The 46778-nt window shown below is 59.0% G+C and carries 54 protein-coding genes; 42 read left to right on the plus strand and 12 right to left on the minus strand.

The annotated features are described in order from the left end of the window. Positions 1-25: 25 nt before the first annotated feature. From TW83_RS20545 to TW83_RS09875, 5 genes are all read right to left on the minus strand, one after another. Positions 26-436 carry a hypothetical protein gene (locus tag TW83_RS20545; protein WP_157001494.1) on the minus strand — a complete coding sequence of 137 codons (411 nt, stop codon included), beginning with the start codon at positions 434-436 and terminating at the stop codon, positions 26-28. A 62-nt stretch (positions 437-498) separates the two neighbouring features. Next, on the minus strand, positions 499-1101 hold the full coding sequence (locus TW83_RS09860) for a hypothetical protein (RefSeq protein ID WP_045982603.1): 603 nt from the start codon (positions 1099-1101) through the stop codon (positions 499-501). 81 nt (positions 1102-1182) lie between these two features. Next, positions 1183-1383: a hypothetical protein gene (locus tag TW83_RS09865; RefSeq protein WP_045982604.1), complete on the minus strand. Its 201-nt coding sequence runs from the start codon at positions 1381-1383 to the stop codon at positions 1183-1185. Then, positions 1380-1733, minus strand: a complete 354-nt coding sequence (locus tag TW83_RS09870; RefSeq protein WP_045982605.1) for a hypothetical protein — start codon at positions 1731-1733, stop codon at positions 1380-1382. The genes TW83_RS09865 and TW83_RS09870 overlap by 4 nt, the downstream gene beginning before the upstream one ends. Before the next feature lie 716 nt (positions 1734-2449). Next, positions 2450-4027: a virulence-associated E family protein gene (locus TW83_RS09875; protein WP_045982606.1), complete on the minus strand. Its 1578-nt coding sequence runs from the start codon at positions 4025-4027 to the stop codon at positions 2450-2452. A 233-nt stretch (positions 4028-4260) separates the two neighbouring features. Between TW83_RS09875 and TW83_RS19355 the strand changes: the two genes are divergently transcribed. The 3 genes from TW83_RS19355 to TW83_RS09890 all read left to right on the plus strand — a co-directional run bounded on the left by TW83_RS19355 (position 4261) and on the right by TW83_RS09890 (position 6247). Beyond that, entirely contained in the window at positions 4261-4848 is a 588-nt protein-coding gene (locus TW83_RS19355; protein WP_052714824.1) for a hypothetical protein, read from the plus strand. Further along, on the plus strand, positions 4848-5405 hold the full coding sequence (locus tag TW83_RS09885; protein WP_045982607.1) for a hypothetical protein: 558 nt from the start codon (positions 4848-4850) through the stop codon (positions 5403-5405). The genes TW83_RS19355 and TW83_RS09885 overlap by 1 nt, the downstream gene beginning before the upstream one ends. 104 nt (positions 5406-5509) lie before the next feature. Beyond that, positions 5510-6247, plus strand: a complete 738-nt coding sequence (locus TW83_RS09890) for a transcriptional regulator (RefSeq protein ID WP_045982608.1) — start codon at positions 5510-5512, stop codon at positions 6245-6247. Between the two features lie 316 nt (positions 6248-6563). On the opposite strand, the gene TW83_RS09895 is transcribed toward TW83_RS09890, so the two are convergent. The 3 genes from TW83_RS09895 to TW83_RS09905 all read right to left on the minus strand — a co-directional run bounded on the left by TW83_RS09895 (position 6564) and on the right by TW83_RS09905 (position 8056). Next, the gene (locus TW83_RS09895) at positions 6564-6842 is read right to left on the minus strand and encodes a hypothetical protein (RefSeq protein WP_045982609.1); all 279 of its coding nucleotides are present in this window, start codon (positions 6840-6842) and stop codon (positions 6564-6566) included. Continuing rightward, positions 6835-7449 (minus strand): ParA family protein, encoded by a 615-nt coding sequence (locus tag TW83_RS09900; RefSeq protein WP_045982610.1) that lies wholly within the window; start codon positions 7447-7449, stop codon positions 6835-6837. Before TW83_RS09900 ends, TW83_RS09895 begins: the two co-directional genes overlap by 8 nt. Before the next feature lie 130 nt (positions 7450-7579). Beyond that, positions 7580-8056: a hypothetical protein gene (locus TW83_RS09905; RefSeq protein ID WP_239441318.1), complete on the minus strand. Its 477-nt coding sequence runs from the start codon at positions 8054-8056 to the stop codon at positions 7580-7582. 573 nt (positions 8057-8629) lie between these two features. On the opposite strand from TW83_RS09905, the gene TW83_RS09910 reads away from it, so the two are divergent. The 29 genes from TW83_RS09910 to TW83_RS10050 all read left to right on the plus strand — a co-directional run bounded on the left by TW83_RS09910 (position 8630) and on the right by TW83_RS10050 (position 37978). Continuing rightward, the gene (locus TW83_RS09910; protein WP_162198037.1) at positions 8630-9775 is read left to right on the plus strand and encodes an integrase arm-type DNA-binding domain-containing protein; all 1146 of its coding nucleotides are present in this window, start codon (positions 8630-8632) and stop codon (positions 9773-9775) included. Positions 9776-9842: 67 nt separating this feature from the next. After that, complete coding sequence (locus TW83_RS09915) at positions 9843-11108, plus strand: hypothetical protein (RefSeq protein WP_045982613.1); 1266 nt, start codon at positions 9843-9845, stop codon at positions 11106-11108. 128 nt (positions 11109-11236) lie between these two features. Continuing rightward, positions 11237-13303 (plus strand): terminase gpA endonuclease subunit, encoded by a 2067-nt coding sequence (locus tag TW83_RS09920; RefSeq protein ID WP_045982614.1) that lies wholly within the window; start codon positions 11237-11239, stop codon positions 13301-13303. Between the two features lie 52 nt (positions 13304-13355). Then, a complete protein-coding gene (gpW, locus tag TW83_RS09925) occupies positions 13356-13625 on the plus strand; it encodes a gpW family head-tail joining protein (RefSeq protein ID WP_052714825.1) in 270 nt (89 codons plus the stop codon). Beyond that, complete coding sequence (locus TW83_RS09930) at positions 13625-15337, plus strand: phage portal protein (protein ID WP_052714826.1); 1713 nt, start codon at positions 13625-13627, stop codon at positions 15335-15337. Before gpW ends, TW83_RS09930 begins: the two co-directional genes overlap by 1 nt. Positions 15338-15548: 211 nt before the next feature. Continuing rightward, the gene (locus TW83_RS09935; RefSeq protein ID WP_045982615.1) at positions 15549-16865 is read left to right on the plus strand and encodes a S49 family peptidase; all 1317 of its coding nucleotides are present in this window, start codon (positions 15549-15551) and stop codon (positions 16863-16865) included. Between the two features lies 1 nt (position 16866). Then, a complete protein-coding gene (locus tag TW83_RS09940) occupies positions 16867-17256 on the plus strand; it encodes a hypothetical protein (RefSeq protein WP_045982616.1) in 390 nt (129 codons plus the stop codon). A gap of 22 nt (positions 17257-17278) precedes the next feature. After that, entirely contained in the window at positions 17279-18370 is a 1092-nt protein-coding gene (locus tag TW83_RS09945; RefSeq protein ID WP_045982617.1) for a minor capsid protein E, read from the plus strand. A gap of 54 nt (positions 18371-18424) precedes the next feature. Then, positions 18425-18703, plus strand: a complete 279-nt coding sequence (locus TW83_RS09950) for a hypothetical protein (protein ID WP_045982618.1) — start codon at positions 18425-18427, stop codon at positions 18701-18703. 69 nt (positions 18704-18772) lie between these two features. After that, on the plus strand, positions 18773-19165 hold the full coding sequence (locus tag TW83_RS09955) for a hypothetical protein (RefSeq protein WP_045982619.1): 393 nt from the start codon (positions 18773-18775) through the stop codon (positions 19163-19165). 1 nt (position 19166) lies between these two features. Further along, positions 19167-19769: a hypothetical protein gene (locus tag TW83_RS09960; protein ID WP_045982620.1), complete on the plus strand. Its 603-nt coding sequence runs from the start codon at positions 19167-19169 to the stop codon at positions 19767-19769. Beyond that, complete coding sequence (locus TW83_RS09965; protein ID WP_045982621.1) at positions 19769-20248, plus strand: hypothetical protein; 480 nt, start codon at positions 19769-19771, stop codon at positions 20246-20248. Before TW83_RS09960 ends, TW83_RS09965 begins: the two co-directional genes overlap by 1 nt. 115 nt (positions 20249-20363) lie before the next feature. Continuing rightward, positions 20364-21149, plus strand: coding sequence for a hypothetical protein (locus TW83_RS09970; protein WP_045982622.1), 786 nt, complete (start codon positions 20364-20366; stop codon positions 21147-21149). Between the two features lie 102 nt (positions 21150-21251). Next, on the plus strand, positions 21252-21707 hold the full coding sequence (locus tag TW83_RS09975; RefSeq protein WP_157001496.1) for a hypothetical protein: 456 nt from the start codon (positions 21252-21254) through the stop codon (positions 21705-21707). Between the two features lie 17 nt (positions 21708-21724). Beyond that, positions 21725-21949 (plus strand): hypothetical protein, encoded by a 225-nt coding sequence (locus TW83_RS09980; RefSeq protein WP_045982624.1) that lies wholly within the window; start codon positions 21725-21727, stop codon positions 21947-21949. Beyond that, the gene (locus TW83_RS09985; protein WP_045982625.1) at positions 21942-27260 is read left to right on the plus strand and encodes a tape measure protein; all 5319 of its coding nucleotides are present in this window, start codon (positions 21942-21944) and stop codon (positions 27258-27260) included. The genes TW83_RS09980 and TW83_RS09985 overlap by 8 nt, the downstream gene beginning before the upstream one ends. Further along, positions 27260-28225, plus strand: a complete 966-nt coding sequence (locus TW83_RS09990) for a hypothetical protein (protein ID WP_045982626.1) — start codon at positions 27260-27262, stop codon at positions 28223-28225. Before TW83_RS09985 ends, TW83_RS09990 begins: the two co-directional genes overlap by 1 nt. 9 nt (positions 28226-28234) lie before the next feature. Continuing rightward, positions 28235-29137, plus strand: a complete 903-nt coding sequence (locus tag TW83_RS09995; RefSeq protein WP_045982627.1) for a phage BR0599 family protein — start codon at positions 28235-28237, stop codon at positions 29135-29137. Continuing rightward, positions 29134-29376: a hypothetical protein gene (locus TW83_RS10000; RefSeq protein ID WP_045982628.1), complete on the plus strand. Its 243-nt coding sequence runs from the start codon at positions 29134-29136 to the stop codon at positions 29374-29376. Before TW83_RS09995 ends, TW83_RS10000 begins: the two co-directional genes overlap by 4 nt. Further along, positions 29373-29609 carry a hypothetical protein gene (locus TW83_RS10005; RefSeq protein WP_045982629.1) on the plus strand — a complete coding sequence of 79 codons (237 nt, stop codon included), beginning with the start codon at positions 29373-29375 and terminating at the stop codon, positions 29607-29609. The genes TW83_RS10000 and TW83_RS10005 overlap by 4 nt, the downstream gene beginning before the upstream one ends. 37 nt (positions 29610-29646) lie before the next feature. Beyond that, positions 29647-32598, plus strand: a complete 2952-nt coding sequence (locus tag TW83_RS10010) for a hypothetical protein (protein WP_162198038.1) — start codon at positions 29647-29649, stop codon at positions 32596-32598. 70 nt (positions 32599-32668) lie between these two features. Further along, positions 32669-33325, plus strand: coding sequence for a DUF2793 domain-containing protein (locus TW83_RS10015; RefSeq protein WP_045982631.1), 657 nt, complete (start codon positions 32669-32671; stop codon positions 33323-33325). Next, positions 33322-33690, plus strand: a complete 369-nt coding sequence (locus TW83_RS10020) for a hypothetical protein (protein WP_045982632.1) — start codon at positions 33322-33324, stop codon at positions 33688-33690. Before TW83_RS10015 ends, TW83_RS10020 begins: the two co-directional genes overlap by 4 nt. Before the next feature lie 12 nt (positions 33691-33702). After that, on the plus strand, positions 33703-34791 hold the full coding sequence (locus TW83_RS10025) for a hypothetical protein (protein ID WP_045982633.1): 1089 nt from the start codon (positions 33703-33705) through the stop codon (positions 34789-34791). A 4-nt stretch (positions 34792-34795) separates the two neighbouring features. Beyond that, a complete protein-coding gene (locus TW83_RS10030) occupies positions 34796-35779 on the plus strand; it encodes a hypothetical protein (protein ID WP_045982634.1) in 984 nt (327 codons plus the stop codon). After that, positions 35776-36075, plus strand: coding sequence for a hypothetical protein (locus TW83_RS10035; RefSeq protein WP_045982635.1), 300 nt, complete (start codon positions 35776-35778; stop codon positions 36073-36075). The genes TW83_RS10030 and TW83_RS10035 overlap by 4 nt, the downstream gene beginning before the upstream one ends. Positions 36076-36189: 114 nt before the next feature. Continuing rightward, a complete protein-coding gene (locus tag TW83_RS21820) occupies positions 36190-36930 on the plus strand; it encodes a peptidoglycan-binding domain-containing protein (RefSeq protein ID WP_052714827.1) in 741 nt (246 codons plus the stop codon). A gap of 9 nt (positions 36931-36939) precedes the next feature. After that, a complete protein-coding gene (locus tag TW83_RS10045; RefSeq protein WP_045982636.1) occupies positions 36940-37383 on the plus strand; it encodes a hypothetical protein in 444 nt (147 codons plus the stop codon). 1 nt (position 37384) lies between these two features. After that, a complete protein-coding gene (locus TW83_RS10050; protein WP_045982637.1) occupies positions 37385-37978 on the plus strand; it encodes a hypothetical protein in 594 nt (197 codons plus the stop codon). 174 nt (positions 37979-38152) lie between these two features. Here the strand turns inward: TW83_RS10050 and TW83_RS10055 are convergent, their stop codons facing one another. Next, entirely contained in the window at positions 38153-38743 is a 591-nt protein-coding gene (locus TW83_RS10055; protein ID WP_045982638.1) for a sigma-70 family RNA polymerase sigma factor, read from the minus strand. Positions 38744-38911: 168 nt separating this feature from the next. Between TW83_RS10055 and TW83_RS19365 the strand changes: the two genes are divergently transcribed. Continuing rightward, on the plus strand, positions 38912-39919 hold the full coding sequence (locus tag TW83_RS19365) for an AAA family ATPase (protein ID WP_052714828.1): 1008 nt from the start codon (positions 38912-38914) through the stop codon (positions 39917-39919). Between the two features lie 449 nt (positions 39920-40368). Then, the gene (locus TW83_RS10065; RefSeq protein ID WP_045982639.1) at positions 40369-40578 is read left to right on the plus strand and encodes an antitoxin VbhA family protein; all 210 of its coding nucleotides are present in this window, start codon (positions 40369-40371) and stop codon (positions 40576-40578) included. Positions 40579-40583: 5 nt separating this feature from the next. Here TW83_RS10065 and TW83_RS10070 read toward each other — a convergent pair whose 3' ends face one another. Next, positions 40584-40955 (minus strand): hypothetical protein, encoded by a 372-nt coding sequence (locus tag TW83_RS10070; protein WP_045982640.1) that lies wholly within the window; start codon positions 40953-40955, stop codon positions 40584-40586. A 79-nt stretch (positions 40956-41034) separates the two neighbouring features. Further along, on the minus strand, positions 41035-41169 hold the full coding sequence (locus TW83_RS22250; RefSeq protein ID WP_255352781.1) for a hypothetical protein: 135 nt from the start codon (positions 41167-41169) through the stop codon (positions 41035-41037). Positions 41170-41482: 313 nt separating this feature from the next. On the opposite strand from TW83_RS22250, the gene TW83_RS10080 reads away from it, so the two are divergent. From TW83_RS10080 to TW83_RS10115, 8 genes are all read left to right on the plus strand, one after another. Continuing rightward, entirely contained in the window at positions 41483-41917 is a 435-nt protein-coding gene (locus tag TW83_RS10080; protein WP_045982642.1) for a hypothetical protein, read from the plus strand. An 82-nt stretch (positions 41918-41999) separates the two neighbouring features. Further along, entirely contained in the window at positions 42000-42368 is a 369-nt protein-coding gene (locus TW83_RS10085) for a hypothetical protein (RefSeq protein ID WP_045982643.1), read from the plus strand. Then, positions 42365-42982, plus strand: a complete 618-nt coding sequence (locus tag TW83_RS19370) for a hypothetical protein (RefSeq protein WP_052714829.1) — start codon at positions 42365-42367, stop codon at positions 42980-42982. The genes TW83_RS10085 and TW83_RS19370 overlap by 4 nt, the downstream gene beginning before the upstream one ends. Beyond that, on the plus strand, positions 42975-43232 hold the full coding sequence (locus TW83_RS10095; RefSeq protein WP_157001498.1) for a hypothetical protein: 258 nt from the start codon (positions 42975-42977) through the stop codon (positions 43230-43232). The genes TW83_RS19370 and TW83_RS10095 overlap by 8 nt, the downstream gene beginning before the upstream one ends. 62 nt (positions 43233-43294) lie before the next feature. Next, positions 43295-44470 (plus strand): hypothetical protein, encoded by a 1176-nt coding sequence (locus tag TW83_RS10100; protein ID WP_045982645.1) that lies wholly within the window; start codon positions 43295-43297, stop codon positions 44468-44470. A 246-nt stretch (positions 44471-44716) separates the two neighbouring features. Continuing rightward, complete coding sequence (locus TW83_RS10105; RefSeq protein WP_157001501.1) at positions 44717-44995, plus strand: hypothetical protein; 279 nt, start codon at positions 44717-44719, stop codon at positions 44993-44995. 125 nt (positions 44996-45120) lie between these two features. Next, positions 45121-45504: a hypothetical protein gene (locus tag TW83_RS10110; RefSeq protein ID WP_045982647.1), complete on the plus strand. Its 384-nt coding sequence runs from the start codon at positions 45121-45123 to the stop codon at positions 45502-45504. 11 nt (positions 45505-45515) lie between these two features. Then, entirely contained in the window at positions 45516-46118 is a 603-nt protein-coding gene (locus TW83_RS10115; RefSeq protein ID WP_045982648.1) for a hypothetical protein, read from the plus strand. 57 nt (positions 46119-46175) lie between these two features. Here TW83_RS10115 and TW83_RS21110 read toward each other — a convergent pair. Continuing rightward, the coding region (locus tag TW83_RS21110; protein WP_204245743.1) for a hypothetical protein at positions 46176-46778 on the minus strand (603 nt) is incomplete at its 5' end.

Consider the following 46778-nt stretch of genomic DNA (forward strand, 5'->3'; position numbering starts at 1 on the left):
CCCGCGCTTTCGCGCGGGCCATCGTTCATTCTTCAGTCAGCTCAAAAAGCTTATCCGTCATTTCGACGAGAGCGTGTGCGACTTTCTCCAGATCGTCAGGGGCATCGAGGAGCGCCACAACAATACCGTCACCGCCGCAGCAGCTCTCTTCGTCAACCCGACCAACCTCGAAGCGGCCCGACTTTTCGAAGACGTATCCGCCAGGATCCTCGTCGCTGAGTCCTTCGTCGTCTGCGAACATGTAGATGTCGCGCCTTCCGCTTTTTTTGGCGCCTTCGATGATGTCATACGCGACAGACACCGTATGTCCGCCTTCATTGACGCGAAGGCGGGCCAATTCCGCATAGTCGTAGTCATCGATACCTTTGGGATGCCCGGCATGGATCTGGCGCGTGATGGAAGCCTTGACCTCGTCGACAGTCAGCTCGTTTTTCATTTTCATTTCCTATTATTCGGCTGAATATTTTATGCGGCCCGCGCTTTCGCGCGGGCCTCGGATCAGGCGGCTTCGGGCTTTTTCCAGCCAGCCGCCTTCAGGGAAGCCTTGGAGCGAGCGCGGGGCATGTTCGACGAAGACCTCCTCCAGATCTGGAGATCAGAGAACCAGATCGCCTCAGCCTCGTCCCTGTCGTGTGTCAGGACCACGACTTCAGGGGACAGGTAGGTCGTGCGCTCAGACGCGTCGACGTCCTTCCCGTCGACGTTGACGGTTCGCTCGACGACGTCGACATACGTCACCTCGTAGACTGTCATAAGGAAGCCCGAGGGGGCCTTGTGCAGGAACCATCTGTATTCCTGGCTGGCGTCTGGCGAGATCATTCGTCCCGATTGCATCATCGTTCCGCTGAGCCGGTGAGCTTTCTCTGCGTGACGGAGCCGGATACCTGCCCGAGGCAGCTCCGCACCGGCTCTCGCTTCGAGACGGGCCAGCAGGGCGGCGGAGATCTTCTCTTTGACCTGGTCAGGACTGAAGCCGAACACCTCAAGCTGGTCAGATGCCAACCTCTCCTCCCTGCGCCGGCTCTCTTCGATGTTCCGGCGGTTCTCGTCGATCTCATATGCGACGCTCGCGGCCGCGCTCAGTGTGGGACGGTCTTGCATGATGCTCCCTTTCATGCGTTTACCATCATAATCTAATTCAAACGGGATGTCTTACAAGCTCCAGCGATGCTAAAAATACGCTCAAAAAGACGATAGATAGGAGGTGGCATGCTCGATGACGACGAAGGCCATGATCGCGGGGCTGACGGGCGGCAGAAGGGCGCCGAGGAAGTGCGTCGCCAGGTCGATCCGGCTGGCATCAGGCCAGGCGAGTGCGAGGTCGATCAGGATCCACATGTTGATCGCCCAGCAGGCCGCAACGACGATAACGAAGGGGCTCATCTGACAAAATCCTGACGGCTGCGGATGACCTTCATGGCTTTCCGTGATCGCTTCACGCCTCTCAGCATCTCCTGGTTATAGATGGTCACGACGCGGAGACTCTTTGGTTCGACGACGGCGTAGAACAGTCCGTCAGGATCGACGCGGAAGCGCCAGATGTCCCTGCCGTCCTTGGCTTTCATGACTCGATGAACGAGGCCGTCTGAGCCGGCCTTGAGGGCAGCCTCGACGGCTCGGATGACGATCGCCGGATCGACGGAGATGATGCCTCTCTCACGTGCCCTCTGGACGGCATGCCAGGACATGGGGGGAGATGACGTGCGGCTGGCGTCGGGATTTGCGTCGAGCATCTTTTCCTCCTGGTGATCTACTCATGATCTATTCCAGAACAGATGATTTTCAACATCGGGACGCGCATGATTGACGAATTAAAGGATTATTATTCGCATCTTAAGCTTGCTCATGGCTCGCGCGGCCGCCAGGGTTACGATTAGCGTCGGGTCAGCGTGGTCAGCCTATGCTCCTCCACCTCCCAGACCCCTTGACCGGTCCAGATCAATGAACGCCCTCATCTTCATCACCCTGCCCTCCTTAGCGGCCTCGTGACGCCGGATGGCCGCGGATCGGCCCAGATCCCCCCGCCCTGCCCTCAAGCTCTCCTGAGGCGCTGTGAGAGCGTCCTAATCGTCGCCTCATGCATCTGATGATCACCCCGACGCCTTGAGAGCATAGACGCAATAATATTGCGTTAATGTCATCATCCGAGCACGAAATAGAAAAAGGGTCCTTCTGGGAGCCCTTTGCATGGTCGGGGGGGCGTCGAGGCCGCCATGCGCGATTTTTTGGGCCCTTAGGGGGTGTGCAGAGGTGGTCTAAAATACAATGACCCGAAAACCCTTATAAATATGGGGTTTTGAGGGCTTATTTTCACCAAAATAGGCCCTCTAAGTCTGAAAAGATCATTCCCGCAGATGATTATTTTTGGGGGGACGCATGGTTGGCGTGCTGAACTATGAAAAATGGAAATTCGTTCGGCCGGGGCGCACGGCGCCCCGGCCTGGTCAGATCAGAGACGGGCCAGGGCTCGTGCATCATGGAGAGAGCGCTCTTCCGCCTCTTCCTGCTCCAGCTCTCCGAGGCGAAGCTTCACACAGTCCATGAACTTTTCACGGTTGATGATCGTTTTTCGCGCGCTGATCTTGAGGCGCTTCACGCGAGAGGCTTTGGTCGTTTCGGAATAGTAAGGAAGCCGGCGCAGCGCCTCATTTACCTCCGCGCTCCTTTTCGAAGCGGCATACGCCTCGATCGGCTCTCCGGTGATTGCAGCGAAGGCTTCGTTGGGCGTGATGTAGCTGTAGTATCTGTGTCCGAAGCACGCGATGTCGCCGTCTTCCTTGGGCGTCTCCAGCCATTCTCTGATGGCCTCGACGTCTGCGTCGACGTTGTCGACGATCATCGCGTTGCCCTGCAGCTTCTCAGCGTATTTGCGCGACTCCGGGGAGATATCGAGCATCAGCGTCCCATCGGGCTTCTCGAAGCGCATTTGGCGATAGATGTGGAGCGCTTCCGCCCATAGTTGCTGAACTTCTTTTTGCAGGGTATCGATGTCGATCTTTTCCGCGTCATCGGCCATATTGATAGGCCAGTAGCGCCTGTTTCCGGTCGGGTCAGTGAGATAATCGCCGGGGTTTTTCGATCCGACGAAAATTCCCGTCCGGCGGTAGTCTGCGCTGTCGGAGCGATACGCGAGGCGGGTCCTGTCAGATCCTCGGGACAGGAGATTTTTGACCGTTTCGTCACGGCGGCCCTTCGTCGCGTCCATCTCGGCGACCTCTGCGATGATGCACCCCCGGATCGACTCGACGAGAGCCCTGTCGGATTTCATTGCGTCCTGTCCAAGGGCCACGAAATAATTCCCGGCCAGGGTCGCCCAGAAGGTCGACTTCATAGCTCCTTGCGGCCCCTCCAGGATGGGGATGAAGTCGAATTTGTGGCCGGGCTCGAAGACCCTCGTGACGACCGCAACGAGGGTCTGCCTGGAAACCTCGCGGTGATAGACATTGTCTTCAACGCCGGCATACCGGTGAAAGAGCGTTTCGAGCCTCTCGACTCCGTCCCACGGTTCCTTCTCGAAAAATTCCTTCACCGGATGAAAGGGATTTCTGCGCGCAGCGTTCAGAAGCCCGATCTTGGCTGCTCCCACTTGAACCTGGCAGTCATACCCCCCGCTTCTCTCGGGAGCTTGAAGGAAGGTGAGGGCGACGCCGATATGAAAGTCGTTGACGGGCTCGTTCTCGACCGTGGGGGTCACGTTCATGACGCCCATGACGCCAACTTTGAAGGGGCGCGAGAGAACCGGCGTCTCCATGAACTCATCGTATCGGAACGTTCCTTGGAGCCTCTCGTCAGCGGCGAGGATGAGGCCCGCGTTGTATGCGGAGGCGACGACCTGGCCCTTCTTCGTCCGGGCAACGCCGTCGACGGTCCACTCGTCAGTCGATGCATCGTCGCGATCGTCCTCGATGAGATGATCCGCGACTGGCAGGTGGCGATGCAACGGAGAGCGGGCTTCGGCGGGAAGGTTGACGATTTCGTCGACAAGGAAGTCGTCGAGGCTCACTGCCTCGTGCGTGATATCGGTCATTTTTTCGATCCTGAGTTGCGGTTGGTAGCCGCGGGTTGGTTGGTGCGGGCTTGTGCCTGCAAATACCATTTAGCTGCATGTCAACGAATATCAACGTCGCACAGACAACTTTATCGGCATCGTATTAATTTTTTAATCGAGGCCGATGTTTTTCTTGATTCATAAGCGCCGGGTTCTATGTCTCTAATAGCGATCAAACGACATCGCGATTAACGCACGGCAGGAGAGCTTCGATGCTGGATTTCATTACCAACGAGACGACACAGCAGGCTTGGGATCGACACAGATCCCAAAGAGAGAGGCTCTTGGTTCTCCCCGGGACGATGCGCCAGAAGTTTCACCATCGGGATGCCCGGCGTCACATCATCGACTCAGTGGGTCAGGAGAACTGGAAGGGGCTGCTCCGCCGCTCATCTCATGCGCTGAGCCGCTGCACCCGTCCGGAAGACCCGGATTTTCACAGATATGGCGGTCGCGGCATCGAGTTCCGCTTCTACACGCACGCTGAATACGCGATCACCGCACTGGATCTCGGGTGGACGCCTGGCTGCGGCCTCACGATGGACCGGTCAGACAATGACGGTCACTACGAGCCGCTGAACATGAAGCTCTCGAGCCGCGGAGATCAGGTCAGAAACAGGGAGGTCGTCGCTCACACCACCCTGGCCGGGACGAAAATATCGCATTGCGATCTGCGAGAGATGATCGAGGCAGAGATCGGCTACCGCCTGCCCCGGCGCCTCGTCAAATCGCTCGTCAAAGACGGGATGTCCGGCGAAGAGGTCTTCGATGCTGTCCGTGAGAGGATAGAAGGGCGCTGATGTCTCTCGTTACGATCGCTGGAATTGATCCCGGACTGCAGGGGGCTATTGCGATAGTCCAGCTGGAGATCCGGGGTCATCTCGACATCGCGATGAAGTCGGTCATCAAGGTTTTCGACATGCCGGTCGCGCTGGTTGATAGCGGAAAATTGCCGGATATGAGGCGTCTCGAAGACGTCCTGAGGCAGTATTCAGTCGACGCAATCGCAATGGAATGGCCGGGCCCACGAAACCCAAATGAGAAAGACGAAGAGGGCCGCGAAATACGGTCATATAAGTCAGAATGGCGGTTCGCTATCGGTTGTGGCCTGACGCTCTCGACCTGTCTATCGACCTGCCAGAGGGTCGTTCTATACGCGCCCAGATCTTGGAAGAGCGCCTTAAAGCTGTCTCGAGACAAAGGGGGGTCAATTGATCTTGCTAGATCCCTTGTCTCTCCCGAAGTTGCTGCCGCTCACTTCGAATTTGCCTCGAAAGATGGACGCGCTGAAGCGTTTCTCGTCGCCGAGCATCTTCGGCGTCAGATGTGCTCTGGTAAGCCCGTTGCCTGGGTCTAGCCGACTCTCTCAACATCGCGTTTATTAAAATTTTCGCATCTTGTGATTGCTTAGTGGCGCCATAAGTCATATAATGGCATCGTATATTACGCACGGAGCGCCGCATGTTTGTCGTCAAGTATCCTGATTTTGCTGAGCGCATGGAAATCGCTGCGAAGGCGCGCGGCGGTGCCTTGGCGCATCGCGGGCGCAACGCTGAGGTCGCACGGCGCCTGTCGGACATCACGAAAAAACAGGTCACGAGCGACACCGTGCGCAGGTGGTTTGAGGGCTATGCCATGCCCAGGTTCAACCGCCTTCCCGCGATCGCCCAGGTCCTTGACGTGGATGTTGACTGGCTTGAATCCGGGCGCGGGACGATGGAGCCTAAAAAACAACCGACGAAAACCACGACGATCACTGAAAACTTTGTCAGCCCGGCCCTTAAAGCGCTCCAGGTCATCGATGACGACGGGCTGGGAGAGGCGATCGAAAGGCTTCAGGACGTCCAGCGCCGATCCGCGGCCGCGAATTACTGCGCGAGCGTCATCACGATGTCCGGTATTTCGGCCAGATCTAACGGATCGATCATCGAGATCAACGCTGGCGCCGGTGGAAAAATACAGCTGCTCGTCGACGCGATCAGCGGTGACAAGAAGGTTCACGCTCGGAGATCGACGATGTCGTCTCTGATCGTCGTCACGAGCGGATCTATGTCGCCGCCTCTCGTTGCGATCATCCCCGCTTCCGGAATGGAAACGCAGATCGAGATCAGGGTCGATCGTGAGAACGGCGTGATCGAGAGTGACGAGGGGTCTTTCAAACTTTCTCACTCCTTCGACGGTGTCCTGGAAGTGATCTGAGAAAATTGTTGGCATAGATGTTGGCACGGCCTTTTAGGCCGTGCCATTTTCGTTTGAGATTACTGAGGGTTGATCGCTGAGTTTGATTCCTGCAGTGGGCATCAAACTCGCACCTCGGAAACCTTCAATCATTTGCGGGGATGATAATTCCCGCTTTTTATTCTTCTCGATACCCCCTGCCCTCTCCTCAGCCCCTTCCCTTCACACGCCTCTTTCTCATTTCCTCCTCGCGCCCGCGGCGCATCTTCTCCGCAACGAAATAAGCCCCGCAAATGCGGGGCTTATCATTTATTCTTTTCCGTATCTGCGGGAATATTTATTCCCGTAGATCCTCTTTCTGGCGATCAAGATATTCTCGGACGGCCAGCTCGATCACGTCCTGCTGGGTTTTCCCGATCTCTACGCAGTGATGCGCCAGACTCTTGTAGAGCGTCCCCTCGAGCATAACCGACGTTTTCTTGGCGTTTTCGCGAGGCGGCTTAGGTTTCGGCCCGCGCTTCTTCGGCTCGGAGCCGCGCTGATAGACGTCAGGCTGATCCTGGACGGCGTCTTCGGTGATGATGTTGTCGAGGGAGAACGCGGGCTTCTTACTCATCGATTTTCTCCTGGATGAACGACCAGAGATCGGCGATCTCCTCGGCTGCCTTTTTGTCGAGGCTTTCGACGGCACCGTGTCCTGTGGCCCCGTTCTCGGCGTAGATGATGCGCTGGTGAAGGTTCACGGGCGCGACGCGACCGTGCTGCGCCAGAGCGCGAGCCGATTGCTCCGTCAACTTTGCTCTGGGCGTCTGAGACAGGACGAAGGCGAACTTCGCTTTCGATGCCCTGACGATCCTCAAGGTCGCTCCGACGGCACGGAGATCCTGAGGAGACGGCCGAACAGGGATAAGCACGAGATCCGCGTGCCTCATCACGTCGACGAGCCAGTCCGGCGCGGCCGGCGGGGTATCGATAACGATGAGATCAAAGTGCTCGGCAAGGGGCTTGAGAGCCTGGGTGAGCGCTGAAGGGGAGGGGTCCTTCTCGAGCATGGTCGGCTGATCGACCTCGCGACCCGACCACCATCCCCGGAGAGACTGCTGCGGATCCAGGTCAATCATGAGGGTCCGGAGGCCCTTCTGGGCGGCCGCAACGCTGATGTTCAGCGCCACGGTTGTCTTTCCGGCCCCGCCCTTTTGGGAAGTGACGACAATGATTTTCATGTCTTTCCTACCTGTTCCCGCAGTAGCGCAAAAGAATATTTGCGGGATTATTACGGTGCGGGGAAGTTCTTTCCCTCTCTTGCTCTATACCGCATTTATTCCTTAGTTATCTGAAGTCAAGTGTCGGCGCTTACTTTTCATCATCAAAAGGCGACCCCGCCGGCGGGCTGATGCGCCGCGCTGGCAGATCAGTCTCGAGGCCGCCAAGAGAGGGCTGAGAAGGGGGGTCAAGTCCCTCCCCGGAAGGGAGCTGACCCTCGCCGGGATACATCGTCGGGAGCTGCCTCAGAGGCGCCTGTTGCCCCAGCTCGTTCGCGTCGGGCTGCTCGTCGTCAACAGCGATCACCGTCGCTGAGAAGAGGCTGTAGCGTCGTCCGTCGCGGGCTCCCGCCCATGCGACACGATCGTTGATAACGTAGGCGTTCACCGTGCCACGGCCGCCGATCCTGCGGATCTCGATCCAGTTCTCTGCTGCAAGCAGCTTTACGGCATCCCTCAGGCGCCTCTCGGAACACCCCACAAGGTTCGAGAGCGCCTCCTGGGACAGGATCACAGCGTTATGCTCGCCAACGCGGCTCGTCAGCACGTGCATCGCTCTGGCGGCCACCGGAGACCTCGTGATGAGCGCCGCCCAGGCTTCATGCGCAGCACGCTCAGTCTGGACCCATGAGCCATGCGGAGGCTTTTGAGGCAGCTCAGGGAGATCGCTTCTCGACATCAGACGTCCATTTCCGGTTATCGGACAGATACTGCCGCTACCGAAGGACGCTGGCAACAGTTTTTGGGAAATGAATGTCCGGAAACAGACTTTAAGCGCGCTTCGCGGACGTGGGCGTCCGTTACGGAGGCAACGCATGTCCTGTAATGGGAAATACGCGGACGCCGGTGTCCGGTCAACCGGAAATGGGCGTCCGAATCACGGCGATTTTACTGTTATGAATCAACGGCTGAAAATTGTCCGTTTCTTATGATCTTAGGATGGCATGCTGACGAGCCGGACTAGCGCGACCCACAGCGCTAGCGACGGCCGGATCGACAGCTTGCCACAACATAAAATATCTCACACGGACGTCGATACTCTTACCACTGGGGGTCAGGCAGGGGGATAATGAGTTATCCACAGGCTACCGTGAGACGTATCGCTGTGATACTATATGACGTGGTAGGGCAGGGGATGCAGATGGCTCTGACGGCGCAGCAGATCAGATCTGAGAAGCCTGATCCGGCAGGACGGATCAAAAAGCTTTCCGACGGCCACGGACTTCAGTTGCACATCCTTCCAACTGGCACACTTGTCTGGCGACTGGCTTACCGATGGGCCGGAAAGCAAAGAAGCCTGACAATCGGTCATTACCCATCTATCACGCTCTCCGAAGCCCGCCTGCGCGCAGCGAAAGCGCGGGAGATCCTTCGATCCGGATCTGATCCGTCGAAGCCGAGGAGCGATGAAATAACCTTCGCATCGCTTGCGGAATCCTGGTCTGAAAAGGTCAGAGAAGATGGACGAAGCGAGCTTACGATGATCGCCAGGAGCTATCAGATTCGGTCCCTCGTCGACGCGATTGGATCTCGTCCAGCATCGAGCGTCACGAGCGTCGAGCTTCTTGAGCACCTGACCCAGATATCCCGTAAATCGCGGCACAGCGCCCTTCGATGCAGGGCTCTCGCCCACCAGATCTACGAATACGGCGTCTCGACCGGCAGGGCCGTCGTCAATCCGGCAGCCGGCCTGTCCAGAGCGCTTCCAGCGCACAGATACAGGCATCACGGCTCCGCCACATGTGCGGACGGCGTTCGCCGGATTCTGAACGCGGTCGAAAGCTCCTCTTCCGGATATGACGTGAAGGTCGCCGTGCAGCTCGCGGCCAGGATTTTCCTTCGCAGCTCCGAGCTGCGCCGCGTCACGTCTGACATGATCCACTTCGATCAGGCGCTGATTATCGTCCCGGCGGAAATCATGAAAGGCGGCGAGAAGGACCATCTCGTCCCTCTATCCTCGCAGGTCGTCCAGATGCTGAGAGGCATTCTCGAGAAGCGGGGACCAGGGCTTTTGATCAGAGGCCGGGACGGCCGGTCGATCATGAGTGCGAATACGATCAACAAAGCTCTTCGAGCTGCTGGAATGAGCCACGAAGATGCCACGCTTCACGGCTTTCGCTCTTCAGCGTCTACGATCCTGCATGACGCGTTCCCCGGCGAAAGCCTCGTGATCGAAGCTCAGATGGCCCACGCGGACAAAGATCAGGTTCGTGGCGCCTATAATCGCGCCGCTTATCTGCCGCGTCGGCGAGAGCTGATGCAGCACCTCTCAGACAGCATCGAATAAGCCGTATTCGTTGAAAATCAGCGATATGAGACGTATCTAATCTGCGAAAGCGGCAGAGAGACGGCTCATGACTGATACAGCTGAGGAGCGCCTGGCGGCGGCCGGCGTTCAGTTCGTTGCTCGCGCTGACGTCGACACGACGAAAAAGCGGGGCAGGGGAAGACCGCCGAACCCCGATAAGGTCAAAAAAACGGAGAAGGCCACGGGTGATCCGATCCAGGTCATCAAATCCGGCGTCAGCATCAGCTGGCTCGCGACGTCTCTCGATAGAGATCCGCGGGCGGTCGCAAAGTCTCTCAAGCGCGCCCGTCTTCAGCCGGCTGGCCAGAGGTCGAATTTTGACGTCTACGACATCAGGGAAGCTCTTGTCGCCTTGGCGGGCGACAAACCGGACATCCTGGGCGAAATCCACACTCTTGATGTCGAAGACCTGCCCTTTTTCCTGCGCATAAAATATTGGGAAATGCGCGCTGAGCGCCGGACATTCGAACTCATGGCGGCCGATCTTTATGACGAAGATCAGGTCAACGAGCTGCTCTCGAGCCTCCAGGAACCGATCTCAGATCGCCTCAAGACATTGTCCGAGCGAGCTGAGGCGCGCAGCTCGGACGATGATCTTAAAGCGATGGCATATGATGCGATCAACGACATCGCGGCGCTGATCTCGGCCATCGCAGCAATGTCTGATGTTACCTCCTATTACGTCGAAGATGATACGCCTTATCACGACGATGAGGCGCAAGCTGTCGAGGATCAGCTGAGGTCAGAGGATGATGAAGAGGAGGGTGATGATGAGGTAGATGATCTGCCTTCTGGCCCCTCTCTTGAGAATGGATCCCTTTCAGTCTCGGCCGGGGTCACTATCAAATGGCTCGCCGAGGTCTTCGACGTAAGCGACCGCACTGTGATCTCCAAGCTGGACGGGCTCCGTCCGATCGCAAAACGTGGCCGCGAGCATGTATATGACTTCGCCAAGGCTTCTCGCCTTTTGGTCCCGTCGAAGACGAGACTGAAAGATGTTTCCAGGACCATCGATGCCAAGCTCTTCCCGAAGGAACTCAAATTTGGATACTGGAAATCGAGAAACGACGAGCTGGCATACAGGATAAGCATTGGCCAGCTCTGGGAAGGTGAGCGCGTCGCGATCGCTCTATCGAGCATCCTAAAGCCGCTCCGAGAACGGCTTCTACGCCTTCCCGATCTCGTCAAAAAGGCGAAACGGAGCCGTAAGAGCGCTTCAGACATCATCGACGAGATTGATCACAGCGTCGCTCTGAGCATTCAGAGCGCCCGGGAATTCGACATTGCATCGGAAGTGGGTGTCGAAGAATGATTCGAGAAAATAGATACGAGGAGGTCCCGAGCCGGGTTCCTATTTCGTCCGTATTTTCGGACGTCATTGAAGGCTTTAAGCCTCCGCCCGACGTTGACGCTGCGGAATTCGCCGAAGGTCAATGCTATATGAATAACCCTTTGACAGCGGGTATCGCCAAATTTTCATTTGACGACGCTCCATACCAAAGGGAAATCCTGGAGACGATGAGCGATAACCGCTACGAGGGGGTCGCTGTCGTGGCGCCTTCTCGTTCCGGAAAGTCCGTCATGGGACTGCCGTTTTTGCAATATACGGCCGTAGTCGACCCTAAAGACACCATGATCATCACCCCATCGAGGGACTTCGCGTCCAAATTTTCGAAGGGCGATTTCGACTCATACATTGAGGCGAACCCGAAATTTAAGGAGATGATCCGACCCGGCCGAAGCTCTAACTCGCTTTTTTTTAAGATCCTAAAAAATGGGATGATTATCTCAACGGTGTGGCCGTCCAAAAGCAACGCGGCCGGCGTCAACCGCGGCGTTTTGTTTTTTCAGGACTATGACCGCATGGTCGAAGACGTGGGCGGCGAAGGCAGCCCGTTCGACCTTTTCTACGGACGGACGAAAATTTACGGGTCCAGGAAGAAGATCCTGGTCGAAAGCTCTCCGGCCAATCTTCCCAGGGAGATTGAGCCGTTTGAGCCTAAAAGTCTTCACGAGGCCCCGCCTTATCCGGGTATTTTTGGCCTCTACAATTCGGGGACCCGCGAGTGCTGGTATTGGCAGTGTGTCAATACGGGATGCAGAGAATGGTTCGAAGCTCATTCCCGTTATTTCGAATACCCCGATGAGGGGTCTATTGATGAGCGTGCGGCAAACGTAAAAGTCGTATGTCCGCACTGCGGAGAGAAATACGGTCATGACACCGTCCCCGGAAAATACGACCTAAATCTTTCGGGAAAATGGGTCCCGGACGGGATGTATCTCGATAAAGAGGGCAATCTGCAAGGCGAGGCTTTGGCGCCCAACGCGAGAATGCGTTCCTTCTGGTTGAACGGCGCCGCTGCGGCGTTCCATGACTGGGGCGGCCTCGTCAGCTCGCTCCTGCACGCACGTGCAGAGGCTGACAAGACTGGAGAAGAAAAGAAGCTGAAAGCCACGCTCAACGGCCATTTCGCGCTTCCGTTCTTCCCTCGGAGCCTCTCCGCAGGTTTGAAGCCTGAAGATCTCAAGAAGCGAGCGGACAGTCGACCCTACGCTCGTAAGGTCGTGCCGGCCGAGGCGCGTTACGTCGTCACGACTGTCGACACTCAGGGCGGAGGCGAGGGAAAATCCGGCTACTGGATCGTGCAGAGCCACGCGTTCGCCTTGGATGGCAGTATGTGGGTGATCCATCGCAAGATGCTGAACAAATCTAAACGGCCGATTATGATCCGGAAAGATGAGGGTGATGATGAGGTAAAAAGGGATGACGATGGCAATATCGTCTATCACCATGTCCGTCCTCACCTGAGCGCGGATGACTGGGACGTCCTGGCTGACTATCTCATTGACCTAAAATTTCCGGTCGAAGGCCGAGAAGACCTCTTCCTTAGGCCCGCGATCATCGGCGTCGACTCTAACGGGGGCGACGGGAGGGACGACGCCGGAGACAAGACGGGCGTCACCGACAACGCCTATAAATTCTGGCGCAAGCTTCGGGCGAGAGGCGATGGCACAAGCGCGCGCATCATTCTTCTGAAGGGCGAGCCGAAAGACCGGGACCACATCATCGAGATGAGGCTTCAGTCCCTCGAGAAAAGGAAATCTCCGGATGTCCCCGTGGCGATGATCACGTCGGGACGTGCGAAAGACATTTTTTGGGGCCTCCTGGCGCGCGAGCCCGAGGAGCCGGGATACGTGCATCTTCCGTCACACGAAAAGGTTGACTGGTTCCGTGAGCTGCTCTCCGAGCACAAGGTTGGCGAAAGGTGGGTCCAGCGCCGCAAACGCAACGAGGCTTGGGACCTGTGCGTTTACGCGCACGCGCTGATCCGCCTGCCTACGATCCGCGGCGACACGCTCGGGACGACGCAGAAGATCCCCGACTTCGCTCTCGAGCCCGAGAAGAACAAACACGCGATACTGATCCGTGACGGCCAGGAGGTCGTGACGAAGGTCGATCGTAAAAAACGTCTCGAAGAACTCGCCAAGAGCATGAACGGAGCATGAACGGAGCTTAAACGCCTCGTTCGTTGAAAAAACGGCATCGCGACCGGATTATATGGCCGAACAAGCGCGCGAGCCATCCATGTATCGTCATTACACGACCCAGAAAATCAGGGACATGCACGCAGATGCGACGTCCGCATATCACCGCCTGAACACCGGTGCTGCGGAACGCGTTTTCGTCGATCAGTCCGGGGAGAGGATCGAATATACGGCGGCGAAAGTGCCCGAGCTGCGGCGCTACTGCGAAGAGCTGTCGTCCGAGCTTTCCGCCCGCCAGAACCCGCGCGCCGTGCGCCGCGGCCCGATTAGGCCGCTCTTCTGATGGTGCAGATGGTCAATGCAGAGGTCGGCGAAAAGAGCCTGGCGGTGATGGCAGAGAGCGCTCCCGCCAAGGTCTCCGCATCATCCTTCAGCGGATATTCGACGGGATACATGCCGGCATATGAAGGCGGCGGCTACACGCAGCAGACCGCGATGTGGACTCCGCAGCTTCAGACGCCTGACTACGAGATCAGCGTCGGCCGCGACCTCGCGGTCGCGCGGAGCAGGGAGCTAAACAGAAACGCGCCGACGATCGCGTCAGGGATCAGGGAGATCCAGGACCACATCGCCGGCAGTAGATTCCGTCTAAACGCCAAGCCCGAGATCGATGTCCTCCCTCCGTTTTTCAGGGAAATCGACGAAGACGGCGTGCCGTGGGACGAGACTTTCCAAACGGAAACCGAAGGGAAGTTCCGGCTCTATGCTGAGAGCCCCAAATTTTTCATCGACGCCGAAGGCCGGAAAAGCCTCACTGACATCATCAGGCTTTGTCTCTCTAGCGTAACGCTCGAGGGCGAGGTTTTTCTTTCCATCGAGTGGGTCACCGAGGGCCGCAGGCCCTACGCGACGGCAATCCAGGTCATCGATAATGACAGGATCTCGAACCCTGACTGGTCCCCTGATAGCAAGCACCTGAAGGGGGGCATCGAGTTCGACGCCCGCGGGAAAGCTGTCGCTTATCATATCCGAACCGAGCATCCGAGCGAGGTTCTCGGAGACACGGAGTCCACCTGGAAGCGCGTCGCCGCGGAGAACGCGTGGGGCCGTCAGCAGATCATTCACGTCTATGATGAGCATCGGCCCGGCCAGACCCGCGGCATAGCAGCGCTGGTCAGCGCGCTGAGCCATCTGCACATGATGCGACATCTGGACAAGGCGACGCTTCAGTCGACTGTTCTGAAAGCCATGCTCGCCGTCTCCATCGAGTCCGATCTGCCGATGGACAAGATTGTCGAGCTTCTTGGCGGTAACGCAGAGGGCATCGACGAGCAGATCGGCCTGGTGGGCGAAGCCATGATGGGCAACGCTGCCGCGTTCAATAAGGGGGCATCAACTCTCGCCGTTGACGGCGCCGTCGTGCCTCATCTCTACCCCGGGACCCGCCTCAACGCGAAGCAAGTCGGCGGGGATAGCCCGATCGGCAGCGGCTTCGAGGCAAGCCTTCTCCGGAAAGTCGCGAGCATCCTCGGCCTCTCTTATGAGGAGCTTTCTCGGGACTTCACGCAGACGACCTACTCGAGCGCCAGGGCGGCCATGTCGCAGACCTACCGCGCGATGATGAGCCTGAAATCGCGCGTGGCCGACAGGATCGCGGACGCGATCTATCGTGCCTGGCTCGAAGAGGCGATCGGCGACGGGAAGCTCGAATGCATGCCGAAGTGGGCGATCGGGGACTGGCTCTATGAGGGCCAGAACCTGGACGCGCTCGCGAACGCAGAGTGGATCGGTGCTTCGCGCGGACAGATCGACGAGAAGAAAGAAACCGACGCCGCGATCAAGCGCATCGGCGCGGGCCTTTCGACCCGCGGCATCGAAGCCGCCAAGCTGGGCCTCGATTTCCGTGAGATCGATCGCCAGGCGGAGCGCGAGAACCGGTCCGCGCTCAAACGCGGGCTCCGCTACACGACGGCCGTGATGTTCGAAGAAGAAGATGACGACGACGACATGGAAGCGGAAGACGAAGCGACCAGGGCGCGCAACAGTGCCGCGTAATCCGGGCGACAGGCTGCGCGCCGCGGCGCGCAGCTTCGGCATCTCATATGACGATCTCGTCTCTGATCTGCGCGCGATGCGCGAGAGGCTAAAGATTTTGGATGATGAAAATCGCAAAAACAACATCGTAAAGGGGTCCTGATCGCTCGCGATGTTGAAAAACAAAAGACCCTCTCGTATTTAGCCGTCGAACGAACAAATAGGGAACGCGATGAGCGTTGCAAATATCAAATCTCTGAGGATGCCCGCCGCCCCTTCGGACGGGATCTCCCTCATTTCCGTTTCCGCGGTTGAGGAGGCTGAGAAGTTTTTCGGATCTTCCGTCCAGCTCTCGGACTTCGAGGCAATGGAAACGCTGACGATTTCCGCGAGAGAGCCGACCGGGGATCCGTTCTGGGACGAGGATTTCGCCCTCCGTTATCGGCCTTATAACGTCGTTGATGGAGTTCTGACCGTTCCCGTGAAGGGCTTTCTGATTTCGGGTTTTAGTGCGGCGCTGCCGTCATACGCGACCGGATACGAATATATCATGAGGGCGGTTGATCGCGGCGCAGAAGACGAAGCAGTCAAGGCTATCGTTCTTCATGTCGTTTCCCCCGGAGGAGACGCCGGTGAGACCCCGGACTGCTACGATGCCATCAGGCGGGCAGCAGCGGTAAAACCCGTCATCACCTACGCGGAGACCGCCCTTTCTGCGGCCCTCTGGGTCGCATGCGCCTCTACCGAGTTTCACGCATCCAAGACCGCCGAGATCGGCTCTGTGGGCGTTGTCATGACGCACACCGACCGCAGCGGGCAACTGCAGAAGAATGGCATCGTGAAGACGGACATCTTCATCGGCGAAGAGAAGGTTTTCGGGAGCATCAATGCGCCGATCAAAGATGAAGCGGTAGCCTCATTCACCCGTCGCATGACGCCGATCTACGATCTTTTTGTCGACGCCGTGTCCGAAGGACGCCGCCTCGATCGGAAGGTGATCAAGGACACCGAGGCGAGGGTTTTTGGCGCCGCAGAGGCGCTTGCCCTTGGCTTGGTCGATAAAGTTTCCAGCCGCTACGAATTCCTTTCAGCGATCTCAGCGACCGTCGCCGGCAGTGAAGATGACAAAGGCGTCGACTACAACCCTCAGGAGTTTCAGATGAGCACCCAGACCGATAAGACCCCCAAAAGCTATGAGCAGGGTGCTTCTGAAGCTCTTGCTCGCGCCAGCACGATCATGAGCTTGCCCGAGGCAGCCGGCCGCGAAAAGCTGGCTCAGAAGCTTGCCTTCACTGCTTCCGCCCTTTCGGTCGAAGACGTCAAAGGCATCCTGGAAGCCGCTCCCAAAGCCGCAGCCGTTGCTGAAGCTCCGGTAAATCCGGCGCCGACCAACACCGCACCGACCGCCACCGGCCAGTTCGCTCAGGTCATGGCGAAGGTCGAGCAGCCGAACGTCGGCCCGTCCGCCACCGCTGAAGCTCCCGGCGCGGACGCCGAGGATCCCGACGGCCAAGTCGCCGCCATCAAGAAATCCATGAAGGTCGCCTGATATGAATAACGCACCCGGACTTCCCGCCGCCGAGACCGTCATGACCTTCGATCACAGCCAGCTGATCGTCGGCCAGACCATCCCCGTCTTCACGCAGACCTTCGAAGTCGCGCCGGAGCAGGATCTCGCCCTGTATACGCCGATCATGCTGAACGAGGCGAAGCAGATCGTGAAAGCCGTCAGCGGCACCCCGTCGATCGGCATCACGGCTTTCCCGGTTCAGACCGGTGCCGCTGAAACCGCGAACTGCGCCGTCCTGAGGGCCGGAGAATTCGACCCCGCGGTGATCGCCTACGACGCCTCCTATGACACCCGCGCGAAGCGACTGTCTGCTTTCGAGGGCGCCTCTTCGCCCACCCAGATCAACCTCAAGACCCCGCTGCCCGCGTAAGTCTCCACCTGAAGGAACGGAAATGCTCCAGTCTCAGCCCCTGACCAACGGCCAAGTCAAACTTGTTGCCGAGATGGTTCATCCCAAGCCGCGGCTGTTCCGCGAGCGCTGGTTCTCGAAAACTCACCTCGCAGAGCGCGATACTGTCGTCCTCGAAGATCTGCCGGACGGCAAGAATATTGTCGCCCCTTTTGTCAGTCCCTACGATCCGGGAAAGCCTTCGCGGACCCGCGGTGGTGAGACGAGAGCGCTGAAGACGGGTTATATCCGTCTGAACGATACGATCGACCCCTTCAAGAAGTCGACCACCACCACCAGCGATCCGTTCAGCATCTTCTCTGCTACTCCGCAGACCGTTCTGCCCGTTATGCGGAAGGACACGATCGCGGATCAGCGCTCGAAAGTCGACAATGCTCTGGAGTTCATGAGCGTGCAGGCTGCCTTTGACGGCAAATTCACCGTCTATGGTGACGGAGTTCCGACCGCTGAGGTGGATTTCCGTCGCGATCCCAATCTGACGGTCGTGAAAGAGCCTGGCGCCTATTGGGGCGATGCTGACGTGTCCATCATCGAGGACATCCAGAAGTTCACCCGCGCCGTGAAAAAGGCCGAGCGTGGCGGCGTCGTTACCGTGATCCTGGTTGGCTCCAACGTCGCTGATCATATGGTGAAGTCTGCACGGAAGGGCGGCGAGCTGCACGACCTGCTCGACACGCGTTACAGCGTCGACAGCTCCTTCCTGCGCGGCGTTCGCTCGAACGAGAACGTCGTCTATCTGGGGCGCATCTCGAACTCGATCGACGTGATCGAATACACCGAGGAGTTCACCGTCGTGAACAAAAACGGTGACGAGGAGCTGATCAAGCCGCTCGGCGACAATGAGATCGTGCTGCTCTGCGACAACATCGGCGGGGTCATGGCCTTTGGCCCGATCCGGGACAGGGAAGCGCAATACCAGCCCATCCCGGTCTTCACGCGGAACTACATCACGACCGGTTCGCCCTCTCATGAGGTCGTGTCGACTGAGTCCGCCCCCCTGGCGGTCCTGGGCTTCGCGAACCGCACGATGAAGGTCACCGTCATGGCGCCGACGGCCGCCGATCCCGAAGAGTGATGAACTGCCCCCGGCGCGCAGCGCCGGGGGCACATCGACACCAGGAGATATGAAATGCTGATCAAGTCGAACGTCATGATCATGGGCCTGGACGCAAAAGGTCGTCCGGTAACCCGCCGCGCCGGAGATGTCTTCGATCATCCCCAAGAGCGCGCGCAGAGGCTGATCGAATCTGGCGCCGCGACTTTTGCCGGCAAAGCCGGGGCATCCGCCCCCGCCGCGGAAGACGCGCCACGCCAGGTTCGCAAAACGCGCAAAGCCGAGCCCGTTCAGGCAGTCGAGCCCGTCGAGTCCGCTTTCGAGCTGGGCGAAGATTTCCTGATCGAGGACTGACCCCGAGCCGAAGGGGAGACGTAGCGGCCAGCCCTTCGGGCTGGCCGCAGGCATATCAGGAGTTGAGTTATGAGCATCAGAAGCGTCAGGCACAGATCGCGCGGCAGGATTCACAAAAGGATGGCCGATCCGGGGTATTTTTGTGCATCTCCCGCAGGAGACGCATGGACGCCGGTTGGTGTCAGGGAGATCACGAAAGGCGCGAACGTGCTCGACGAGATGGTCGGGGCGTTCGAAGTCTTCAACCAAACTCCTATTCTCATTTTCAAAATATCCGAGACGCCAGGCGCCTCTGAGGGAAGCCTTATCGTCACAGAATACGGTGTCTTTAAGCTCGACATCCCGCCTCCTGTAGATCGAGACGGGTATGTGAAGGTGCGCAGCACGAGGCTGTCGGATCAGGAGATCTCGAAGCTCACGGCAGCCCCTCCCGTGATCGATCCGCCCGTGGATCCTTGGTAAAATGAAGGGCGGCGCCTTCCATATCGGCAGCGACGACATCAGAGCGCTGAGGGAGCTTAGCGGGGCCCTGGACGGGATCGACGGCATGATCTCCGCCGCGATCAACCGAACCGCTGATTGGGCCCAGAGAGAAGCGGTTGAGATGATCGAGAGTAAGGTCGCATTCCCGGCCAATTACCTCGTCGGGGAGCAGCGCCTTCGCGTCTATTCGTCACTCCCGTCAAGGCTCTCTGCGGTCATCACCGCGCGCTTCCGGTCCACTCAGCTTTCAAGGTTCGCGACGAACCTTCCCGTCGCAGGAAAAAGGGTGACCCCTCGTGTCCAGGTCTCCCCGGGCCGAGACAGCGAGATGCGCTCGGCTTTCTTCATGAAGCTGAAGCGCGGCACCGCGATGACCGGGAATGTCGGCATCGCCATGCGCGAGGAGGCTTACGACAAATACGCCGGTGCGGGGTGGTCCGGATATTCCTGGGAGGGGGTGAAGATCCTCTACGGGCCGTCCGTATCGCAGGTCTTCAGCTCATACGCCTCCGACTCCCTGACAGACATCGGCAAGAGGCTGGTGCTCGAGTTCAACGAAGAAGTTAAAAGGAAATTCTCCTGATGCCCGATCCGAAGCGCCTCCAGCTGCAGCAGACCATTTCTGATCTGGTGCGGGAGATTCCCGAATTCGACGGGCGCGTCATGCGCGGCCTGTCTCCGATCGACTACAAGAAAGCCATCTTCCCGGTGGCAACGATCATCGAGAGCCCGAAAGAAAGCGAGGACGATGAGCGTTGGCCGGAAATCAAGAAGCACAGCCGCAGCCGGCTGCTCAAGATCAACCTCGATATCGTCTGCCTCTGCGAAAAGGATCCCGACGAGGTGCGTCAGTCGGACGAGGCTTACCGCCTCCTATACAAGGTCCTTGGAAAGCTTGCCGTCGCCAAGAACATCACGAACGAAGACGGTATGCCACGTCCTCTTGGTCATTACCTGAACGAATTTCGGGTCGGCAAAGGCAGCGTCATCGCCCCCGGTAAACATGGCGATTACCATCTCATTATCATTCCTATCGCCATCGAATTCGAAGAGCAGCTCTGAAGCGAGCTGATTTTGCCACATATCGGGTCGCGAAGTTGAAAAAAAGGCATCGCGACCGGATTATACGGGGGACAAAACGAGAACGCGCCGCGGCGCATAACCAAGGTGAAGCCGGATGACCCGTCCCGTCTACAACATTGCGCGCGGCATGCTCTATGCCACGAAAGTCGACCTGATCACGAACCGCTGGCTCGGCCTGATGCCGATCAACTCGGTGACCTCGGCTGAGATCACGCCGAACGTCGAGAAGCAGGATCACTTCAACCGGCACTCGAAGGTGCGCGCGAAAGACGACTCCGTCATCACCGGCCGCGACTACACGATCTCGATCTCGACCGACGACGGGAACATGGACAACCTGGCGATGATCTTCGGCGGGACCGTCGAAACGGTCGAGCAGGAAGATGTCCCGGTCACCGTTCAGACCATCTCCGCGATCGAGCCTGGTCGCCGCTACATCATCGGCGGAACGCTTCTGGACCCGGTCGGCGTCAGGAATATCACCAACGTCACCGTGACCCTTGATGGTCAGCCCCTCGTCGAGCATTCCGATTACCGCCTCAACCGCAGCGTTGGAATGATCGAGATCATCCCTGGCGGCGCCGTCTCTTTCAACGATGAGATCGAGGTCTCCTATCAGGCCGCACAGTCCCGCTGGAACCGCATCAACTCCAGGGGCGAGCAGACCATGCTCGGCCTGCTCTTCGTCGAAGATAACGCCGAGGGCACGTTCTCGAAGAACCACACCTACACCGTGCCCCGCGCCGCGGTGACGCCCAGCTCTCCGATCCAGCTCATGAACGGCGACGACTGGAGGAGCTTCACGATGAGCGCGTCGGTGATGAAGTTCGGCGACCTCGAAGAGATCACCATCGACGACGAGCCCCTGCGGATCGTCTGACCCGAACGCCCGGACGATCTGCTCCCCCTGGATCGTTCGGGCCGCTAGGCGGCGGCCGCAGGCCGCCGCCGATTAGGGGGCAACCGCATGAGGAGCACATGCATGGCGCTATCTGATTACAAAGGTCCGAACGTCCCACGGCGCGACGTGAAGATCTCCGAAAACGTCACTGCAAGGATCCGAGCGATCGGTGGCGTTGAAATGGTCGAAATGCTTAGCCTCTACCAGAGCGACGTCGAATATCTTTGGGAGATGTTCGTCGATGAGAAGACGAACTCCTTCAGCGCGGAGCTTTTCGCCCGGAATTATTTGGAAGGCGTCAGGACCCTGATGACCGTCTCCAGACCCCTGCTCGTAAAAATCATCTCCTGTGCCACGGAAGAAGATGAAGCGGGCCTTGATGAGACGGTCAGAATTCTTCCCGTCCCAACGATCACCTTCCTTCTCAGAAACATCTTCGAAGAGTCGACCGGGGGCGACTTCGACGTGGGAAATATTTTGGCTCTCCTCGCGACGGGAATGCGTCACCTGGAGAGCCTAAACGGACCGAAAAGCTGACGTTTGCGGAGGTCGTGATGGACCTCCGCGAAGACATCTCTCTGCTCCTGGCTAACGGCCATCCGGACGCCGGATACTATTCCGCGAAGCGAGTCCAGATCGAAGCGCGCCTCGTCCGGAGGCGCACGAGGCGCGCTTTAGCAGACGAGGCGCAGATCCTTTCCCTCGCTATCGGCGCGAACATCTCAGCCGAGAACGGTCGCGAACTTGATAAGACCTTGAAGGACATGCGTAATGGCTAAGTCGACCACCAACGTCCGCCTTGAGGTCAGCGCGAATGATCGCGCGTCTCCGCAGCTCCAGCGCATCAGCCGTGAGATCGACCGACTTTCTGACGAGGTTTCGGGATTCGACGCCTCTTCCGGGAAGGCGATCGATCGCTCTTTTGAGCGGATCACGCGCAACGCGGCCGCCGGCACCCGCGCGATCAAGCAACAGATGGCGCAGATGAGCGAGGTCATCGACGCGGGCAAGAAGACCCTGTCGTCGATGCAGACCGACCTCGCCGACGCGAACTCGAAGCTCCTCACGAACCGATCCTCCGTCGACGCGCTCAAGAGGCAGCGCGCGGACATGACGCGCGAGATGGACGCGAGCGCGGCCGAGATCGAGGCGCAGATCGCGAAGCGCAACAAGCAGCTTAAAAGCCTGGGCGGGCAGAGGCTGGGCGTCGATAACAAGCTGAAGGATGACGGCGCGGACGTGCCGGCTCTTGAGGCGAAGAAGCTTCAGATACGCAAAGACGCGGAGCGTATTCGCGCCGAGATCTCCGCGCTTCAGCAGAGCGCCGTGGCCGGCCGGGTCAAGGTCGACACGTCCGTCATCGATGACGAGATCAGCAAGCGAGGCGCCGAGATCAGGGCCCTGGAAGCTCAGGTTAAGCGGCTCGAGAAGGCCGTTCCGCGCAAGGTCCAGGATGTCGCGAGGCAGGAGACGCGTCTGTCGCAAGCCGGAGTCCTGGCCGGTGAGTTCGGCGAAAAGTCCGGCAAAGTGGATGATATCCGATCCGCATACGGCAAAGGGGGTGATCTGAGAGCCGCCGCGGCCGCGGCGGACATGGACAAGCTTGCTTCGGCCAACGGCAACGTTGAGCGCAGTTTCCGCCGTCAGGCGCTGTCCGCTTCGGACAGCGCTCGGGCCTTCAGCGCGATGCGCGGCCAGGTCGCTGGACTGATCAGCGCCTACGTCATCCTTGCCGGCGTCGTCGGAGAAGCGGCCAAGTCCGTCGAGACGTTCCGCAGCGTCCAGGCGTTCAACACGAAAATGAATTTCGTGAACGATGGGGATATTCGCCGGACGGGGGAGGATCTCGAATACGCACGTGAGATGGCGAACAGATTCGGCTTCGAGGTCCTCACGATCCAGGGCCAGATGTCCTCTTTCGCTATTGCGACAGATGCGGCCGGCATCTCGACATCCGACTTCAAAACGGCTTTTGAGGGCCTCCTGACGATCTCGCGCGGCACGAACTTGACCAACGAACAGTTTGGTCGCAGCGTCGTTGCGGTCACGCAGATGCTCTCGAAAGGCAAGGTCTCCTCCGAGGAGCTGCGTCAGCAGCTCGGCGATGCGATGCCGCAGGCTGTCAGCCTGTTCGCGGAGTCGATGGGCTACGCGGCCGACCAGATGGGGAAATTTTGGAAGGATTTGGAAGCCGGGAAGTTCGACGGGGACTCCGTCATCAAGTTTCTGAGCTTCGCTGGCGTGAAATACGCGTCCGCCGCGGACGAGGCCGCGAAGAGCTTTGAGGCGATCCTTGCCCGCTTCCGGAACACGCTGACCGCCGCCCGCGAAAGCTTCGCGAAGGCGGGACTGATCGATGGGCTTACCGCGTTCATGGACAGGTCCACGAAGTTTTTCGAGAGTGACGAGGGAAAGACGTTTTTCATCCAGCTCGGCGCTGCGGCAAAGAACGTTCTCGAGCTGACCGCATACCTTGTCGAAAATCTTGAGACGATCGCGAAGGTCCTTGCGGGTATCGTCATTTTCAAAGGCGGGGCCATGATCGGCGGCGCCTTCGCTGGCATCGCGACAAGCCTTGTCCTTGCTGGACGGGCGATGAAAGGCTTCAGCTTCGCGGGCATCGCCGCCGGCGCCGCTGCGGCCGCCGGGACGATGTCGAAGCTGGGCCGCGTTGGCGCGATCCTGTCGAAGGTCTTCCTGGGACTTCGGGTCCTTTCCGGCCCCGTCGGACTCGGACTGACAGCCTTGGCTCTAGTCATGCCCAAGGTTTTCGGATTTTTCGATGACGAGAAGGCGCAAGAGCAGATCGACGCCAACGAGCGTCTCTCGAACGTCGCATCGACGATCGGATCTATCCGAGCGGCCGCCATGGAGGCCCGCGGCGACTTGCAGGAGTTCCAGCGGCTGATCAAAGACATCGGCAGCCCCGAGGAGATCGAGAAGGCCCAATTTGACGCGATGGCCGAGAGCTACCGTCTTTACAAAGAGCTGGACGGATCGACGCGCTCGATCGAACTCGCGGCAGTCGTCGACGGCAAGGGCGAGGAGGCTATCAAGCCCATCAAAGACGCTATTTCCGGCCTCCTGGACGGGAGCCTGAAATATGACGCGCCTCGCGTCGGCGAGAGCGCGGCGAACTCGTTCCTCAAAGTCCTTGAGGATCTCCGCGAGAAGGAGTTGATTTCCGAGGAATACCTGCAGTTCCTGAAAGATAAGGGCAAAGCGTATGAGCTGAACGCTCTGAGCCTGGCTGATCTCAACAAGGTCCTCGAGGCGGTGAACGGCAACGAGGACGCCGCAAAAAAACTGCAGGGAGATTTCAGCGAGGACGTCAGCCTCGAGAACACGAAGCGCCTGACGGCGCTGAACGCGGCAATCGACAACTTGAAGTCGAAGATCGAAGATGACGGAGGGAAAAGCGCCCTCGCAAAGCGTTTCGAGGACATCGAGAAGGCCGCTGAGGACGCGCGCAAAAAGCTGGACGAGATGGGGAAAGCCCTCTCGCCGGAAGAGCATACGCGTCACCTGGCTGAGATCGGCCGCGCTTATCGCCAGCTCTCATCCGAGATCAACGCCTCGATCATCCAGACAGACGCGGCGGCGCGCGGTTTCAACGTGCAGATCGGCGCGATGTCTCAGTCTGTCGTCAGCCAGAACAACACGGTCACTCCAGGAACGCCCTACGCCGGCGCGAAAGGCAGTAACGATTTTCTTGATTTCATTGCCCAATCTGAAGGCACCGAAGGGCACGCGCGGGCGCGCGGCTACAACACCACGCTCGATTACGGTCGCTGGACCGGCGGTGAGCGTGATCTCACGTCAATGACGCTCGCGCAGATCCGCGACCTCCAGCGCTCGATGCTCTCTCACCAGGGAAACCTGGACAAATACGGCGATGGCAAAAACCGCGGATCGTCGGCTCTCGGACGCTATCAGATCGTCGGGAAGACGCTTCAGAGCCTGATGGACAAGCTGAACCTCGACCCGAACGCCAAGTTCGACGGGGCCATGCAGGACCGCCTGGCGATGGAGCTGGCGAACGGCCGTATGTCGCGTGGCGGAAACGTCGGCGACGAGTGGGAGGGTGTCAAGAAGCGCGGCGTCGAGCAGCAGGCGAGATCCCTTTACGCGTCGATCGGGCGCGGGCGCCAGGCTTCTGACGAGCAGATCTCGGCCGTTCAAGGCGTCCAGTCGTCCGCCTCCGGCCTCAACAAGGAGGCGATGGACGCGATCGCGAAGGTTGCGCTGAGCAACCCGTCTCTCAACAGCAACCGCGATTTCCATCTGGCGCTCTCTGAGCGCCGCTTCGAGGACGCGGCGAAGTTTCTGGAGGCTTTTGACAGGGAGGCGGCGGATAGGTTTCGCCAGCAGACTCGCGGCAACGTGGTCGAGCAGGACGCCAGCAAGCTGACGGACGTCGCGAGGCGTCACGTCGAGGCGCAGAACGAAATCATCGGCAACGCCGGTCAAGCCGCGCTGCAGGCGATCGCTGACGAGGATGAGCGCTGGCTGGCTGAGCAGCGCCGCGAGATCGAGGACGAGGCCCGCACGAGCGGCGTCGCTCTCGACCCCGAAGCGGCCCAGAAGCTTCTCGACAGCCGGGTCGCTCTCCGCCGGGCGAACCAGACCCGCGAGGCGGGACAGACGATCAGCGAACGGCAGAGCGAGCAGACCTACGAGGCGTCCACGATCGGTCTGAGCGATCGCGCGAAAGAGGAACTTCGCCTTCGCCGCGAGATCGATGAGGTCGCGCGCCGGACCGGCAACGTTCTGACAGAGGCGCAGAAGGCGCAGTATGTCACGAACGGCCTGCTGATCCACGACAGCAAGGCCCGCGCGGAGTCGCGCGAGACCGTTGACGGTCAGCTGCGCTCGGAGCGAGCCGGGATCGAGGTCGCGAAAGAGCGGTCGGCGATCGAACGGATCCGGATGGAGACCCTGAACGAGATCGCAGAGGCGGAGCGGAACGGAGCGATCTATTCGCAGTCAGACAAGGACCAGATGGTCGCGGCCAGGATCGACAGATACAAGGCCGAGACGCCCGGCTGGCAGATGGCGGAAACGGACGCCACGATCGACACCGCACCTCTCGAGGCTCAGCTCGCCTCCCTTAGGGCGAACCTCGAGGCCACAGACGATATCGGCCTCCAGGACGAGATCCGGAAAGAGATCCGCGCGACGACGGAAGAGCTGATGAAGCTCTACGAGGCCAAGAAACTGGCCTACGGCGTCGACACGGGACCTGAGGCTGTCGCCGCCATCGCGGCGATCCAGGCTCAGCAGAACGAGATCACGAAGTCCACCGAAGGCGTCTCGAACTACGGTCAGGCCGCCGCTCACTGGTCGGTTCAGGTCGGTGAGACGCTGTCTCAGGCCAGCGCGTCATTCGCTCAGGCCGTCAAGGAGGGTGAGAACCCCTGGCGGGCGCTTGCGAACTCCGTTCGCCAGTCTGTCGGTCAGATCCTGATCGACATCGGATCTATGATCATCAAGGCGGCCGTTGCGCAGCAGGTCATGAAGGCCCTCAATCTCGATCAGAACGGCATGCCCCAAGCCGGTTCCGGAGGGGGAGGCGGCGGCATTTTCGGGACGATCCTGACGGCGGGCTTCAACGCGATCACCGGCACCGGAGGCTTCAAACTTCCCGTCTTCCACGACGGCGGACGCCCTGAGGACGGCAGCAAGAGGAACATGAGCCTTTACGATGCAGTCTTTGGTTTGAAGCATGATGAAGTCCCGGCGATCCTTCAGACGGGAGAGAGGGTCCTCAGCCGCAAGGAGACGAAGCAGGTCGACAGCCTCCTGGGAGGCATCTCGTCGATCCAGCGTTACCACTCCGGCGGCCGCATCGGCAGCCTGCCCTCAAGCACGCCGAGCGTCAGCTCGATCTCCGGAGGGGTAGCTAAGATGGCCTCAGAGATCAGCGAAGCGAACGCCGGGAAGGAGATGAAATCGGGTGACGTCCTCAATTTCGTCGACAGCGAGTCCTTCATGAACGCCGCGCTCTCGGGTCGGCACGGTGCGCAGATGATCCTGAATGTCCTTTCGGCAGATCCGCAAAAGGCTAAAGCCGCCCTGGGGATCGCGTGATGAGGCAGATCCCCACAGGAAGCCCAGTCGCGATCCCCCTAATCGCGAACACTTCGGACAATCCGAAAGTCGAGTATGAGTTCAAGACCGACATCTTCCAGTCCGCGAATGGCACTGAGCACCGCTGCTCCCGCCGTTCGCGGCCGAGGATGATCGTAAAATTTTCCGGTCAGACGGCGACTCAGCAGCACGCTCAGCGCTTTCTGGATTTCGTCGACGGGGCGTCATCGACCGCGGTCGCGGTCCCGGACTTCATGAGGATGGGTCAGGGCGTCGCGGCGCGCGGCTCCAAGGTCTTCCGGATGCGCAAATCTCTCTGCGCCTGGCCGCCCGGCACGCTTGTCAGGATCTACGGCATGCACAGCCACGAGAGCGTCGTCGCGCGGGTCCTGTCGTTCGACCCGATCCTGTCGTCGATCCAGATCGACACCGAGATCAGCGAAGGCTTCCTTGACGGTGAGATCTGCAAGATCGAGTCCTGCGTATCGGGCGCCATTGACGGCATCGAGATGACCGTGAAAACGCGCGCTGCGTTGAAATTCGACATCGAGGCCCGTATTTACCCGCAAGAGATGGCATCGCAAACGGCTACCGTTGGCGTCTTCCCTCTCAAGCACGGCGCTTTCGAGCCGATGACCGTCTCCGCCTTCTTCCCGTCTAACAGACTGGATTACGGGACGGGCCCGGTCTTGGACTTCGAGGGTGAGGATAAAGCTCAGAGCGGCAGAAGGACCTATTCCCTCACGACGTCGCAGATGAGCCAAGAGGCGAAGGAGGGGTTGGTCTCATTCTTCCTCTCATGCCGAGGGCGAGCCAGAGACTTCACGGTCCCGGCGAGCCTCATACCGGGGGATTTTGGCGCGAGCCTCGTCCGCCACAGGTTCGCGTCGGACATCCTGTCCGTCGAGCATCTGACCGCAGACAAATGCGCGGCCTCGATCAAGATCGTCGAGGTCCTGGAGTGATGAGAAGCCATGCCGACCTTCGCCGAGATCGAGACGAGTAAAGACGGCGGGGTTCCGATCCTGCTCGTCATCGTCACGCATCTTGGCAAGCGATACAGATACTGCATCCACGAGACGAGCATCACCTTCGATGGCGAGGTCTACGAGAAGGTGGCGCTCCAAGTGAGCGACATCAAGAAGACGGCCATCCTGAAAAGCGATGACATCACGGTTACGCTGCCGAGAACGGTCGAGGTCGCGCAGCTTATCTTCCCGACTGTCACGCAGCACCCTATCCGTATCGAGGTCCGTCAGACGCATGAAGGCGCGAGCGATGCGCCTCTGCTCTTTTGGGGCCGCGTCGTTACCGGGGGGCTTACGAAGGACCGGAACTCCGTCACTCTGACCGCAAAGGACCTGTTTTTTCAGCGTGAGAAAGCCAACTCGCGCAGGAAGTTTCAGCCTGGCTGCCAGCTCCTCCTATACGGTCACAAGTGCCGCGCGAATGTCGCGCGGTCGATGGTCTACACCAAAGGCCAGGTCATCGCGGGGGCCCTTTATATCGACGTGACCGACCAAGGCACGGCCGGGACGAGTTTTCGAGGCAGAAACCTGGCGGTCACTGAGCAGCGTCAGTTTCTGGTCGGGTCATCGATCGTAATCGGAGACAAGCGATACGAGACAGAGCGTGCACCCACGCCCTCCGCAACTGCGGCTATGCCGCGCCGTTTTCGTTTCCACGTCAGCGCGTCGGACGTGAGCGAGATCTCCGCGTTTTACGCCTCTGTCCCCGCCGGGGATAATGTCGCCATCATCATCCCGAATTGCGAGCGCACTCTGACGTGCTGCGATGAGATCCATCGCAACCACCTGAATTTCGGCGGCCAGCCTTCGATCCCCTATGAAAATCCGGTGGGGAAAATCAACACATGAATTTCCTGGCTCAGATCGGCATCGGCTTCGCGACGCAGTTCATCGGTTATCTCTTCACGCCGAAGGGCGAGGAAACTGCGTCGAGAGAGCCTCGCGAGGAGGATCAGAAGATCCCCGTCGCCGAGCCCGGCCGTGTGATCGCGATCAGTTTCGGGACAGTAATCTCCAAGGACCCGGTCGTTCTCCACGCCAGTGAGCGCAGCATGAATATCAGATACGTGAAGGCGTCTAAGAAATGACGGATCTGTCGAAAATCATCGTGACGAAGGTTGACGTCAAAAGCGTCAACTTTTGCAAGACAGGGACGCATGAGTGGCTCCGTTTGAACGGCTTCTCATCGCGAGACATGCACGATGGTATCCCTGCCGACAGGATGATCGCCACGGGATGCTCCCTCGGGGCTGCCGTCGTCGCCGCAGCGATAGAGCGCTACGAACGCCAGAATGATGAGGTGACCGACGATGGGCGGTAAGGGCGGAAAGAAGGGGCAGCCGGTCCCGGACTGGCACATGACCCTCCATTACGGCATCGCTCTCGAGCCCTCCGACGCGCTTTTCGGGGTCCGGATCGGCGACAAGTTGGCGTGGCCGCCTGCCCAGGTGGACGAGGACGGATCAGTCGAGCGCTGCCCGTCCGGCATCGACTATCTCGCAATCAATCGCGGTCGCCCCATCTCTGAGGCGATCGATCCCGCGCATAAGGAGATCATGACATCGCAGCGCAATGAGCTGATCGATGAGCCTGACCTATTCGGGGGAGACGAGACCGGGGGCGGGGGCGTCCACGGCATCATGTCCTGGATGCCGGGCGCAGCGGATCAGGTGCCGCCGGCTTATGTTGACGAGAAGGCGGGATACGCACCGGGCAAGGGTCCTGGATACCGGGGCTTCAGTTCCGCATTTTTTACCGGCGCGCGGAAGACGCTGAAACTCCGTGACGCGATGGGACTGTTCATCGGCGTAAACAGCCTGCCGACGGCCTTCAAGAAGCGAGGCTTTCTGTGGTCGTCCAATAACCCGATCCAGCCCGGCCCCCAGTTCAGGCACATGCGTTACCCGCGCGCCAAACCGCTCAGTGACTGGTGCGACAGCGTTGCCGAAATGGGTGACGCGGCAGTCGTGTCTGAGAGAAATATCTTGATCATGCCCGGCCCGCTAGACCCTGCCAGGCGGGACAGCGACGGCGATCTCATGAGATCGGGCGGCGGCTTCCCACGAGCGAACCCGGCCGCGGTGCTCTATGAACTTTACGCGACTGGAGGATATGAGACGGAGCCGAACCACGAAGTCATGGACGCTGAGACCTTCCTGACCGGGGCTCGCATCTTCTCAAAAGAGGGCATCGGCATCTCGTCCCATGACGCGAACGTCCAGGGCTTCAACGCTGTCGCTGAGAAGATTTTCGCACACGCTGGCTGCAGGGTCATCCTCGATCGTCGCACCGGGCGCTACACGATGCGCGTCCTGCGCCATCAGAGCGTTTTCCAGTCTCTATGGTCCGGCCGACCCGCGCCGCGGCCGGAGATCAGCGATTTCGTCCTGACGCCATCGAACGGCAAGATCACCAGCGAGGTGAAGTCCAGGATGCCGTCTGAGCTGGTCTCTTCGCTGACCGTAAAGTTTACGGTCGACGAGACCGAAGAGACTGGCGTCGTCAACCTGATCTCCCAGGCAGCGATCGCGATCAGCGGCGGAGCGAACGACGAGTCTCGAGACTTCTCCATGTTCCGCGACAGCCAAGCGGCGATCACCGCGGGAAAGCGCGAGCTGGCGATGTCCTCGACGCCGATGGTGACGTTTGAGGCGTCGATGAGCCGCCACGCGTGGGACGTCTGCCTCTTTGACGTGATCTCTGTCGACTGGCCGAGCGAGCCGGCGATCCACGGCCGGCGGTTCCTCGTCGCTGAGATCTCCTATGGAGATGTCCGTGATCGGGAGATCGTCGCGAGCCTCGCCGAGTATGTCGCTGACGTCACGCATCCGGACGATGTCCAGATCTCGACCGTCGCTCAGGCGCCCCGCTACGGTTCGATGACCGTCGCTCCCAAGGTCGATTTTCATTACCCCACCCCGATGTCGGCGCCGATGCTGATCGCGTCCGGCGTGCCTATGGATGCAGTCCTGACGATGGACGATGAGGAGGTGACTGAGTTCGCACACCTCATTTCAGCGCAGTCCAATCTGGACGCGATCGAGGTCTTTCAGCATCCTCAGGGAACGCAGCCCGCCGACACCGGGACTTTCATCGAGCCGACCCCGCGCGCCGTGATGGTCGACTCTCTGCCTGGCGGCGAGGCGACCTCAAGCTTCGTTTTCTACGACCTGGATTTCGGCGCTCAGGCGGCGGACGTCGACGTCGGTGACAAGCTGATTTTCGTTCGTCGCGCAATCCCCGGCGTCACCAATAACCCGATCGTCGACGTCTTCCAGTCCGGAAATTCTGGCGTCCTTTCTATCTCCGGAGACGCGCGCAAATACGCGCTGAACGAAAGCTCGGAGTCGATCACCTCGGCAGTCGGCAGCGCCGCGCTGGCGCTCGATCCTGAATCCGATACGCACGCGTCGGGCTACGGCCTTCGCCCGTATTACTGCGAAGAGATCGCGATCATCACGGACGTCGATCGGGAGACCGGCGTGGTGACGATCAAGCGCGGGATCCACGACACGTCGCCCGCGCAGATCAGCGCGGGGACGTCCATCGTCTACCACCTGAAGCGCGGCTCTCCGGTCCTCTCCGCCGGCGAGATGGCCGTCGTTTCGGGCGGGAGCCAAGCGACCGTTCTGCGCCCCGTGAACGCCGGTCAGCCTTCGAAGAAGCGCGTCAACGGCGCGCTGATCAACCCCGTCCGCAGTCTCGGATACAGCCGCGCGACGCTGCCCGCGCGGCCGGGCGCCGCGACGATTTCGGCGAACGGGCAGACGGTCTCGTTCGCGGCCGGCAAGTTGGTTCTCGAAGAGCCTGCCCCGGTCACGCTGACCTGGTCTCCGCGCAACCGGATGCTCGATGACGCGGTTCCCGCGGCGTGGGATCAGGGCCCAGTGACGCCGGAAGAGGAAGCTCTCTACTACGTCCGCCTCTTCCGCCGGATCCGCGCAAGGAAGGGCCGCCAGCTCACCCAGAATAACCCTTATCTCGGCATCATCATGCAGGGCATCCCGTCGACGTCGAACCTCGTGAAGACCTATCGGGGCATCGCCGAGACAACGTTCACGATCCCCGTGGAGGACATACTTATGGATATGTCAGATCCAAACTCCATGCGTGGATCGGGCAATTATAGCGCGCCGACAGACATTTTTGGCGGCGCGGCATACGCGGTCGAGATCGGAACTTACCGCGGCGAAATCAGCGCGAATGCATCTGCGCCCGCAAGCTTTCAAAATCCCATCCTGTTGTTCGATGTCGCCGTGGACGCGACGGGTTACGGCCTCGCATACGGAAAAGATTATGGCGGTCAATAAGATGCGAATTTGATGCCAAAGTTTCTGCACGAATGTCTCCCTTGAAACTTGATATGAACGGATCGCGAGAATGTCTTCAAAGCAGATGATCGGCCTGGGACTGGCCGCTGAATGGCCGCTCGGTGAAGACGGCTGGAATACCGGCATGGACGAAAACCTGCTGCGCCTGTCGGCGCTCGTTGGTCTGTCCGTGCCGTCCGTCACGTCCCCTCTCGTCGAAGCCGCCACCGTTCAGATCGCTCCCGTTGGACATGCCAACGCTGGTCGGATCGGTGCTTTCAAGGATGGCGCATGGTGGTGGTTCCAGCCGCTCCAAGGGATGAGAGCGCATGTCCGTGATGTGGGCCGGAGTTACGTCTACAGCGGGACCTCGTGGGTCCCGGCGAGCGAGCTTCACAGCTACTCCGTCAACGCTGCGGTCGTCGGAAATTACGTCATCTCGGAGGCAGACTTTCTGGTCGGTGCGTCGATAATCGTCACGTCGGACACTGACGTGACCGTGACGATCCCGGCCTCTTCGGGGCAGGTTTCGGCTGGATCGGATCTCGATCGTCGGCCGGTCACGATCGTCCAGAGAGGAGAGGGGAGGGTTACGATCACGGGTGAGGCCGGGGTCGTCGTCGAGTCCGCGGATGATCATTTCACGACACGCAAGAGGAGTTCGGGATGCTCGATCATGCCCGTGTCGACCTCGGAGTATATCCTGCTCGGAGACCTCGCCGAATGATCATCCCGGGCGCGCTCATCAGACGGAAAGTCGCTGGAGGCGGCGGGCCGGGTCCGGGGCCGGATCCTGAGGTCAATGTTTTGCAGGCGTCAACGATCGTCATCAGCCGAGAATACGGCGGACCGAAAGACGTCGCCGTCGTGCCCTTCACGCTTCTGACCGCGGTCAGGAATAGCCCGGCGTTGTCGATCACCCCGAAGGCAAACTTGTCGATCCTCGAGATCCTCGCCCTCAAAGAGCAAGACCGGGCTTCGGCATCTCCGAAGCACAACGCGGCCCAAGTCGGCCTGACCGCAGTCCGAAACTACGACCCCTACACACAGTCGTTCACGATCGCCCGCGCCCGGGTCATCATCATTTCCTAAAAGGAGCCCGTCATGGCTACCGTCTTTTTCGATGACTTCCGCGCCTACCCGACCCCCGCTGACATGATCTCCAACGCGGGTCTCGGTGGGCCCTACACGAGCGGCAACTCGAACTGGAGTTTCTACTCCCCCGCGTTCGTTCAGATACCGTCCCTAGCTCCCGGTAGGCCGAATGAGATCGGCTTTGATTTCGGAGGTAACTCATCAGACCTATACAGCTTCACGACGAAGTTCGCTCAGTCTCCGATGCAAGATTTCTGTTTCTCCTTCCTTATCGGAGGAAAGGCCGCGAACAGCGCTCCGAACATGATGGTAATTTTCGGAAATGAGGGTCTTTCAGACCTGTCTCTTTCCACTCTGCCAGGAGTTGCTATCGTCGTGAACGGATCCTCGTTCACGGTTTCCTACCGGATCAGAAACTCCACGACCAGCACGACGGTGAACCAGCTCGAACTGGCGACGGGCCCCACTCTCAAGGTCGGTGAGGCTTATCACATCAACGGCAAGATCTCCCACACCGCCGCCCAAGCGAGGCTGATCCTCTACATCAATGGGGTGAAGTATATCGACGTCACGTATGACCGTGACCGCATCGACAACGGTCTTCAGTCGATGGCGTTTGATCGGGTAACCCTTGGCGGCGTGTCATCCTCTGCAACCTTGAGGTCGACCTACAGAAACCTGACCTTCTACTCTGAGGATGCGAACACGCCGTTCCCGTCCAGACCCTTCCGCGCTGACGATCTCGAGCCGACTGCCGGGCAGGGTTATGACGCGCTCCGAATGGTCAACGGGCAGGCCAATGACGCCTCAGCAGTGACCATCAACCCTGGCGGACAGTTGGTTGGGACATTCGACGACCTTCCGACAGACGGTGGTGAGGTTAAAGCCCTCTATGTGCGTTCGCGGCATTTCGGCTCCGGCGGACTTGCGCCTTCCGAGCTGGACATCGAGATCCGTAACGCAGCGGGCCAGGTCGTAAGATCTGTGAACTCTGTCGTCGCGTCCGGCGTCGGAGGCGTATCTAAAAAGGCGATCGTCCCGGTGACCACGAAGGCGGACATCGACGGCCTGACCTTCCGTCTTTCTGCGAGGAGCTAAGAGCATGGCAATCATCGACGCTGACGATTTCAGGATGACCACGAGCCTTCCGCTGCTGGCCTATAACTGGCCGGTTTTCATCAGCGGGACGCCGCTCTACAACTCGAACGGTGGACGCATCGTCATCGCCCCGAATGGCGGGGCGATGGTTCGTCGCATGAAGAAGATGAGCCGTTTCTGTATCCGGTTCCTGCTAGTGACAGTTAACGGGACGATTAACTCGTCGAGGGATCTCATTAAGGTCAACCTCAACCCGGCAGAGATGCCGTCCTCATCCCCCTCTGTTTCTTCGGACACGAACCCTTCGTTCGAGTTGCGGATCAGGGCCGGCAGCGTATTCATCGCCCGTCGAGCCTATGACGCGGCCGGTAACCCGGTCGCGCAGACGCAGTCCGTCGCCGCGATCAGCCCTGGCTTCACGCCGGTGTCGAACGGCACGGCTCTCGTCGAGATGATGATCGACGAGACCGGCCCCACATCGAACGTGACGCTTGTCATCAACGGCTCGGAGGTGCTTTCGGCTGACTATCCGAGAGCGATCGGCGCGCACGCGTGTGACAAGGGCTACGGCTATCTCGGCGTCTCCGCCGGCGGCGGGTCCGGCATGATCGGGAGGATCGCAGACCTGGCGGTCTACACGCCAGAAGCCCCGACGATGTTCCCCATGGGAGAAAGGTTCTTCACGAACCTCGTCATATCAACGTCGTCGGAAACGGTGACCAGCGAGCTGGTCAAGGACGTCCCTGATGTGACCGGCATCACCGGGACAGCTATCGGGGTGGTGACGATGGTTCACGCCGATATCAACGGTGGGGCGTCTGTCGCGAACCTTGTCGTTGAGCAGATCGCGCCCGACGGGAGCGTCCACTCTTCGACGTCAGCGCGCATCGCCGCAGGCTTCCCGTCCGAGTCGATCCTGACGGCATCTGCAGAGCTGACCCAGGACCAAATCAACGCCATGCGCATCAGATACAAGGTGGAGAGATGAGCATCATCGTGAGGCCGCAGGTCAACGTCAACGCTGGCGACCTGGCGTTCTGCCCCGTCACCAACCGCGCCGGCTTTTTCAAAAGGTCCGGCCTGTCCGGAGACGAGATCGAGGTCGTCGACAATGGCGTCTACATCGTCGCCGTCATGGGCGCTGAGGCGCTCTACGTCGAGCAGCAGCTCTACATCTCGACGATCGGTGCGCCAACAACCGAGGTGACCTCAAGGCCGCTCGGGGTGATCAGGGCAGTGATGGATCATGACAACAGAACCGCTTCTGTCGAGATCAACGCTTAATCAGCATCGGACGCCGCGAATACGGTGGCGTTCGATTGAAAAATAACGCATCGACCCGGATTATAGGAGGGAACAAAGGGCGAACATAGGTTTCGTCATGGACGGGACCCTCCTATGCACGGCATCTTCCGCATCATCGCTCATCACACCGGCGGCGCGCATATCGCGAATGCGACTGATCTGGCCGCTTATCATGACCTGATCCAGGGCGACGGTTCCGTCGTTGCGGGAAAGTTCCCGATCTCCGCAAATGCGGGAAAGATCATTGGGAATAACTACGCGAAGCACACCGCCCAACTGAATAGCGGATCGCTCGGGGTTTCGCTTTGCGCGATGAAAGGGGGCCTCTGGAGCGATCCGTTCTCATGTCCCTACTTCCCGACCCTGACGCAGGCTGACGCTCTCGTTGATCAGGCTGCGCGCCGCTGCATCGAATACGGGATCGACGTCACCCGCGAAGAGGTCCTGAGTCACGGGGAGGTGCAGATCACCCTGAAGGTGAAGCAGAAGCAGAAGTGGGACTTCGACTACTGCATCTGGCGGATCACCAAATCTCGTGACCCTATCTACCTCGGCGACGCGTTCAGGGAGCGCGTCAAGGACGCGATCATGCGTCTGCGCTCGTCGATCATCACGCCGCCCAAGCCCTCCCTCATCCGCACGACACAGATGCCCCTCACGCGCCGCGGCGCGACGGGGATGCACGTGCGCGCTCTGCAGAGCGCCCTGGGCCTGAAGGTCGACGGCGTCTTCGGTCCCAAGACGGAGGACGCGGTCCGCGCCTTCCAACGCAAATCCCAGCTCGTCCCGGACGGCATCGTCGGCCGGATGACGTGGACCGCCCTCCAGCTTTAAGGAAATGAGATGATCCAGATCCTCAACGACAACGCGCCCGCTCTCACCTCCATCTTTGCGACTTTGATGACCATTCTGATCCTGCGCATCGAAGCCGGGCTCAAGGCAAGGAACGGCAAGCAAACCGAAGCCCTCGACAGGCAGACGCTGCAGAGCGCTCTCCAGACCGGAGCCGAGCTGGCCGTCGCCGTTGCGCGCAAAGACGGCAAAGCGATCGCGGCCGCGTCAGAAGACCTGATCGCCATCGTCCTCGGCCACGTGCGAGATGGCAGCCCCGACGCGCTGAAGGGCATCCCGCAGGCTCAGGGCCAGGTCCTGAAGAACCTCGCGACCGTCGCCCTGCAGCGCCAGATCGACAAGTCTCTGGTCATCGAAGGGGCAATCTCGCCCTCAGGCATCGTCGAGCTGGCCGGCGCGGCCGGCCAGCTCACCAACGCGATCGTCAGGAAATAAGATGTCGGAAGGCGATGACAAGAAGAGGGGGATGATCCCCGGCGCCCAGTTCTTTCTGGACAGGCTCTGGATATGGGCGACGGGAATCTTCTTCTCGATGATCGGTATTGTCGGCCTATCGATTTTCACCCCGATCGGCACGAACCTCGTCAAGATCTGGAGCGCGCCCGCGACGCTGAGCGCGGTCCAGATGGATCTCACGAAGCTCAGAACGGAGATCAACGCGGTCACCGGTGACAACAGGGTCATCCGGCAAACGCCGGGGCTGAGCTATGTGACGGAGCCAGTTCACGTCGGAGAGCCGGTGGTCCTGAACCTGGTCGCAGAAAGAACGCAGCTCGGCGCAAATTGCGTCCTGATGTCCGCACAGAGCCTGTTCACGGAGAGCGGCGGGGTCATCACGCCGGGATCTCCCGTAATCCCTGCGAGACAGATCGGCGAGGAGCAAACGAGGATGAGGATCCTGATCACGCCACCTGATAATCTCCAGCCTGGGCGCGTCGAACTCTATCTCGCTCTCGAATATGAGTGTGAAGGGCGTCGCGTCATGGATAAGACAGATACCGTCGTCTATTCCCTGATGCCGGCCAAATAGGAAGGACCGGCCGCGGCTATCGCCGGACCGGTCCAATTCCAACCAACCTTCTCAGATCGAGAAGAGTGGGTTACCAGCCCACACACCGTAACCTAGTCTCTTCGATAAAATTTGCAAGAGTCGGGAAGCCTAAAAAGCTTATTATTCGCGCGTGCTTGGCTTTATTTTCACTGATCAAACGGCATCGAATTCGGCTCCGTCAACGGCGACCGAGCTTCCTGATATGAATGCTGTGATTTCCCTCATTGCGGGCCTTAGAAGCTGGTCGATCGCTTGATGTGTGACGCCCTCATCAGCCGCGATGTCTTTTAGTTTATACCCCTCCAGGCGCTTCAGGACGCATCGCCGCTTGCGCTCAGACAGGCTCTTAAACGCCTCGACGACGCGCTCCTGGAGCCTCCGGCTGTCGATGACGTCCTCGATGTCGTCAACCTCGTCAATGACGTCCTCGAAGTCGGATGAGACCATCTCGCGGTCGCTCGCCGCCGCGTAGTGCTGCCGTGAGACGATCCCGATGAAGCCGCCGATTGTCATCCCCGATCCTGGTCGGAACCGCCTGATCGCCTTCAGGGCGAGGATCGAAGCCTCGCTCATACAATCGCCGAAATCCTGGCCGTCACTGATCGCTTTCGACTTTCGATAAAGCCGTGACGCGACTTTCGCGATCAGCGGGTCGTATCGTCGGAGAAGTTCCGCCTCAGACCTCGATTGCTGATTTCCGCCTTGCAGCATGGCGATAAGTTCGAGGTCCGTCAGATGCTTCATGCTGTCCCGCCCTGTTCCATGAGGAACAGATAGTGAACATAAAAGAGAAAGTCGATGATTCTCTGTCGTATTTGATCCATAAAGAAGTTAAAAAAGCGTCGATCATCCTTCGTTGTCTGAGAAGCGTTTCACAGGTATCATATAGGCATCCCTAAGAAAGGTGTGACGATGATCGATATCCTTGGCGGTTATGAGGATCCCTATGCTGACGGGGAGTATCTCGAGGCAGACGACATGCCGATCGAGATGGTCCTGGCGGACATGCGGCTCGGTGAGATCGTCGAGCGGGACGGCGAGATGTGGACGCTGATCTCTCGGCCGCCGATGAACGTCGAGAAAAAGATCCTGTCGGGCAAGCCGAGAGAGAGGGACGAGTTCCGGAAGCTCGCCGCCGTGCCGATGCGCCTGGCGCACGCGACCTGCGAAGACGCTATCCTCTACCCGATCAGCATGATCCACAGGTCGGCGCCCTGGATGCGAGAAGTGACGACGATTTTCATGAACGACCTCCTCGCGAACCTCGAGCAGGGGCAGCCGTGGCATCACATCCAGCCGACGATCATCCTCGGCCCGCCGGGCTGCGGCAAGACCACCTACGCTCATGACGTAGCGAGGCTCCTCGGCATGACCTGCGCCAGGATGGACGGGACGTCGATGGGTGCCGGCTTCGAGATCTCCGGCCTCGACGTGTCTTGGGGAAGTTCTCAGGCGGGCATGCCGGTAAGGACGATGGTCAGCAACAGGTCCGCGAACCCGATGATCATCATTGACGAGATCGAGAAGGCGTCTTCCTACAGTCAGCAGCACCGCGGAGACACGATGAGCGCGCTGATGCCGCTCCTCGAACCGGCGACCGCGGAGGCGTGGAGGTGCCCCTATCTGGACGCTGAGGTCATCATGAGCCGCGTGTCGTTCCTGATGATCGCCAACGACATCAGGCCGCTCAGCGGGCCGCTCATGGACCGCTGTCGCGTGATCGAGGTGAGATCCCCGACCGGCGCTGAGCTTGAAGCATACGTGAAAGAGAAGATCGGCAGCATCGCGGCACCTTCGGTGCTGGATGCAGCCTTGGGGGTGATGAGAAAGAAGGGTTCCAGTCTTCGGTCTGCGCAGCGTCTGTGTCAGCGGATTGAACAGGCGACGAGGGATGCGGAAAGGAAGATGCGGTCTCACTGAGCCCGGATTTGTCAACGACCCCCCAAAATGTCAACAAGTGTCAACAAGGGTCGTTGACACGTTTTTTCCAACCAGGCTTGGCAAAAACACACTTTGTCAACGTGTCAACAAGGAAATGAGAAAGAGTAGTAAGGAAAAAGGAAGAAGCCTTACTGTCATATCCTCCTCCTGTTTTCTTATAGAGCCAACTGCTCGAAATCCCAAAACCCGTTGACAAACAACGTAAGCAACTGATTTGGAATGATAAAAACGTCAACGAGGGTCGTTGACACTTGTTGACACGGGCCAGATGGCGTTGACAAATCATTCCAACCCTTTGTTTTTAATAAGTATATCGCCGGGAGGGGGTCGTTGACATTTCCGGGGGGCTGTTGACAGACGACCCAATAAGAAGGCCCGGCGAGAGCCGGGCCGCTTTTCATACGAAAATTTACAGAAGGGTCGGCATCATGTCCTGCATGCACGAACCGTATAACCCGGCCGATCCGGAGGATCGCCGGAGAGTCATCGCGAGTGCTGTAGCGAGCCAGCGCGTCGAAGGGCTGGAACTTGACGATGAGAGCCTGGCTGACCTGGAGAAATTCGTTTCCGGGGCGATGTCTTTGAGCGACGTGAAAAAGAGTGCCTTAGCGCGTTTCACCGCGCCAGACCCGACCTGATTATCTCAGACGGGCTGAAGGTCGCCGGAGAACGGCAGCAAAGCCTGTCCGTAGTGTTCTCTTGTCATGACGATCTTCCGCCTCAAGCCGGCAACGGCGTCCTCAAGCTCGCGCAGGATGCGCAGCTGCATCATCTCGGAGATGTCGTCATCGTAGGTCGTCCTGGACAGGACGGCCATGTCGACCAGCGCGTCGATTAACGGCGGTGAGAACGGCTTGTCCCTCATCGTCATGATCATCGAGATCTCTCGCTCAAGCGCCGTGTCTCCGCGTCCCAGCTTGTCTGCGACCGAAACGTATACCTCATACGCAGCGTCGTGTGCCTGCTGCAGCTCCTGCCTGACGACGTAACCAGCCGCCTCCACCTGATCTCTCATGTCATTTTCCAATCTGCGCGATGCTGAAAAGCATTTGTGCGCAGATACGTCGTTATTCAATAGTCATCCGCGATGTCTTTCATGCGCGACCCTCGTCGATCAGCGTGAGGATCGCCCGCAACATCTTCTCGTGCTGCACGTCACCGGTGGCCGACCATCTCCCCAACGTGGCCCGGGTCACGCCGACGCGCGGGGCCAGGGCGTAAATCGTCATGTGATGCCTCGAAAGAAAGCTTCTCAGAACTTCTGAGATCTCGCGCGGATCGCTGATCGGTGGGTCGTGCCGAGCCCCATCTCCCATCACGTGCACCTCCTGCCTTTTCGGCATCGTAGGACACAATCGCGCGCTGAAAAAGAGCCGAACGCAAGCAGCCACCAGGATGCTGATACCCCATTCCAGGCACTAATACGGAGCGAGTGGCGATTTTTCAACGCACAATTTTAACAAAACACCATCTTTTTTGTTGCGCGATGCCAAATGATAGCTATCTGAGAGGTATCCACCAACCGAACCAGAGAAGAAGACCATGAAAAGCAAATTCCACTCTAGCGAGATAGACGCCGTCGATATCGAGGCAGAGATGACCTCTATCGAGACGAAGATGCTCCAGATCGTTGCCCGTCTCGGCAGGCTTCAGGCGATGACGATCCTGCCGCGGCACGAACCGCTCGTCCTCCGCGCTCAGTCTATCGTCAGGACGTCCCGCGCCTTGTCAGACGAAGTCGAAAGCATCTGCCACGAGCTGAACGTCGACATCGAACCCGAAGCCGAAAATGGCGTGGAAGAGCCTCCGATCGAGTTCTTCAACTTCGGCCCTCGTGTCGTCGGCAGGACGGCTACCGGAAATCAGATCCTGAGCAGGGATCCGGAGCAGGAAGCCTTTGTGAGCGCGCTGGCGGAAAGCATCGAGAAAGACATCCCGATGATGCCTTACGGCATGCCGATGCACTGCAAAATCTGAACTCAAGAAGATCCGGGCCCGCTGCGGGCCCGGGATACCGACCACCAACCGACCAGCAAAAATCAGATCAAGGAATACCGACATGACCAACGACATCACGATCTCCCGCGAAGCGGCAGTAGCGATCTGCACGGACCTCCTTTCGGGACTGATATCCGGCGAGCTGCCGGCGCGCTTCGAGAAGGCTTTCAGGGCTTGCCCGCCGCGCGCAGCACGCAGCCTCTCCAGCCTTCTCATCTCTGTCGATGGTGCCGTTTTCGCGCCCGCATACATCGGCGAGCCGGAGAGCGATCTGCGCAACATCAAGGCGCATTTCGCCTCGACAATGGGATCCATCGGGAACCCCTTCGATCCCCGAGTTCAGATCGTCATATCCGCATACACGAAGGCCGCGATCCTCTGCGACGAGGACATCATCACGTCCTACGAAGAAGTGAGGATCGCAGCGTGAGAGACGCAGTCAGTCCCGTAAACAGGAAAGGGATCCGGTCGAAAGACCGGGTCCGTGACCTCGGGGAGGTTTTCACTCAGCCCCGAGAAGTTGACGCGATGATAAAACTTGTCGTCGACGGGATGATAGAAAATGGGGAAGGGCCCGGCGAGATCGTCCACTCCACATGGCTCGAGCCGACGTGCGGAAACGGAAATTTCCTGTGGGCGATCCTTGAGCTGAAGGCTCGCGCGATCGAACAGGAAAATCACGAAACCCCGCACGGCGTAGATCTTAGCATCCGTCTTCTTCAGGCGATCTCATCGATCTCAGCCATCGATATCAGCCCAGAGAACGTAGGCGAAGCGCACGTCCGAATTCTCCGTCATGCGATCGGCTGGCACCTCTATCTGACAGGCTCTGAGCCTGGAAAGCAGTGGGCGATCACATGCTACGACATCATCAAGCACAAGATCGTCGTTGGGGACTTCCTGAACCGCTGCGGCGTCCTGCACGAAGTCCACGTCTCTGATGACGGTGTGATCGTCATCAAGCCTCACGATTTCACCACCCTTCATCCCGGAATCAAAAAGGCCCCCAAAAAGGCCAAAAGAAAGGCCAGGAACGATGTGTAGCCGCATGGACCGCCACGATCTGCTCCGGTCGCTTGAGCAGAGCCTGATGGGCTCAAGCCCCCCTGAGGGCGTCGCCTATTCGATCGAACAGGACGCCAACGGCGTCCTCGTGACCGCGATCTATGACGCCGACCGCGGATACACAGACGAGCCCTGGTCGTGCCTCGATATCCCGAACCATTCGACGTCAGGCATCGAGAACTCGGGTCGCGGGACGATCTACAGCTGGGTCAGATATCTGACCAACTGAAACGAAGTTCGGGGGAACTCCGCGCCGGCCGGACGCCGGAAAAAAACGAAAAGAGAGACAAGATGTCAAACTTCAAGATGAACGGTTTCCAGCACCCCCTACTCGACCAGAACCTCGGCACCGTCGCACTGGCGGTGAGCGTCGAAGGCGCCCTCCTGTCTATCGCGGCGACGATGATGCAGGCAGTCATCGACGAGACGGTCAAGCCTGACCTCGCGATCGAGGGGCTCCCTCAAAGGCTCATGATGGCCCTCGGGGCAGTCGAGGAGGCCGTGGAGCACTACTCTGAGGCGATGGACGAAGCGGAGGAGGAGGCCCGCTTCGAGATCACCGAAGAGGGTCAGGAGGCCCTGTGTCGCCATGCCGTTTCTGAGAGCCAGGATCGCTCCAACTATCAGCGTGCCCGGTCTGCGCCTGTAAGTGAGATCATCCGCATCGTCCCCGGCGTGAAGCCTGCCGAATTTACGCCAGAAGAGGCCAAGGAGTTTGAGAACTGCCTGTCCTTTCTGGGGGCTCCTGGAACTCTCCATCCTATCTTCGAGCCGGGCACGATGCTGACTGCCAGAGGCGTCGATCCGATCACGGCTTCCGAGCTGGCACAGGAGCTGGAGATCCGCTTCACGTTGATCCTTGATGCTGTCGCCTTTTTCGGGGTTCCTGCAATCAGGATTGAGGACGGCAAAATCTTCTACGACCGCGAGGAGGTGATGAACGTTCTCCGGGAAGCGGGTCTTGGTGATCTCATCGACCGTAGACAGAAGACCAAAGTCAAATTTCTCTGTGAGGACGCCTACTCTCATGGGTTTGATGGCGACCGCGTCTACGAAGGCGAGATCTCAAAAGCCCTTTGTGGCAACAAGGAAAAGCTTTCCGCCGTCCTGCAGCGCATAGTCCCGGTCGCCGATTTCGAAGGTGAGGCGATCTACTCCACCAATGATGTGGTGCGTGGTCTTCTCGCCGTTTCGATCGATATGGATGAAGCCCTCCCTGGGCGCCCCCCCTATTTCAATCCCAGCAAGAAGCTGAGATCCTTTACCTCTGGGATGGTATCCGTAAACGACCTCGCAAAGAAGCTCGGCTTGGGCTTCACGACGGTCAAAGACGCTCTTGATGATGGAGGGGTTCCGGCTCTCGCCTTCAGCGACGGCAAGGCGTTCTACAGCCTTGAGGTGGCCATGGCCGCGCTTCGCAAGAGCCCCATCGGTGATGTTATCGCCCGCCGAGAAAAGCGTGACTGACCTGCCTCCGGGCCCCGCCAGGGGCCCGGAAACCCACACCCCCATCAGCAGAAGTCAGGACAAGCCATGAACACCCTCCCGCAAACTCTCTCATCTAATCACCCAAATTCTATCAACGGAGCGCGGATGTGCCTCCTGGAAGGGCTACAGGATCGCGATCTACCTGAGGTATTCTATTTCGTTTACTGCCGAGACGTTCACCGCGCTCAGAGGTCTTTCGAGTGTCTTATTTCCAAGATTCAGGGAATGTCCTTCGGTCTGGGTGACGTATCCCCGTGGTTTATGATGGCGAGGTTACGCGAGTTATTTCACTACGCAGTTCGTGAGATCGGGGATATTCGGGACCCGCGCATCGCCGAGCTTGTCGACATCTTTATCGAGGTTGCCGTGGAGATCGATCCGGACTTCCTGGCCAACTTTGACCACTCTGGTCTGCGCTCATTCGAAGAGCGGACAGGGTTGAACGAAGAGAGGGAAATCAAAGAGGTAATCCAACGGATAAAGAGAGGCCCCTATGATTTTTGAGCGGCCTCCTCAGGCGCACCACGTTTCACTTATGGCGTATGACACATCCAATCTTCAAATAGGATTACCTTGATACGCTTCGATGTGGTATACTCCTGGTAATTACACCCATCGAAGGGGTCATCATGACCAGGCAAAGCCTTATCTCGTCCATTTGTGGCGCAGCTGCCGTTGGCTGCCTTGTGATCGGCATGGGTCATATCATGCACCAGAGCAGTCTCGGTGCGGGTCTTCAGCCGGGCAAAACCGTCTCCGTCCTCGTCACGTATGGTATCCTGACGATCGTTTTTTGCATGGTGGGAAATCACGGCGTTTTCGCGACCTGTTGCGCCGTCGTGTGCGGCCTCGTCGCAATGATCGCCAGGGCAGCTCTTATCGTCCTTGGTATCCCGCTCCTCATCATCGCGATCGCCTCCTTCGTCATGGGAATGGGAGTTGGCGTCGAAAACCCCATGCTGATCGTCCTGGCCCTGATCGCATTTCTGGCCGCCCCCACTTTCATTTTCTAATGGACGGACCGATGGACTGGGACGAGGAAGGCTTTGCGGAAGCCGCGGTAGATTTCGGCCGTGATTTTTACGAGTTCAGAAATAGCGGGAAGATGAGCCCTGTTCCTGAGCATGCTGTCCGCATCGCTTTTGCGATGCGCGAGATCGAGAAGGCCAAGGAAAACGTGGGGGAGATCAGGCTGTCTCATCCTGGCGACGAGATCAGAGCTATCGGGCCGCTCAGGCTGATCTCAGAGGAAGCGCACCAGCGCATCTCATCCGTTGCTCTCGAGTTCGACGACTGTGAGAGCCCCTTTTTCATCATCTCCGCTCAGATGATCATCTCGTCGATCCTGAGCCGGATCTACGGCTACGACGATCATGACGCGATCGTCATGGAAGATCTCGCTTCCGTATCCTGTTCCGTAAGCCTTTTTGATCTTGGAGGCATGAAGCCCGAGCAGAAAGGTAATCTCTCGCTGGAATTCGGGTTCGATATCAGCAGACACGATGATCCGGAGAGCAGAAATGTCCGAGCGATATTGTCTGAGGCCGATGAAGGGAGAGCCAGGATCGAGGTGACAAGAGAGATCGAAAGGATCCACCTGTCGAAGGCTTCCGTCGGGGACAAGTAAAAGGCCGCCCTTGGGGGCGGCCTTCTCAATTCTGGTCATTGGTCTCTCTGATCGAAATCACCCGCCAAGGGCGTTTTTGATCGAGCTATCGATGTCCCTGACCTGCATAAACATCCTGAGCGGCTGAGACTCCATCGGCTCAAATCCGAACTGCGTGTAGATCGCAATCCGGTTCCGGACCTTCACGTCATCACCGCAGTCCAGAACGTCAAGCATGACGATCGCAAGGCCCATCTCTTTTGATGCTCTCTTGATCGAATAGAGCGCGTCGACGAGGAGATCCTGGCCGATGCTCTGCCCCCTATACCTTTCATCACGACCGATCATCGAGATGAAAGCCGTGGGGATAGACCCGTGTGACGGCGCCGTCCTGGAGAACTTTTTGGGAAGGTCCTTATAGTCCGTAGCGTGAGCGTTCAGCGCGTAAAATCCCAGCAGATCGCCCTGCCGGTTCACCATAACTCGGACACGGATGTTGTCCGACCGGTCAAGTTTTCCGGCGGTTTTGTGGAAAAAGTTGTCTACTTGCTGGACGCCGCAAGAAAAGCCGGCGCGATTATGTGTGGCGTTAAGATTTTCGGTGAAAAACTCGTTTTCTTGTTCTTGTGCAGGCTCGGGTGCATCGGCTTTTCCCCCCCCCCCCGGGGGGGGCCCCCCCCC

The sequence above is a fragment of the Paracoccus sp. S4493 genome (genome assembly GCF_000967735.1).
GTDB lineage: Bacteria > Pseudomonadota > Alphaproteobacteria > Rhodobacterales > Rhodobacteraceae > Paracoccus > Paracoccus marcusii.

Bases quoted from the DNA above. Each gene is read 5' to 3' on its own strand.
- TW83_RS20545 (WP_157001494.1), bottom strand. From the start codon at position 436: ATGAAAAACGAGCTGACTGTCGACGAGGTCAAGGCTTCCATCACGCGC.
- TW83_RS09860 (WP_045982603.1), bottom strand. From the start codon at position 1,101: ATGCAAGACCGTCCCACACTGAGCGCGGCCGCGAGCGTCGCATATGAG.
- TW83_RS09865 (WP_045982604.1), bottom strand. From the start codon at position 1,383: ATGAGCCCCTTCGTTATCGTCGTTGCGGCCTGCTGGGCGATCAACATG.
- TW83_RS09870 (WP_045982605.1), bottom strand. From the start codon at position 1,733: ATGCTCGACGCAAATCCCGACGCCAGCCGCACGTCATCTCCCCCCATG.
- TW83_RS09875 (WP_045982606.1), bottom strand. From the start codon at position 4,027: ATGACCGATATCACGCACGAGGCAGTGAGCCTCGACGACTTCCTTGTC.
- TW83_RS19355 (WP_052714824.1), top strand. From the start codon at position 4,261: ATGCTGGATTTCATTACCAACGAGACGACACAGCAGGCTTGGGATCGA.
- TW83_RS09885 (WP_045982607.1), top strand. From the start codon at position 4,848: ATGTCTCTCGTTACGATCGCTGGAATTGATCCCGGACTGCAGGGGGCT.
- TW83_RS09890 (WP_045982608.1), top strand. From the start codon at position 5,510: ATGTTTGTCGTCAAGTATCCTGATTTTGCTGAGCGCATGGAAATCGCT.
- TW83_RS09895 (WP_045982609.1), bottom strand. From the start codon at position 6,842: ATGAGTAAGAAGCCCGCGTTCTCCCTCGACAACATCATCACCGAAGAC.
- TW83_RS09900 (WP_045982610.1), bottom strand. From the start codon at position 7,449: ATGAAAATCATTGTCGTCACTTCCCAAAAGGGCGGGGCCGGAAAGACA.
- TW83_RS09910 (WP_162198037.1), top strand. From the start codon at position 8,630: ATGGCTCTGACGGCGCAGCAGATCAGATCTGAGAAGCCTGATCCGGCA.
- TW83_RS09915 (WP_045982613.1), top strand. From the start codon at position 9,843: ATGACTGATACAGCTGAGGAGCGCCTGGCGGCGGCCGGCGTTCAGTTC.
- TW83_RS09920 (WP_045982614.1), top strand. From the start codon at position 11,237: ATGAATAACCCTTTGACAGCGGGTATCGCCAAATTTTCATTTGACGAC.
- gpW (WP_052714825.1), top strand. From the start codon at position 13,356: ATGGCCGAACAAGCGCGCGAGCCATCCATGTATCGTCATTACACGACC.
- TW83_RS09930 (WP_052714826.1), top strand. From the start codon at position 13,625: ATGGTGCAGATGGTCAATGCAGAGGTCGGCGAAAAGAGCCTGGCGGTG.
- TW83_RS09935 (WP_045982615.1), top strand. From the start codon at position 15,549: ATGAGCGTTGCAAATATCAAATCTCTGAGGATGCCCGCCGCCCCTTCG.
- TW83_RS09940 (WP_045982616.1), top strand. From the start codon at position 16,867: ATGAATAACGCACCCGGACTTCCCGCCGCCGAGACCGTCATGACCTTC.
- TW83_RS09945 (WP_045982617.1), top strand. From the start codon at position 17,279: ATGCTCCAGTCTCAGCCCCTGACCAACGGCCAAGTCAAACTTGTTGCC.
- TW83_RS09950 (WP_045982618.1), top strand. From the start codon at position 18,425: ATGCTGATCAAGTCGAACGTCATGATCATGGGCCTGGACGCAAAAGGT.
- TW83_RS09955 (WP_045982619.1), top strand. From the start codon at position 18,773: ATGAGCATCAGAAGCGTCAGGCACAGATCGCGCGGCAGGATTCACAAA.
- TW83_RS09960 (WP_045982620.1), top strand. From the start codon at position 19,167: ATGAAGGGCGGCGCCTTCCATATCGGCAGCGACGACATCAGAGCGCTG.
- TW83_RS09965 (WP_045982621.1), top strand. From the start codon at position 19,769: ATGCCCGATCCGAAGCGCCTCCAGCTGCAGCAGACCATTTCTGATCTG.
- TW83_RS09970 (WP_045982622.1), top strand. From the start codon at position 20,364: ATGACCCGTCCCGTCTACAACATTGCGCGCGGCATGCTCTATGCCACG.
- TW83_RS09975 (WP_157001496.1), top strand. From the start codon at position 21,252: ATGGCGCTATCTGATTACAAAGGTCCGAACGTCCCACGGCGCGACGTG.
- TW83_RS09980 (WP_045982624.1), top strand. From the start codon at position 21,725: ATGGACCTCCGCGAAGACATCTCTCTGCTCCTGGCTAACGGCCATCCG.
- TW83_RS09985 (WP_045982625.1), top strand. From the start codon at position 21,942: ATGGCTAAGTCGACCACCAACGTCCGCCTTGAGGTCAGCGCGAATGAT.
- TW83_RS09990 (WP_045982626.1), top strand. From the start codon at position 27,260: ATGAGGCAGATCCCCACAGGAAGCCCAGTCGCGATCCCCCTAATCGCG.
- TW83_RS09995 (WP_045982627.1), top strand. From the start codon at position 28,235: ATGCCGACCTTCGCCGAGATCGAGACGAGTAAAGACGGCGGGGTTCCG.
- TW83_RS10000 (WP_045982628.1), top strand. From the start codon at position 29,134: ATGAATTTCCTGGCTCAGATCGGCATCGGCTTCGCGACGCAGTTCATC.
- TW83_RS10005 (WP_045982629.1), top strand. From the start codon at position 29,373: ATGACGGATCTGTCGAAAATCATCGTGACGAAGGTTGACGTCAAAAGC.
- TW83_RS10010 (WP_162198038.1), top strand. From the start codon at position 29,647: ATGACCCTCCATTACGGCATCGCTCTCGAGCCCTCCGACGCGCTTTTC.
- TW83_RS10015 (WP_045982631.1), top strand. From the start codon at position 32,669: ATGTCTTCAAAGCAGATGATCGGCCTGGGACTGGCCGCTGAATGGCCG.
- TW83_RS10020 (WP_045982632.1), top strand. From the start codon at position 33,322: ATGATCATCCCGGGCGCGCTCATCAGACGGAAAGTCGCTGGAGGCGGC.
- TW83_RS10025 (WP_045982633.1), top strand. From the start codon at position 33,703: ATGGCTACCGTCTTTTTCGATGACTTCCGCGCCTACCCGACCCCCGCT.
- TW83_RS10030 (WP_045982634.1), top strand. From the start codon at position 34,796: ATGGCAATCATCGACGCTGACGATTTCAGGATGACCACGAGCCTTCCG.
- TW83_RS10035 (WP_045982635.1), top strand. From the start codon at position 35,776: ATGAGCATCATCGTGAGGCCGCAGGTCAACGTCAACGCTGGCGACCTG.
- TW83_RS21820 (WP_052714827.1), top strand. From the start codon at position 36,190: ATGCACGGCATCTTCCGCATCATCGCTCATCACACCGGCGGCGCGCAT.
- TW83_RS10045 (WP_045982636.1), top strand. From the start codon at position 36,940: ATGATCCAGATCCTCAACGACAACGCGCCCGCTCTCACCTCCATCTTT.
- TW83_RS10050 (WP_045982637.1), top strand. From the start codon at position 37,385: ATGTCGGAAGGCGATGACAAGAAGAGGGGGATGATCCCCGGCGCCCAG.
- TW83_RS10055 (WP_045982638.1), bottom strand. From the start codon at position 38,743: ATGAAGCATCTGACGGACCTCGAACTTATCGCCATGCTGCAAGGCGGA.
- TW83_RS19365 (WP_052714828.1), top strand. From the start codon at position 38,912: ATGATCGATATCCTTGGCGGTTATGAGGATCCCTATGCTGACGGGGAG.
- TW83_RS10065 (WP_045982639.1), top strand. From the start codon at position 40,369: ATGTCCTGCATGCACGAACCGTATAACCCGGCCGATCCGGAGGATCGC.
- TW83_RS10070 (WP_045982640.1), bottom strand. From the start codon at position 40,955: ATGAGAGATCAGGTGGAGGCGGCTGGTTACGTCGTCAGGCAGGAGCTG.
- TW83_RS22250 (WP_255352781.1), bottom strand. From the start codon at position 41,169: ATGACGATTTACGCCCTGGCCCCGCGCGTCGGCGTGACCCGGGCCACG.
- TW83_RS10080 (WP_045982642.1), top strand. From the start codon at position 41,483: ATGAAAAGCAAATTCCACTCTAGCGAGATAGACGCCGTCGATATCGAG.
- TW83_RS10085 (WP_045982643.1), top strand. From the start codon at position 42,000: ATGACCAACGACATCACGATCTCCCGCGAAGCGGCAGTAGCGATCTGC.
- TW83_RS10095 (WP_157001498.1), top strand. From the start codon at position 42,975: ATGTGTAGCCGCATGGACCGCCACGATCTGCTCCGGTCGCTTGAGCAG.
- TW83_RS10100 (WP_045982645.1), top strand. From the start codon at position 43,295: ATGTCAAACTTCAAGATGAACGGTTTCCAGCACCCCCTACTCGACCAG.
- TW83_RS10105 (WP_157001501.1), top strand. From the start codon at position 44,717: ATGTCCTTCGGTCTGGGTGACGTATCCCCGTGGTTTATGATGGCGAGG.
- TW83_RS10110 (WP_045982647.1), top strand. From the start codon at position 45,121: ATGACCAGGCAAAGCCTTATCTCGTCCATTTGTGGCGCAGCTGCCGTT.
- TW83_RS10115 (WP_045982648.1), top strand. From the start codon at position 45,516: ATGGACTGGGACGAGGAAGGCTTTGCGGAAGCCGCGGTAGATTTCGGC.